This window comes from Rathayibacter sp. AY1A2, from assembly GCF_002930935.1.
Classification (GTDB): Bacteria; Actinomycetota; Actinomycetes; order Actinomycetales; family Microbacteriaceae; genus Rathayibacter.
In genome coordinates this window covers 1-54135 of sequence record NZ_PSTP01000011.1, presented here as the reverse complement: position 1 = coordinate 54135, position 54135 = coordinate 1, and the positions used below count along the sequence as shown (strand labels likewise).

The window sequence follows — 54135 nt, the reverse complement described above, 5'->3', positions numbered from 1 at the left end:
GCCCGCCTCGATGTAGGGCACGAAGCTCTGGGCGAGCTCGTCGAGGTCGGGGCCGCAGGCGATCTGCTCGGCGACGTCCTCCGGGCGCACGAACTGGCTCGCTCCGGCGAAGCCGGCGGGGGTCGGCAGATCGGAGTTGACCGCCCAGCCGCCGGCGAACCAGCGGAACTGCTCGTGGGCCAGCGACACTCCCTGCTCCTTGTCCGGCGCCCAGCAGATCGGGATCTGGCCGATCGTGCGCGAGGGGGCGGCGTCCGCACCGCGGACCGCGGTCCACTGCGAGATCAGCTCCGCGTCGGGCTCGGTCGTGATGAGGTGGTCGCCGATCGGCGCGAAGCGGGCGATCGACTTCTCCCCCGAGACCGCCAGGCCGATCTCGACCGGCGTGTCCGGCAGGTCCCAGATGCGGGCGGAGTCGACGCGGAAGTACTCGCCCTCCCAGGTCACCAGCTCGCCGGTGTGCAGCTCGCGGATGAGGTGGACGGCCTCCTCGAGCATGTCCTGGCGCACGGCGACCGAGGGCCAGCCCTCGCCGACGACGTGCTCGTTGAGGTTCTCGCCCGAGCCGAGGCCGAGCGTGAAGCGGTCGTCGGAGAGGATCGCGAGCGTCGCGGCCTTCTGCGCCACCACGGCCGGGTGGTAGCGGATGGTCGGCGCGGTGACGTAGGTCGTGAGGTCGATGGTCGACGTGGCCTGCGCGACCGCTCCGAGCAGCGTCCAGGCGTAGGAGGCGTGCCCCTGCTCGGTCAGCCACGGCGAGTAGTGGTCGCTCGAGACCGCGAACTCGAAGCCGAGCCTCTCGGCGTCGACCGCGTAGCCCACCAGCTGCTTGGGTCCGCTCTGCTCGGTCATCAGGGTGTATCCGAATCGCACCATGGTCCGTCCTCGTTCCGCTCGTCGTGGGATGCCCGGGGGCACGTCCCATGGTGGGCGGGGCGCCGGATGCGCGCTAACCCCTTGCCCCGGTCGCGAGCGGCGGCTAGCGCGGCGTCAGACGAAGCGGATGCGGTTCTGCACGCGGGTGCGGACCTCGAACGACTCGCCGTACCCGCCGAGCCGCGGGTCGTCCGTGCCGGAGCGCAGCAGCTGCGGCAGCAGCGAGCGGCGGATGACGACGGCGCCCTGGTGCCTGCCGCGCTCGACCTGCTCGAACGGCTGCTCCAGCGCCTCGTCCGGCACGACCACGACGCTCGTCGAGAAGCGGACGCCCAGCTCGCGGCCGAGACGGCGCGCGGCCTTCGCGAGCGAGGCGATCGGCTTCTCGTCCTCGGCGATCCCGGGGCCCTCGAGCTCGCCCTTCCTCAGGCGGACCGGGTCGCCCCAGTCGGCGGAGGTCAGCGCGAGCAGGCCGGCCGGCCCGAGCACGAGGTGGTCGATCTTGAGCCCGCCGTCGCCGACCGCGACGTCGTTCCAGATCGTGTAGGCGATGCCGAGCGCGCCGACGAGCGCGGCCGTCGCCTCCTCGGCCTGAGCCTTCGCGAGCCAGGAGCGGACCTCGCGAGGAGCGGAGCGGACGATCGCCGGGTCGAAGGGGTCCTCGGTCTCGACGCCGCGGCCGAGCCACTCGCGCACCAGGCGCAGGTAGTACTCGCGCGCCGCGCCTCCCGGGTGACCGTAGGAGCGGGCGCGCACGGCCGAGGCGGTCTGCGGGCGCGGTGAGCCGGTGTACGGCGACTGCGGGGAGGACCTCCCGGGGGCGGGAGCGCCTCGGTCGTAGTCGCCGCGGGCGGAGGCGCTGCCGATCCGCTCCCAGGCGAGCTGCACCGCGTGGAACGACGCGGCGTCGCCTCCCGTGTCCGGATGGGTCTCGCGGAGGCGGAGCCGGTACGCCCGGCGGAGCTCGTCGTCGGACGCGGTGGCGGCGACGCCCAGCACCTCGTAGGGGGTGCGGGCGGCGTGGCTGTCGGGCATGTGCTTCCGGGAGGGTCGGGGCGGGGGGTTCCGAGTGTATCGACGCGGGCCGGGCGCCCGGTGGGAGCGCGCACCGCGTCGGCTCGGAACGCGCCGAGCGCCCAGCGGGGGAACGGGCGCCCGGCGGGGGTCAGTGCGCGAGCAGCTCGCGCACCCGCGGGATGACCTGCGTGCCGTAGAGCTCGATGTTGCGCATGATCGCCGGGTGCGGCAGCGTCCCGGCGCTGTACTTGAGGTCGAAGCGGTCGATGCCCAGGGCCTCGACCGTTCGCGCGATCTTCCGGGCGACCGTCTCGGGCGAGCCGAGGTGGATGGCGCCGTCGGGGCCGGCCTCCTCCTCGAAGCGCTCGCGGGTCATCGGGGACCAGCCGCGCTCGCGGCCGATGGCGTCCATCATCGCCTTGTGGTGCGGGAAGTACAGCTCGCGCGCCTCCTCGTCGGTGTCGGCGACGAAGCCGGGCGAGTGCACGGCGACCGGGAGGCGGGGCTGCTCGAGCTGGTCGAGCGCGCGGCCGAAGAGGTCGACGTAGGGGCGGAAGCGGGCCGGCGAGCCGCCGATGATCGCCAGGACGAGCGGGAAGCCGTACCGGGCGGCGCGGACGACCGACTCGGGGCTGCCGCCGACGCCGATCCAGGTGCTGAGGGTGCCGTTGTCGAGGGTCGGGTAGACGCTCTGCTCGGTGAGCGCGGGGCGGGTCGTGCCCTGCCAGGTGACCGGGCCGCCCTGGATCAGGGCGTGGAAGAGGTCGAGCTTCTCCTCGAAGAGGACCTCGTACTGCGCGAGGTCGTAGCCGAAGAGCGGGAAGGACTCGGTGAAGGAGCCGCGGCCGAGGATGACCTCGGCCCGGCCGCCGGAGAGTCCGTCGAGGGTGGCGAAGCGCTGGTAGACGCGCACCGGGTCGTCCGAGGAGAGGACCGTCACGGCGGAGCCGAGGTGGATGCGCTCGGTGCGGGCCGCGATGGCGGCGAGCACGACATCCGGTGCGCTCACGGCGAAGTCGGCGCGGTGGTGCTCGCCGATCCCGAAGAAGTCGATGCCGACCCGGTCGGCCAGGACTCCCTCCTCGACCACGTCGCGGAGGACCTGGCCGTGCGGCAGCGGGGCGCCGTCGGGGCCGGCGGTGACGTCGCCGAACGTGTCGACGCCGAACTTGACTTCATGCATACTCATGGACTTCTGCAACCTCCGGGGGTCGACGGCTATTCCTGCGGGCGGGGTCCGACGTCCCCGGGCAGGAGCGCGTCGGAAGAGACGATCCCCGCCTCGAGCGCCGGCTCGCGGTAGGCGCGCCCGAGCGAGGCGACGGTGTCGTGCGCGTTCAGGCCGCTCGGGTTCGGCAGCACCCAGAGCGGCGCGCCCGCCACGTCCTCCTCCTGCCTGCCCTGCACCGCCCTGCGGCGTCCGAACGCGATCCGGTAGGCGGTGATGCCGACGACCGCGACGGCCCGGGGCCGCACCCGCTCCACGGTGGCGACCAGCCGCTGAGCGCCCTCGCGCAGCTCCTCCGCGGTCAGCTCGTCGGCGCGGGCGGTCGCCCGGGAGGCGAGATTGGTGATGCCGACGCCGCGGGAGACGAGCTCCGCGCGGTCCGCGGCGCTCATCCCCTCGGACACGCGCGGCGCGCGCTCGAGGATCCCGGCCGCGACGAGCGCCGGGTAGAAGCGGTTGCCGGGGTGGGCGAAGTGCGCGCCGGTGGCGGCGGTCCACAGTCCCGGGTTGATGCCGACGAAGAGGAGCCGGACGTCGTCACCCAGCAGGTCCTCGACGGTGCGGTCCTGGAACGCTGCGAGCTCGGCGCGGGTGAACGGCATGCGACCATCCTGCCGCGGCGCAAGTCCTCTCGGCACGGGGTCGCCGGTGCCAGCATGGAGGCATGACGAACGCATCCCAGGACCACCCGATCCAGCACGGCAGCGACGACGCGCAGCTCGACGAGAAGCTGCGCGGCGTGCTGCTGCAGGTCGCCGGCGACGCCGAGCTGCGACCGGAGGAGGACGTCGAGACCCTGCTGCGCCAGCGCCTGCGCGACACGCGGATCTCGATCTCGGACGAGGCGATCCCGGGGCTCGCCAAGCGCATCCCCGGCCTCATGCAGCGCGGGGGCGGCGACGTGAACCCCGGGGCGCACTAGCCCCGAGGGACGGACGCGGGCCGAGCGGCCGCTCGGACCCGCGCCTGCCCGCGCTACTCGGGGACCGCCGGGCCCTTGCGGTGGTGGTCGAACACCAGGCTCGTGCGCGTCGAGGCCACCGCCGGGTTCGCCGAGAGGTTCGAGACCACGAAGTCCCGCACGTCGCTGGAGTCGCGGACCGCGACGTGGATGATGAAGTCCTCCGAGCCGCCGAGGAAGAACACCTGCACCACCTCGGGCAGCGCGCGGATCTCCTCCGCGAAGCGCGTGATCGCCTGGCGCTGGCCGACGCGGATGCTGACGCTGATCAGCGCCTGCAGGGTCAGGCCGAGCGCCGCCGGGTCGAGCTCGGCGGTGAAGCCGGTGATGACGCCGCGCTCGACGAGGCCCCGGACGCGTGCGACGCAGGTCGACGGGGCGATGCCGGCGCGCTCGGCGAGCCGGCTGTTGGGCGTCCGCGCGTCGGCGCGGAGGAGGCGCACCAGGGTCCGATCGACCGGATCCAGGTCGTCGAGGTCGTGCAGATCCTTCGGTGGCATGCGCCCGCTCCCTCACTCCGCCGACGAACCTTCGGCCCGTGCGGTGACTTCCGACCGATCCTGCGGAGTTCCTCCGCTCCGGGCACGATCTTCGCACGATGGGGGCAGAGCCGGTGCAGGATCGGCGCCCACCGCCCGCCCCGCGGGCCGCAGCGAAGGAGCCGCCGTGCGCGTCGGGATCCCCACCGAGATCAAGAACAACGAGAACCGGGTCGCCGCCACTCCGGCCGGCGTCCACGAGCTGGTGCGCCGCGGCCACGAGGTCCTCGTCGAGGCCGGCGCGGGCCTGGGCTCGCGCGTGTCGGACGACGACTTCCGCCGCGCCGGCGCCCTCGTCGTCGACGGGCCCGACGAGGTCTGGGGCGAGTCCGAGCTGGTCCTCAAGGTCAAGGAGCCGATCGAGGCCGAGTACCCGCGGATGCACCGCGACCAGGTGCTCTTCACCTACCTCCACCTCGCCGCCTCCCGCCCGTGCACCGATGCGCTGCTCGCGGCGGGGACGACCTCCATCGCCTACGAGACGGTCCAGCTGGACGACCGGCGGCTGCCGCTGCTCTCGCCGATGAGCGAGGTCGCCGGGCGCCTGTCGATCACGGTCGGCGCCTACCACCTCATGAGTGCCGTCGGCGGACGGGGCACGCTGCTCGGCGGGGTCCCCGGCACTCCGAAGGCGAAGGTCGTCGTGATCGGCGGCGGCACGGCCGGCGAGCACGCCGCGGCGAACGCCCTCGGCATGGGGGCCGACGTCACGATCGTCGACCTCTCGCTCCCCCGCCTCGCGCAGCTCGAGAACCGCTTCCAGGGCGCGATCCAGACCCGCGCCTCCTCGGCCTACGAGATCGCCGCGCAGCTGGCCGACGCCGACCTCGTGATCGGATCCGTCCTCATCCCGGGCGCCAAGGCGCCCAAGCTGGTGACCGACGAGATGGTCGCCACGATGAAGCCGGGCTCGGTCCTGGTCGACATCGCGATCGACCAGGGCGGCTGCTTCGAGGGCTCGCGTCCGACCACGCACGACGACCCGGTGTTCCCCGTGCACCGGAGCGTCTACTACTGCGTCGCGAACATGCCCGGCGCCGTCCCCGAGACCTCGACCCGCGCGCTCACCAACGCGACGCTCCCCTACGCGCTCGCGCTGGCCGACCGCGGGTGGCGGGCCGCCCTGGCCGCCGACCCGGCGCTCGCCCGCGGCCTGAGCACCCACGACGGCCGGGTGACGAACACCGCCGTCGCCGCGGCCTTCGACCTCCCGGCCGTGCCGGTGGAGTCGCTGCTGCTCTAGGCGCCCGCGGGCGCGAGGCCGAGCCCCCCGAGGATCTCGGCGATCTCCTCCTCCGGAGCGCCGCCCACGTCGACCGTGACGTGGAGCTCGTCGTCACCGAGGGGCTCGAGCGCCTCGAACTGCGAGTCGAGCAGCGTGGTCGGCATGAAGTGGCCGACCCGCGAGGCGAGCCGCCCGGCGATCCGGTCCCTCGATCCCGCGAGGTGCGCGAAGACGAGGTCGTCGCGGCGGAGGACGTCGCGGTAGCGGCGGCGCAGGGCCGAGCAGGTCACGACGACCGAGCCGCCCGCGGCGATCCGCTGGTCCACCACGCGGGCGATCTCGGCCAGCCAGGGCGCCCGGTCCTCGTCGGTCAGCGGGATGCCGGCGTGCATCTTGTCGACATTCGCCTGCGGGTGCAGGTCGTCCCCCTCGAGGAACTCCCAGCCCAGGCGGCGCGCCAGGAGCGACGCGACGGTCGACTTGCCGCTGCCGGAGACGCCCATGACGACGACGGCGCGGACGGGGACGGTGGGAAGAGCGGTCATCAGATACCTCCTACGAAGAGACCGATCAGGAGGACCCCGGCGAGCCCGGTCACCGAGACCAGGCACTCCATCACGGTCCAGGTCTTGAGCGTCTGGCCGATGCTGAGCCCGAGGTACTCCTTCACCAGCCAGAACCCGGCGTCGTTGACGTGCGACAGGAACACCGAGCCGGCGCCGATCGCGAGCACCATGAGGGCGACCATCGGCCCGTCCATGGTCTCGGTCAGCGGCTGGAGGATCCCTGCGGCGGTCACGGTGGCGACGGTCGCGGAGCCGGTGGCGACGCGGATCACGACGGCCACGAGCCAGGCGAGCAGCAGCGCCGAGGCGCCGCTCCCCTCCGCGAGCTGGGCGACCACCCCGCCGATCCCGGTGTCGACGAGGACCTGCTTGAAACCGCCGCCCGCGCCGACGATGAGCAGGATGCCCGCGATCGGCGGCAGCGAGCTCGAGAGCGAGGCCTGCAGCTCGGTGCGGTTCATCCGGCCGCCGCGTCCGAGCAGGACCAGACCGGCCAGGAGCGCGATCCCCAGCGCGATGGTCGGTGTGCCGAGGAAGTCGAGGGCGCCCTTCCAGGCGTCCGTGGATCCGGGGGCCGCGATGTCGGCGATCGCCTTGCCCAGCATCAGCACGACCGGCAGCAGGATGCTCGCGACGGCGGCGGCGAAGCCCGGGCGGTGCTCGCGCGTCTCGCCCGCGCCCTCGCCGAAGAGCGGCGGCGTCTCCACCGGCGCCCAGCGGGCGGCGACCCGGCCGAAGAGCGGGCCGGCGACGACGACGGTGGGGATCGCGACCAGGACGCCGAACGCGAGGGTCACGCCGAGGTTCGCGCCGAGCGCGTCGATCGCGACCAGCGGTCCGGGGTGGGGCGGGACGAGGCCGTGCATCACCGAGAGGCCGGCGAGCGTCGGGATCGCCACCTTCATCAGCGGCAGACCGCTCCGGCGGGCGACCAGGATCACGACCGGGATCAGCAGCACGAGCCCGACCTCGAAGAACATCGGCAGCCCGATCAGCGCGCCGACGAAGCCCATCATCCAGGGCAGCGCACGAGTGCTCGAGCGGGCGATGAGGGTGTCCACGATGCGGTCCGCGCCGCCCGAGTCGGCGAGGAGCTTGCCGTACATCGCGCCGAGGCCGATGAGGATGCCGACGCCGCCCATGGTGTTGCCGAACCCCAGCGCGAAGCTGGCGACCGCGTCCGCCGCCGCCAGCCCCGCGATCAGGCCCGTGGTCAGCGCTCCGATCAGCAGGGAGACGAAGGGGTGCAGCTTCAGCCAGGTGATCAGCACGACGATCACGGCGATGCCGACGACGGCGGCGAGGATCAGCTGCCCCTGCCCGGCGGTGGTGGCGGGGGCGTCCCCGGCGGCGGCGCGGAGGGCGGGGAGGAGGGTCGGTGTCATGAGCGTCCTTGGTCGAGCCGACGGCCAGCGGCCGGCTTTTGTCCGACATAACCTGCGTGTGTCCCGATCATGCCCGAAGATCGGCCGGGGCGCGACTCCGGCGATGGCAGGATGACCGCATGCCCGCGCCGACGCCCTCACTGCACCACTCGGTGCTGGACGAGCTCGGCTCGCAGATCGTGCGCGGCGAGCTCGCGCCGGGCACCACCTTCAGCGCCGACGAGCGTGCGGAGCGGCGCGGGGTCTCCCGCTCGGTGATGCGGGAGGCCGTGCGCGTCCTCGAGACGCTCGGGCTCGTGACGTCCCGCCGCCGGGCGGGGACGCGGGTCCAGCCTCCGGAGTGCTGGAACGCCCTGGACACGCGGGTCGTCGCGTGGGGACTGGACGGCCCGGACCGGCGGCGCCAGTTGCACCAGCTCAGCGAGCTCCGACTCGGGGTGGAGCCGCTCGCCGCCCGGCTCGCCGCGGCGAACGCGACCGAGGAGCAGCGGCGGGCGCTCACGGAGGCGGGCGACGCCCTCTCCACCCACTCCCGCGCAGCCGACCAGTCCGCCTACCTCGCCGCCGACACCGCCTTCCACCGCTCCCTCCTGGCCGCGTCCGGCAACCGGATGCTCGCGCAGCTGGGCGATCTGGTCGCCGAGGTCCTCGCCGGCCGCACCCGCAATGCGCTCATGCCGCGCGAGGCCGACTCCACCGCGGTGCGGCTGCACCGGGCGGTGGCCGCCGCCGTCGCCTCGGGCGACGCGGACGCTGCGGAGGCCGCGATGCGGGCGATCGTCGAGGAGTCGGACCGGGCGGTGCAGGAGAGCTGACGGGGTTGCACGCCCGCAGCGCCGCGCGCACAGTGGAGCGCATGGTCGAGGGATACACGTCCGCGCAGGTGCGCGCCGCCGAGGCTCCGCACCTGGCCCGGCGGGAGCCGCTGATGCAGCGCGCCGCCGACGGCCTCGCCCGCGAGCTGCGTCTCGTGCTCGCCGGGCGCTCCGACCGCTCCCGTCCGGCCTCGGTGCTCGTCCTGGTCGGTCCGGGCGACAACGGCGGTGACGCGCTCTACGCGGCCGCCGAGCTCTCCTCCTCCGGAATTGACGTCGTCCTCGTCCTCACGGCCGAGCGGGTGCACCGCCGGGGCCTCGCCGTGGCGCTCGACGAGGGCTGCGGGCAGGTGCCGGCCGACGACGCGCCCGGCCTCGCCGCGGCGGTGGCGCGGGCGGACGTCCTGGTCGACGGGATCCTCGGCATCGGAGCGACGGAGCCCGCGCTGCGGGGGCGGCCGCGCGTCGTCGTCGAGGCGGTGCTCGACGCGCTGGAGCGGCGGGCCGAGCGCCCGGTGGTCGTCGCGGTCGACCTGCCGAGCGGAATCCATCCCGACGACGGGTCGGTCCCCGATCCCACCGTGCTGCGCGCCGATGTTACGGTCGCCTTCGGCGCGATCAAGGCCGGTCTGCTGCTGCCTCCGGGCGACTCCTACGCGGGCCGTCTGCGCCTGGTCGACATCGGCCTCGGCCCGGACCTGGCCGGAGTGGAGCCCGCGGTCCGCGAGTGAGCGAGCGGCTCAGGAGGGAGCGAGGAGGTGCGCCTTCTCGGGGTGCTGCTCGAACCACTGCCCGACGTACCAGCACATCGGCACGACGCTCCGCCCGCCGGCGGCCTCGATGTCGTCGACGGCGAAGGAGACGAGCTCCCCTGCGAGCCCGCGGCCGCGGAAGGGCGGGGTCGTGAAGGAGCGGACGAGGGAGACGCTGCCGGGCGCCTCGCGGTAGTCGAGGACGCCCACCAGGGCGCCGTCGAGGTGGAGCTCGTAGCGCGACGCGTCGTCCGCCCGGCGGAAGTCCTTGGCCATGCCTCCAGAGTAGGACGGCCCGGACGGATCAGGCCTCGTCGCCGAGCATCTCGCCGTCGACGTAGAGCCAGCGACCGTCCTCGCGCAGGAAGCGGCTGCGCTCGTGCACGAGGCCGGGGCCGGCGGGCGAGCGGTAGGAGGCGCGGAACTCGACCAGGCCCTCCTCGTCGCCCTCCCCGCCGAACGAGGTGTCGACGATCTGGAGCCGGCGCCACTGCACGTCGGGATCGAGGTCGATGCGGCGCGGCCGGGTCGAGGGGTGCCAGCTCGCGAGCAGGTAGGGAGCGCTGCCGAGGACGTTCGCGCTGTAGCGGCTGCGCATCAGGCGCTCCGCCGTCGGCGAGGGCTCCTCGCCGATGTGGGCGGGGCGGCAGCAGTCGGCGTAGTGGCGGCGGCTTCCGCAGGGGCAGGAGTCGGCGGGGTGCATCCGGCCAGTGTGGCAGGCGATGCGGCGCCCCCGGCCCGGCGCGGCTCCGGCGAGCGCCGCGACTCCCCGGGCCGTCCAGGTGTGCATCCCCTCCACATCCGCTCCGCCGCCTTGAGGGTGCCGCCGGATCCCGGCAACGTGGCCCCCTCATCGACCACGGACGGAAGGAACGACCCGATGCTCACGCTCACCGACAACGCCAGCACCGTCGTCAAGACCATCACCGGGCAGACCGAGACCCCCGTCGAGGGAGGCCTGCGCATCAGCGGCACCGATCTCGACGCCCGCAACTTCGCTGTCGCGGTCGCCGCGGCCCCCGAGACGACGGACGCCGTCGTGGAGCAGGACGGAGCGCGCGTGTTCCTCGACGTCGCCGCCTCCGTCGCTCTCGGCGACAAGGTCCTCGACGCGCAGGTGGACGAGGGCGGCTCCGTCAGCTTCGGGATCGCTCCGCAGGGCTGACCCCGTCGACCCGGAGGCCGCCCCCACCGCAGTGCGGGAGGGCGGCCTCCGTCGTCCCCGGGATCAGGAGAGGACGTCGCGAGTGGTGAAGCGGCCGATCGCGAGCGACCCGAACACGGCGACGTAGGCGAGCTGGAGCAGCGCGTTCTCGCCGAAGGAGCTCCACGCGATCGGGTCGCGCAGGAGGTCGGCGAAGTCGAACCACCGGTCCGTCAGCAGGAACGGGTGGAGGGCGTCCAGCTGCGAGAGCGAGCCGACGATCTGCGCCGCGATGGAGACGACCACGGTGGCCGCCATGGCGCCGACCGGCACATCGGTCAGCGTCGAGATGAAGAGGCCGATCGCCGAGAGCCCGACCAGCGAGAGCGCCGCGTACACGGCGATCGCCAGGGCCCGGCCGATCGCGTCGACGAGCGGGACGGTGCTGCCGGAGAGCAGCGTCACCGGTCCCGCCGGGAAGAGCGCCAGGCCGATCAGGATCCCGACCACCATGACGGTGAGTGCTGCGGCGAGGCAGAAGGCGAGGGAGGCGGCGAACTTCACCGCGAGCAGCCGCACGCGGCCGACGGGGCTGACCAGCAGGTAGCGCAGCGTCCCGAGCGAGGCCTCGCCCGCGATCGCGTCGCCGGCGACGACCCCGACCGTGAGCGGGAGGAACAGCGGGACGGCGACCGTGATGGCCGCGAAGCCGGTGAAGAGGCCGTTGCCGGCGATCGCTCCCACGAAGGACGGCCCGCCTCCGTCGCCGCCCGAGAGCCGCACCGCGACGGCGAGCAGGATCGGGATGGCGGCCAGGGCCGCGAGCAGCGCCCAGGTGCGGCGCCGGCGGAAGAGCAGGGCGAGCTCGGAGGCGAGCAGGGACCCGATCCCCGCGCGGCGGACGGTCGCGTCAGCACTCGACATCGAAGCCCTCCCCGGTCAGCTCGACGAAGCGCTCCTCGAGCGAGGGGCGGCGGACGGCGAACCCGCGGACGCGGACGTCGGCCCGCACGAGGTCGGCCACCAGCGTCTCGGCCGCGAGCCCGGGCGGCAGAGCGGCGACGACCAGCGGCGGATCGGCGGGGTGCGGGCCCGGCGCGGTGCGCGGCTCCAGACCCCGGGTGTGCAGAGCCACGATCGCGCGCTCGCGGTCGGGCGTCAGCAGCTCGACCGAGGCGGCGTCCCCGCGCAGCTCGTCGAGCCCGCCCTGGGCGACGAGGCGCCCGGTGCGCATGACGGCGGCGTGGGTGCAGAGCTGCTCGATCTCGGCCAGGAGGTGGCTGGAGACGAGGACGGTCGTGCCGTCCTGGTTCAGTCCGCGCACGAGAGCGCGGACCTCGCGGGTGCCCTGCGGGTCGAGGCCGTTCGTGGGCTCGTCCAGCACGATCAGGTCGCGCGGCGAGAGCAGGGCGACCGCGATGCCGAGCCGCTGCTTCATCCCCAGGGAGTAGGAGCCGACCTTCTTGCGCGCCGCGGCCGAGAGGCCGACGCGGGCGAGGGCCTCCTTCGCGCGGGTGTCGCGGGTGCGGGACGAGGTGCCCGCCTCCGCGGCGTCGAAGCGCCGGAGGTTGGCCGCTCCGGAGAGGAACGGGTAGAAGCCCGGCCCCTCGACCAGCGCCCCCACCCGGGGCAGGACCTCGGCCGCGCGCCGGGGCATGGCCTGCCCGAGGACGGTGATGCTGCCCGCGGTCGGCGCGGCGAGGGCGAGCAGCATCCGGATCGTCGTGGTCTTGCCCGAGCCGTTCGGGCCGAGGAAGCCGAAGACGGCGCCGCGGGGAACGGCGAGGTCGAGACCGGAGACCGCTTCCTGGCGCCCGAAGCGCTTGGTGAGGCCCCGCGTCTCGACGGCGAGCTCGCCCGCCGTCACCGAGCGGAGGCCGCGTCGCGGAGCGTCTCGGCCGGGACCGCGCCGGCGAGGACGCGTCCGTCGTCGGTGACGAGGACGGTCAGCAGGGCGGAGGAGAGGATGCGGCCCCCGTCGACCGGAGTGGTGACCGCGTCGAGCGAGGAGAGCGCGTCGGCGTCACCGGCGGGCAGCTCGACGACGCTCGTCCAGCCGGAGCCCGTGGTGACGACGTCGGAGTGCTCGGCCGTGTCCGCGGCGGGCGCGTCGGAGGCGTCCGCCTCGTCGTCGACCGGAGCGGCCTGCTCCGTCACCTCGGCGCCGGCCGGGGGCGTGAAGGAGAAGAGGGACGCGTCGGGTGTCGAGAAGTCGATGCTCGTGTACGCGACGCTGAACGCGGGCGCGGTGCCCCCGCGGGCGGTCACGGCTACCCCGAGCGGGAGGCCCGTCTCGCCGTCGACCGAGACGGTCACGGAGCCCACGAGGGTGCCGCCGTCGCGGGGCGTGAGCACGAGCTCGTACGCATCGCGCCCGGCGACGCTGACGTCCGAGCCGACCGCGACCGTGGTCGTCGGGTCGATCGCGGCGAGCAGCTGCTCGGCGGCGGACGACGGCGTCACGACCTGATCGCCCGGCGAGGCCTCGGGGGCTCCGCCCGCGGGAGGCACGAGGTGGGTGGCGGTGTTCGCGCTCGAGTCGTAGATCCAGACTCCGTCGGTCGTCGAGGCGACGACGTCGCGCTCGGCCAGCCGGTCGAGCACCTGGAGGCGCGCGCCCTTCTCGGCGTCGACGTACACGCGCGCCTGGTGCGAGCCGGTGGCGAGCTCGACGAGGGAGTCGGCGGGGTCGGCGGACGCCGAGCCGGCGGAGCCGCCGAGCGCCGAGAGGTCGGGCAGGCCGAGGTCCGAGGTCTGCCGGATCTCGCCGGAGAACGCCGTGGCGTCGCTCTCGGCGACGGAGGCGAGGAGGTCGGCGGCGGACTTCTCGGGGAGGTCCCCCGCGGCGCTCGCCGAGAGGGGGAGGGCGACGGCCGCGGCGACGACGACCGCGGGGACGACGGCGACGGGCGTCCAGCGCTTCCAGTCAATGCTCATGCCGGGAACGCTACGCCTCGAACCTCCGCGGCGGGCCCGGAACGTGCCGGTCCACAGCCTTCCGGAAGGGGGTGCGGTCCGAGACCGCGGCCGGGATGATCAGGGCATGGACCTCCCGTTCGCGCTCCCCGTCGCCCCGATGCTCGCCAAGGCCGTTCCGGCAGTGCCGGAGCAGACCGCCGTCGCGGGCGGATACTCCTACGAGCCGAAGTGGGACGGGTTCCGCGCGATCGTCTCGGTCTCCGGCGGGGAGTGCGAGATCGGGAGCCGCGGCTCCAAGCCGCTGACCCGGTACTTCCCCGAGCTCGTCGAGGCCTTCCTCCGGCTGCTCCCCGACGGCTGCGTGCTCGACGGCGAGATCGTCCTGGCGACCGGCGAGCCGGGAGCGCAGCGGCTCGACTGGGACCTGCTCTCGCAGCGCATCCATCCGGCCGCGAGCCGCGTGAGGATGCTGGCGGAGACCACCCCGGCGATGCTCGTCGCCTTCGACCTGCTCGCCGTGGACGGGCGCAGCATGCTCGAGGAGCCGTACTCGGCGCGGCGGGAGGCGCTCGCCGCCGTGATGGCCGGCGTCCCGCATCCGCTGCACCTCGGCCGCGCCACCGACGACGAGGCCCTGGCGCGCGACTGGCTGGAGCGCTTCGAGGGCGCAGGACTGGACGGCGTCGTGGCGAAGCCCCTGGCCGCGCCCTACTCCCCCGGGAAGCGCGCCGTGCTCAAGGTCAAGCACCACCGCACGGCCGACGTGATCGCGATCGGGTACCGCGAGCACGCCTCCAAGCCGGGCGTGGGCTCGATCCTGCTCGGCCTGCACGGCGACGACGGAGAGGTCCGCCAGGTCGGCGGGGCCTCGGCCTTCAGCGACGAGCGTCGCGTGCAGCTGCTGGAGGAGCTCGCACCCGCGGTCGAGCGCGACGCGGAGGGAGCACCGGTGCGCGGCGAGGGCGAGCGGAGCCGGTTCTCGATCGGCCGCGACACCTCCTTCGTGCGCCTGCGTCCCGAGCTCGTGCTCGAGGTCCGCTACGACCAGCGCGAGGGCGACCGCTTCCGGCACACCGTGCAGTTCGAGCGCTGGCGCCCGGACCGCGACGCCGCCTCCTCCACCATGGAGCAGCTGGAGCAGCCGACCGCGTACGACCTCGGCGACGTCCTCGGCTAGGCCTTCTTCGCGCGGCTGGGCTGCACGCGGGGCGGCTCGCCCGGCATCTTGGGGAAGTCGGGCGGGAACGGCAGCTCGCCGAGGCCGGCGGCGACATCGCGCTCCCACCAGCCGAGCAGGGCGTCGAGGCGGCCGGGGGCGTTGTGCATCCGTGCCCACGGATCACCGCGCTCGGCGAGGCGCGCCGGGACCGTGCGGATCGTGAAGGCCCGCGGGTCGACGCCGTCGAGCTCGTCCCAGTCCAGCGGAGTGGAGACGGGAGCGTGCGCGAGCGGCCGCGGGCTGTAGGCACCGGCGATCGTCCGGTCGCGGTTGGCCTGGTTGAAGTCGACGAAGATCCGCTCGCCGCGCTCCTCCTTCCACCACGCCGTCGTGACCTGCCCGGGCATCCGCCGCTCCAGCTCGCGCGCCGCGGCGATCACCGCGTGGCGGACGTCGAGGAACTCGTGCTCGGCGACGATCGGCGCGAAGACGTGCAGGCCGCGGTTGCCGGACGTCTTCACGAACGGGTCGAGGCCGGCCTCCCGCAGGACCTCCCGCAGCGCGTGCGCGGCGACGACCGCGTCGGCGACGTCGGTGCCGGGCTGCGGGTCGAGGTCGATCCGGAGCTGGTCGGGCAGGTCGGGCGCATCGGCGCGGGACGCCCACGGGTGGAAGACGACGGTGTTCATCTGCGCCGCCCAGACGGCGGCCGCGGGCTCGTCGATCACGAGCTGCGGATGCACCCGCCCGCTCGGGTACGTCACCGGGACGGACCGGACGTACTCGGGCGCGCCCTTGGGCGGGTTCTTCGAGAAGAACTGCTCGCCCTCGATCCCGGAGGAGAAGCGCTGCAGCGAGACGGGGCGGCCGCCGTTCGCCGCGACGAACGGCTCGCCGACGGCGATCAGGTACTCCGCGACCTCGCGCTTGGTGATGCCCGGCTCCGGGAACAGCACGCGCTCGGGGCTCGAGATCCGCACCTCCCGGTCGCCGTGCGGTCCGGGGACGGTGAGGACGACGGCGTCGCTGCTGGGCATCTGCTGAGGCTAGCCCGCGGCGCTGCCCGGCGACAGGGGTCCTCCGGGGCGCCGCCGCAGCCGGATCGGGCCCTTCGCCCGCGAGGGGTCGACGACCTGTCCGCCCTGCACGATGTCGATCTCGCCCCGGTCGACCAGGCGGCGCGCGGCCCGGCGCACGGGCTCCATCAGCGGCCGCCACTCCTCGCCGCCGACCCGGCGCGCGACCTCGGACGGGCACGCCGTCGACGCCGCCGCTCGCGCGAGCAGGACGGTGCGGATCTCCTCCTCGAGGCGCGCCTCCTCCGGTCCGACTCCGCGACGGCGGCAGGCGTCCGAGCAGTAGCGGACGTCCTCCCAGTCGCGCGCCCACTTCGCGCGCCACTCGATCTCGCGACCGCAGGAGGCGCAGGTCTTGCTCTCGGGACGCGCGGTGGACGTGCGCTGACGGTGGGCCATGCCCTCGAGTCTGCGCGCAGACCGCGGCCGCAGCGACGGGTTGCGCTGAGGGCGAGCGACGGGTGCGCGGACGCCGGCGCCGACGACGCGCACCCGATCCGGCGTGATCGGGAACAGGGAGCGGCGGATCGGCGTTCCCCGAGGTGGCGGCGTCATACTCCGCAATGGGGCGGCCCTCCCCCGGCCGGTGCGCCAGTCTGGAGGAGCCGTGCTGCGGCGCGACGGCGGGCCACCACCCCGTGCCGCACCCTCGATCGATCAGGAGTCTCCGATGAGCCGCGAGAACCTCGCCACCACCCCGGACCGCGAGCCGGAGCACCGCGCCTTCGCCGGACTCTCCCCGGAGGACTTCAAGCTCGCGTTCCGCAACCACGCCGCCGGAGTCGCGCTGATCACTGCCGACCCGGGCACCGGCCCGGTCGCCCTGACCGCGACCTCCGTCTTCTCGGTGAGCGCCGAGCCGCCGCTGTTCGTCTTCTCGCTCTCGTCCGCCTCGTCCAGCTCTCCGGCCATCCAGGCGTCCGAGACGCTGGTCGTGCACCTGCTCGGGGCGGAGCAGCTCGACCTGGCGCGCCTGGGCTCGACCAGCGGCATCGACCGCTTCGCCGACACGTCGCTCTGGTCGCGGCTGCCCACGGGCGAGCCGTTCTTCCCGGGCGCCGCCGCCTGGATCCGCGGCACGGTGATCAACCGCATGGAGGCGGGATCGTCCACGATCGTCGCCGTGCACGCCCTCGAGGCCCACGTGCCCGAGGACTCCGAGACCACGGCGCCGCTCGTCTACCACAACCGCACCTGGCACCACCTCGGCGAGCACTCCCGCCTCAGCTGAGCTCCGCGGGCGCTCCGGAGCAGGCGGTTCAGGCCTCCGGGCCGGTCGCCACCGTCCGGCCCGGCGTGCTCGACCACTGCGACCAGGAGCCCGGGTAGAGCGCCGGCGCGAAGCCCGCGAGCGTGAGCGCGACGACGTCGACCGCGGCCGAGACGCCGCTGCCGCAGTACACGCCGACGGGGGCGTCCTCCCGCACGCCGAGCGCCTCGAATCCGGCGCGCAGGTCGGAGGCGGGCCGGAACCGCCCCGCGGAGTCGAGCGCCGCGGACGCGGGAGCGTTCCGAGCGCCGGGGATGTGGCCCGCCCGCGGGTCGATCGGCTCGACCTCGCCGCGGTACCGCTCAGGGGCGCGGGCGTCGAGCAGGACGCCCGCCGAGGGCAGCGCCGCCGCCTCGTCGATGTCCAGCACCGGGAGCCGACCGTAGGCCAGCTCGACGTCGCCCCGCTCGCGCGGGACGTCGCCCGTCTCGAGCTCCCGCCCCGAGCGGATCCAGCCGGCGAGCGACCCGTCGAGCAGGCGGACGTCCTCCACTCCCGTCGCCCGCAGCAGCCACCAGGCCCGCGCGGCCGGGACGCTACGCGCGTCGTCGTACACGACGACGGACCGGCCCCCGCGGAGCCCCCAGCCGCGCGCCGCCTCCTGCAGCACCTCGATCGGAGGCAGCGGGTGGCGCCCCTCCTCCGGCTCGCCGTGGGCGGCCAGCTCGTGATCGAGGTCGACGTGCACCGCGCCGGGCAGGTGGCCCGCGAGGTACTCCGGGCGGCCGTCGGGCCGGTCGAGGCGCCAGCGCACGTCGAGGACGAGCGGCGGCTCGGTGGAGGCCATGAGCTCGGCGAGCTCGTCAGGGGTGACCAGCAGGCTCTCGCGGCTGGAGGGGGTCGTCGGGGTCATGGCGTCCTTCCGATCCGCGTCGTCGGCGGAGTCCTGCCCCAGCATGCCGGGTCGCCGGCGGCGCGGGAGCTCGGGCGGCAGCGGAGCATCAGTGCGCAAGGCGCCTTGTCGATGGTCGTCTGCCGCAGAGCCTCTCGCGCAGGCGGGTCGTCTTCGCCACTCGATACCCGCGAGCGTGGCCCGGAAGCCTGCAGGGGACCGCTCGGGCCTGAGAGAGGAGGGTGAGGCTCTCGTCGTCGGAGCACGGCCGAAGGCCCGCCCCTCCGTCAGGGGCGGACCTTCGCTGCCTTCAGTTGGACTCGCAGGCGAGCCCGTCGTCGTCCCTGTCGAGCCCGGCGACATCGCCGTAGTACGGGTAGTACAGGTCGAAGTACCGCTGAGCTGAGGCCTGGTCCGGGAAGTCGTCGCAGTTCACGGCGTCGCCGGGATAAGCAGGTCGTCCCGGGCCGGGCGCCGGTGCCGGCGCCGGCGCCGGCGCCGCGGCCTGCGTGCTCGCCCAGAGTGCGCGGCCCTGCGGCGAGTAGATCACCAGGTTGCCGTCGTTCTGCATGACCATCCGGGAGCCCGGGCTGCCCGCCGTGCCGGACTGCCAGCGCGCTCCGCCGGAGCCCGCGTAGACCACGGCGTTGCCGTCGGACTGCATCTCGAGCCGGTTGCCGCCTCCGGACGTGCCGGCCGCCCAGCGGGCCGAGCCGCGCGAGTACACGACGAGGTTGCCGTCGCCCTGCATGACCGCCTCGCTCCCTCCGTCTGAGGAGCGCAGCAGCTGTCCGGACGTGAGCCGGCTCCCGGAGGAGAGGGTGTCCCGGACGGCGGGCGCGGGCGGCGCCGGAGGGGTGTCGCTCGCCCACAGCGCGCGGCCCGAGGCGGAGTAGACGACCAGGTTGCCGTCGTTCTGCATCTGCAGGCGGGATCCCGGGTTGCCCGCCGTACCCGAGGCCCAGAGGGGTCGGCCCGAGGCGGAGGTGACCACGGCGTTGCCGTCGGACTGCATCGAGAGCGTCTCGCCCTCGCCCTGGGTGCCGGCGCCCCAGCGGACGTCCCCCCGCGAGTAGACCGCGAGATTGCCGTCGCCCTGCAGGGAGGCGCGCGACCGGCCGTCCGGCGAGGTGAGCTGCTGTCCCCGGCTGAGCCGCGAGCCGGAGGAGAGGACGTCGCGGATCTCGGGCGCGCGCGAGGTCGAGCTCGCCCAGAGCGGCCGTCCGGAGGCGGCGGTGATCACCAGGTTGCCGTCGTTCTGCATCCGCATCCGCGCGCCCGGGTTCCCGGGCGTTCCCGCCTGCCAGCGCACGCCGGACCCGGGGGCCGAGACCACCGCGTTCCCGTCGGTCTGCATCGCGAGGCGGTTGCCCGCTCCGGAGGTGACGGAGCTCCAGCGCGGCGATCCGTCCACGTAGACGACGAGATTGCCGTCGCTCTGCATCACGGCGCGCGAGCGGCCGTCCGAGGCGGTCAGCTGCTGTCCCGGAGAGAGCTCGCGCCCGCTGTCGAGGACGTCGGCGATCGGCTCCGGCTCGGGCTCCTGCTCGTCGGCCGAGGACCAGGCCGTGTCCCCGTTCGGGCGGACGAGCACGAGCTGCCCGTCGTCCTGGATGAGGGCGAGCGCGCCGGTCTCTCCCGCGGTCCCGGACGCCCAGACGGGCGTGCCGGAGCCGGTCACGACGACGAGGTTGCCGTCCTCCTGCATCCGCACCGTGGTCGCACCGGTGCCCTGGGTCCTGGTGCTCCAGACGGGGCGGCGCCCGGCGTCGTAGATCACGGCGTTGCCGTCCGCCTGCATCTCGAAGCTCGCGGAGTCTCCGTTCGAGAAGATGCGCTCTCCCGCGTCGAGCGAGTCGCCGCCGAGGAGGGCGTTCGTGTAGGTCTGCGATCCGCGCGCCTCTGCGGGCGGAGTCTCCCCCGGGACGAAGGCGGTCGGAGTCTCGGCGACGGCCTGCGTCGCGAGGGCGGACGGCGCCAGAGCGGCGGAACCGCCCGCGGCGAGCAGGCAGGCGAGGGTCATCGCCGCGAGGCGATGAGGAGGTCGTGGCACGGAGAGCCCTTTCGGAGTCGGCGGCGGCGGAAGCCGGGGTCGAGCGGAGCCTGGCACGCGCTCGCCACGGCCGTCCATCCGGGCCGCGCGGAACTACTCAGCCGGAGCGGGCCGATCCGCGCCGGGGGCGCGGGCGCCGCCTCCGGACCACGGAGCCTCCGGCCGGCTCGCGCGCCCCGGTCGGGGGCGGCGGCGATCGACGCGGATCGACGGAGGACGTGCTCCCACGGCCGGAGCGCACCCCGCGCCGGCGCCCCGGGAGGCGGCTCGGACCTCCCGCGGCACGGAGGAGGTCCCCGTTCCTCCTAAAATCGGAGGCATGTCGAAAGTGTTGAGCAGTCTGCCCGTGGGCGAGCGTGTCGGAATCGCATTCTCAGGAGGCCTCGACACATCCGTCGCCGTCGCCTGGATGCGCGAGAAGGGCGCGGTGCCCTGCACGTACACGGCCGACATCGGCCAGTACGACGAGCCCGACATCGAGAGCGTCCCGTCCCGCGCGGCCCAGTACGGCGCCGAGATCTCGCGCCTCGTCGACGCGAAGAGCGCGCTGGTCGAGGAGGGGCTCGTCGCCCTGCAGTGCGGCGCCTTCCACATCCGCTCCGGCGGCAAGACCTACTTCAACACCACCCCCCTCGGCCGCGCCGTGACCGGCACCCTCCTCGTCCGCGCCATGCGCGAGGACGGCGTCGACATCTGGGGCGACGGCTCGACCTACAAGGGCAACGACATCGAGCGGTTCTACCGCTACGGCCTGCTCGCCAACCCCCGCCTGCGCATCTACAAGCCCTGGCTCGACGTGCAGTTCGTCAACGAGCTCGGCGGCCGCACCGAGATGTCGGAGTGGCTGGTCGCCCGCGGCTTCCCCTACCGCGACGCCACCGAGAAGGCCTACTCGACCGACGCCAACATCTGGGGCGCCACCCACGAGGCCAAGCGCCTCGAGGAGCTCTCCAGCGGCCTCGAGCTCGTCGAGCCGATCATGGGGGTCGCGTCGTGGCGCGACGAGGTCGAGATCGCCTCCGAGGTCGTCTCGGTGCGCTTCGAGGCCGGCCGTCCCGTCGCGCTGAACGGCGTCGAGTTCTCGGACGCCGTCGCGCTCGTGCTCGAGGCGAACGCGATCGGCGGACGCCACGGGCTCGGCGTCTCGGACCAGATCGAGAACCGGATCATCGAGGCCAAGAGCCGCGGCATCTACGAGGCCCCCGGCATGGCGCTGCTGCACATCGCCTACGAGCGCCTGCTGAACGCGATCCACAACGAGGACACCGTCGCGCAGTACCACTCGGAGGGCCGCCGTCTCGGCCGCCTGATGTACGAGGGCCGCTGGCTCGACCCGCAGTCGCTGATGCTGCGCGAGTCCATCCAGCGCTGGGTCGGCTCGGCCGTCTCCGGGGAGGTCACCCTGCGACTGCGCCGCGGCGACGACTACACGATCCTCGACACGACCGGCCCCGCGCTGAGCTACCACCCCGACAAGCTCTCGATGGAGCGGGTCGGCGACGCCGCCTTCGGCCCCGAGGACCGCATCGGGCAGCTCACGATGCGCAACCTCGACATCGCCGACTCCCGCTCGCGGCTCGAGCAGTACGCGGCCGCCGGCCTCGTCGGCGGTCCGACCGCCGAGCTCGTCGGCGAGCTCGAGATCGGCGAGGCCGACGCGATCACCGAGGGCGGCGGGTCCGCAGCGGCCGATGCGCTCGGACGCGCCACCGACCTGGCCTCGGAGGGTGCGGCGTTCGACGCCGGCACCGACTGACCCCGCCCGTCCGACGCCCCCGCGCGCATCCGTCCCACCGGGACGCGAGGCGCACGGGGGCGTCGTGCTGTGCGGGCCGACCCGGCGCGCCGGGTGCGAGGGCGGGCCCGGCGCGAGAGCGGTGCTCCGGCGTTCGTCGCGACGGCCGTCAGGGCGCGGAGGATCGGACGAGCGCGAGCGCGGCGTCCACGGTGGCGAGCGACTGCGCCGGATCGACGCGGGCCAGCACGAGCGCGGCCACCAGGAGCGACACGAGGACGTCCGCCTGAGCCGACGCCCACGCCTGCGCGTGGGGCCAGCGGGCCAGCGCTCCGGCGCGCAGTGCGCCCAGCAGCTCGGCCCGGTAGTCGGCGATCACCTCGCGCACGGCGTCGTCGCGCGCGATCGGCGCGCCCGCGGCGTTGAGCAGCAGGCAGCCGCTCCTCGCGGAGAGCGTGCGGGAGTCGGCGAGCGCCGCCCGCAGCCCGGTGAAGTACTCCTCGAGCGCCGTCGGCGACGCCCCTCGCGGATCGACGAGCGGGGCGAGCCGGGGCCGCACCACCTCGTCGAGGTAGCTCTGCACGGCAGCGTCGAAGAGCCCGCGCTTGCTGCCGAAGGCGTGGTAGAGGCTGGAGCGGCGCAGTCCTGTCGCGGACTCCAGGTCCGGGAGCGACGCCTCCTCGAAGCCGCTCTCCCAGAAGACGGCGCGGGCGGCGCGGACGACCTGCTCGGTGTCGAAGCCCTGCGTGCGACCCACGGTGCTCCTCCTGAGGGGTGACAGCTGCGGCGCCGCACTGGCGCGGACCGCTCGCTCCAGTATATTGTGGACTGGTCGTTACACAATCGGTGCGGAGCCCTCCGCATCACGACCATCGCCTGGAGGCCCGCCGTGATCGTTCTCGGACTGGTGCTCGCCGCTCTCGCCGCGGCGCTGCACGTCTACATCTTCGTGCTCGAGTCGGTCCTCTGGACGACCTCGCGCGCCCGATCGACGTTCGGCACGACCGCCGGCGAGGCGGAGGCGACGAAGGAAATGGCCTACAACCAGGGCTTCTACAACCTCTTCCTCGCCGTCGTCACCGTGGCGGGCATCGTCGCCGTCGCGATCGGCGCCACCGCCGTCGGCGCGGCCCTCGTGTTCGTCGGCGCCGGATCGATGGTCGCCGCAGCACTCGTCCTGCTCCTCTCCGCTCCGACCAAGCGCCGCGCCGCGCTGACCCAGATGACCCCGGGTCTGCTCGCGGTGATCGCTCTCGCCGTCGGCCTCTCACTCTGATCCCCTCCGCTCCACCACCACGAAAGGTCCTATGAGCACCGTCACCAGCACCCAGATCCAGCTCGTCCGCCGCCCCGACGGCTGGCCCGTCGCCGAGGACTTCCGGACCGCGACCGTCGAGTACGGCGATCCGGCCGCGGGCGAGATCCGCGTCGAGAACGCCTTCCTCTCGGTCGACCCCTACATGCGCGGCCGCATGAACGACGTGAAGAGCTACACCCCGCCCTTCGCCCTCGGCGAGACCATGACCGGCGGTGCCGTCGGCCGGGTGACCGTCTCCGACGACCCCGCGTTCCCCGTCGGCAGCGCGGTCCTGCACCAGCTCGGCTGGCGCGACGTCGTGCAGGCCGATTCGTCGCAGTTCCGCGTCGTCCCCGAGATCCCCGGAGTGCCGCTCTCGCTCCGCCTCGGCATCCTCGGGATGACCGGACTCACCGCGTACGTCGGGCTCACCGCCATCGCGGGCATGAAGGAGGGCGACACCGTCTTCGTCTCGGGCGCCGCGGGAGCCGTCGGCTCGGCCGCCGGTCAGATCGCGCGCCTCCTCGGAGCCGAGCGGGTCGTCGGATCCGCGGGCTCGGCCGAGAAGGTCGCCCTGCTCACCGAGAAGTACGGCTACGACGCCGCCTTCGACTACCACTCCGGCCCGGTCCGCGAGCAGCTGGCCGAGGCCGCGCCCGACGGGATCGACGTGTACTTCGACAACGTCGGCGGCGACCACCTCGAAGCGGCCCTCGACGCCTTCCGCGACGGCGGCCGCGCGGCGCTCTGCGGAGCGATCGCCGGCTACAACAGCACCGAGAAGACGCCCGGCCCCGACAACATGGCGAACATCATCACCCGCGGTCTCACGCTGCGCGGATTCACGCTGTCCGGCTACCTCGACCACGCGCCGGAGTTCAACCGGCTGATGGCCGGCTGGTTCGCCGACGGAGAGATCGCCTACGACGAGACCGTCGTCGACGGCATCGACCACGCCGTGGACGCGTTCCTCTCGATGATGAGCGGCGGCAACACCGGGAAGATGGTCGTCCGCGTCTAGCGCCGACCCCGGTGCGGCGGGCGCGAGGAGGGGCACCTCCGGACGCCCGCCGCATCGGTCCTCCGCCTCCCTGTCCGGGATCTCCGAGCATGCTCGCGGATCCGCGGGGCCGTTCGGTCCGGGCGGTGGCAGACTGCGGACATGAGCACGTTCTCGCACCGGACCGGCGCCTCCGCGCCGGCAGCAGCAGCACTCGTCCTCGTCCTCTCCGGCTGCGCGGGCAGCGGCGGAGCCCCGTCCGCGCGGACGCCGCTCCCGACGCCGACCGCGACCGCGACCCCGACGTCTTCGCCGACTCCCGCTGCGACGCCGACTCCCACCGTGACCGTGACGGTCACGGCGACCCCCGAGCCCTCGTCGACCGGTTCTCCCGCCGCGGATCCGGCGGCGGCGCGCTGCACGGGCTCCGACCTGACGATGGAGTACCGCCCCGACCCCGACGCGTCGGGTGCCGGGAACAGCGCCTTCGACCTCGTGCTCACCAGCACCTCCTCCTCCGACTGCGCTCTCGCGGGAATCCCCGGCGTCTACGCGACCGACGCCGACGGGAACCGGATCAGCGCGGTCGCCGACGCGTCCGGCCCGAACCCCGACGCTCCCGTGATCCTCGTCCCGGGCGCCCGGGCGGACGTCCGGGTCGCCTGGCACTCCCCCGGCGCCTACGGCTGCACGGTCGGGACCTCCGCGTACCTCGTCGCCGAGGTCCTCGACGCCCCGGACGGCGCGGTCCGCGCCCCCGCCGAGCTCCAGGTGTGCACCGACGGCACCGTGATGATGGACGCCTCCGCCTACACGCTGCTCTGAGCCCTCCCCGAGCGCGCACACCTCCCGCGCGGCCCGCTCGCCGGGCGCGACCCCTTGACCGGGCGCGGCGCAACCGGGACCCTCGCACTACACGTCCCCACCCCACCCCGGAGGTCACCATGAAGGTCGGCTCACTCGTTCTCCGTCTCGCCGTCGGCGGGCTCTTCGTCGGACACGGTCTGCAGAAGCTGCGGGGCTCGTTCGACGGCCCCGGCCTCGACGGCACCGAGCAGATGATGTCGAGCCTGGAGATGCACCCGGCCCGGCGCAACGCCGTCGCCGCAGCGGTGACCGAGACGGCCGGAGGCGCCGCCCTCGCCCTCGGCGCCGCGACTCCGCTCGCCGCCGCCGGACTCGTCGCCACGATGGTCACCGCCGTGCGCAAGGTGCACTGGAGCAACGGCCTGTGGAACGCGGGCGGCGGGTGGGAGTACAACGCCGTCCTCGTCGCGGCGACGGCCGCGATCGTCGCGGACGGCCCCGGCGCGCTCTCGTTCGACGCCCTGATCGGCAAGCGCAAGTGGGGAGCCGGCTGGGCGCTGGTCGCCCTGGTCGGCGGAGCGGCTGCGTCGACCGCCCTGATCGAGGCCGGCCGACGCGCCGCGCCGGTCGGAGCGGGCACCTCCGGCTCCGACGACGGCGAGTCGGACGACGACGGCGCCGACTCGACCGCCTCGTAGCCCCGCTCCCCGCACTGTGCGGGCGCGGTAGCGTCGGAGGCGTGATCGAGACACGCGCCTCCGACCCCGACCGCCCCGAGACCGACGCGCTCGCCCTCTGGCTCGCGGCGGTCGAGCGCCTCGACGCTCAGGACGACCCGGACGGCGTCGTCGAGCGGATGCGCGTCCTCGCAGCCCGCTACCCGGGACACGACGGAGTCGCCGCTTTCGAGCTGGGCGGCGGCCTCGACAGCGCGGGACACGGGGCGGAGGCGGCGGTCGAGTACGAGCGCGCCCTCGCCGCCGGCCTGGATGACGAGCGGCGGGCGCGGTTGACGATCCAGTACGCCTCGACACTCCGGAACCTCGGCCGCACCGATGAGGCGATCGACCTCCTCGCCGGCGCCGCCGCGCACCCCGCGGTGGGCTCCGCGCGGGAGGTGTTCCTCGCGCTCGCCCTGCACAGCGCCGGGCGCGTCGACGAGGCCCTGCGGATCGCGCTGGAGGCGCTGGCTCCGGGGCTCCCCCGGTACCAGCGCTCCGTCCGCGCCTACGCCGCCGCCCTCACCGACTCCGAGCAGTAGCGCGGGCGGCTCCTCCACACGGAGGCTCGGCGCGGCGAGCGCCGAGGCCTTCGGGGCGACGGCGCCGACTCAGTCCTCGAGCAGGATCGCGTCGATCTGCCCCATCGCCTGGCGGAGTCCCTCCTCCATGCCCATCTGGACCATCTGCTCGAGCTGCTCGACCGACTCGAAACGGCTGCTGAGGACCATCCGCGTGCGCCCCGGCTCGATCTCGTCGAGGGTGACCGTGGCCCGGGTGATCCCCAGCGCGTCGACCGGGTCGCCGCGCTCGTCGGCGAAGCCGTCCTCGAACTCGAACCGCGTCGGCTCCTCCACCCGGGTCACGCGCCACCAGCCGCGCGCCTGCTCGCCGTCCGGTCCCGTCATGACGTAGGCGCTCCGTCCGCCCTCGACCGGCTCGTGCCGCTCGAAGGTCGCCGGCCAGGTCGGCGGCCCCCACCAGCGCTCGAGGCGGCGCGGATCCGTCCAGAGGAGCCAGACGCGCTCGATCCGCGCGTCGAACTCGGCGGTCACGGTCAGGGTCAGTTCCTCGATGTCCTTCACGGACTGCAGCACGCTCATCGCGCCTCTCCCTCCAGCAGATCCCGCGCGCCGGTCGGCTCGCGGGTGTCACTCCTCGTCGAGGAGGTCCGACATGCGGTCGATCCTCCCCGCCCACAGCTGCTCGTAGGCGTCGAGCAGGCGCGACGCCCGCCGCACTGCGGCGACCTCGCCCTGCACCAGCTGCTCCCGCCCCCTCCTCCGCTTGCGGACGAGTGCCGCCCGCTCGAGGACGGCCACGTGCTTCTGCACCGCCGCGAACGACATCTCGTAGCGCGCCGCGAGTGCGGAGACGGACTGCTCGCCGACCAGCACCCGGGCGACGATGTCGCGGCGGGTGCTGTCGGCCAGCGCCCGGAAGAGCAGGTCGATGTCGGCGTCCATTCGTACAACCATGTGGTTGCACATTAGGGCCGTCCCCTCCCCCGCGCAAGAGCATCCGTCTCCGGGACGAGCGCACCGGCCGGCGCCCGACCTCAGGCGCTCGCGGCGTCGAGCGCCTCGGCAGCGGCCGCGAGCACCCAGTCCGGCAGGGGGCGGGCCGCGAACAGCGAGGCGTAGAGCCGGGCCATCGAGTCGTCGGGGTCGAGCCGCAGCGCCTCGTCGAGGTGGAGCCCGGCGAGGCTCGAGACACCCCTCGCCCACCAGCACCACGCGAGAACGGTGAGCACGGAGGAGCGCGCCTCCTCCGGCGCCAGCGCGGCGGCGCGGGCGAGGAGCCCGGTCGCCCGCGCCAGACGGCCGCGCTCCGGAGCACGCCCGCTGCCGAGCAGCAGGGCCGACAGCTCGAGGTCGTGGTCGTCGTCCGTTCCGGCGCGGGCGTCGCCCACCGCGCCGGGCGGCACTCCCACTCCTGCCTGCGGGCTCCGCGCGATCTGCACGGTCACCCGGTCGCGGAGGGGCGGCGACTGCAGGGTCCGCACGATCAGTCCTTCGCGGCGGACGTCCCGCGGTCCACTGAGCCAGCGCTCGACGAGCCGTTCCGTGTCGCCGACCAGGGGCGGCCGGCGGAGCACCTCCGCGACGAGCGCGCGATCCTCCTCGGCGACCGGCGGCAGCACGGAGAGCGCGTCCATGTCCAGTGGCTCGTCGGCCACCGCTCGGGCGAGGACGCCGGTCTCGCTCCGCTCGATCTCGAGGAGCGGACGTGGCCTGCGGCACTCCTCGGCGTCCGTGTAGCGCCCCCATCCGTCGGCGGCGATGCAGGCCACGGCGATGATGTCCAGGCGCGTGCGCTCCAGGCGCCGGAGCACCGCGTGGCCGAGGTCGAGATGCGGGATCCCCCGCTCCTCGGCGTAGCCCGCACGGGTGCAGACCACCACCAGCACACCGGTGGCCCGCGGCATCGTCTCCATCATGGCCGCGCAGCCGCCCGCCAGCGCCTCCGCCTCCATCCCGCGCAGCGTCTCCGGGAGCGGGATCCGGAAGCCTCCCCCGGCGCGCGTGCCGAGGAACGGCACCACCACGACGGACTCCTCCGGTCGGATGCCGATGATGGAGGGGACGGCCGCCAGGAGGTCCTGGATCGCGCTCGCCCGCAGGACTTCGGGATCGCGGCGGCGGGACGGAGGAGCAGGGGTTCGCTGTGTGGATGTCATGTCCGACACCCTGCTCGCGTCGCCGGCGGCGCGAGATCCCGCCGGCCCGGACCGGGGAGAACCGGAGCGGATCGGCGCCTGTGGAGGAGCGCTCGGGGCCGGCGGCTCAGCCGGCCGCGGGAGCCCGCAGCACCTTCGCCATCGGCCGTCCCTTCGCGATCTCGTCGATCAGCTTGTCGAGGTACCGGATGCGCTGCATCAGCGGATCCTCGATCGTCTCGACCCGCACGCCGCAGATCACCCCCGTGATCGCCGAGGCCTGCGGAGGCAGGCGCGCCGCCGCGAAGAACTCCTCGAAGGTCGTCCTGCTCTCGAGGTGCCGGGCCAGCTCCTCGTCCGAGAAGCCTGTGAGCCAGCGGACCGCCTCGTCGACCTCCTCCCTCGTCCGGCCCTTGCGCTCCGCCTTCGCCACGTAGAGGGGGTGCACGTCGGCGAACGCCACAGAGAAGATCCTGCTCATGGCCGGGAAGCGTACTCGCGCGACGCCGGGCGCGGCAGAGGGGCCCGCCCCGCTATCCTCCCCAATGGCCCTCGCGCCTCCATACCGCAGCCCACAGAGAGAACCACCGTGAGCCTCCTCCGCACCAAGTCCGTCGAGCAGTCGATCGCCGACACCGATGAGCCCGAGTACAAGCTCAAGAAGTCGCTGACCGCGCTCGATCTCACGGTCTTCGGCGTCGGAGTCGTCATCGGCGCCGGCATCTTCACCCTCACCGGCCGCGCCGCCCACGACATCGCCGGACCGGCGATCGTCCTGAGCTTCGTCGTCGCCGCCTTCGCCTGCGCCCTCGCGGCCATGTGCTACGCCGAGTTCGCCTCCACGGTCCCGGTGTCGGGCTCCGCCTACACCTTCTCCTACGCCTCCCTCGGCGAGCTCTTCGCCTGGATCATCGGCTGGGACCTGATCCTCGAGCTGTTCCTCGGAGCGAGCGTGGTCGCGCAGGGGTGGAGCGCGTACCTCGGGTCGCTGCTGCAGCAGCTGGGAGTGACTCTCCCGCCGGCGCTCACCTACGGCGGCGTGGTCGACGTGCCGGCGATCCTGCTCGTCCTCGTGCTCGGCGCGCTGATGACCTTCGGGATCAAGGAATCGCTGCGCGTCAACCTGGTGCTCGTCGCGATCAAGCTGTTCATCGTCCTGTTCGTCATCATCGCGGGCCTGCAGTTCGTCAACACAGCCAACTACACGCCGTTCGTCCCCGCCGCCGAGCCCTCGCAGTCCGCGTCCGGTCTGACCCAGCCGCTGCTCCAGTTCCTCTCGGGCATCGAGCCGGCCACGTTCGGGGTCGGCGGCATCATCGCCGGCGCCTCCCTGGTGTTCTTCGCCTACATCGGGTTCGACGTCGTCGCGACGACCGCGGAGGAGACCCGCCGCCCCCAGCGCGACCTGCCCATCGGCATCATCGCGTCGCTGATCATCTGCACGGTCCTGTACTGCGCCGTCGCCCTCGTCGTGACCGGCATGGTCCCCTACCGCGAGCTCGACCCGTCGGCCGCGCTCGCCAACGCGTTCGCCTACCACGGGCAGACCTGGATGGCGACGGTCATCTCGGCCGGCGCCGTCGCCGGTCTGACCACCGTCGTGCTGACGCTGCTGATCGGAGCGACGCGCATCATCTTCGCGATGGCGCGCGACGGACTCCTCCCCCGGCGCCTGGCCACCGTCCACCCGCGCCTGCGCACGCCGTGGTTCACCTCCGTGGTCGTGACCATCGTCGTCGCGCTGCTCGCCGGGCTCACTCCGATCGGCGTGCTCGAGGAGATGGTCAACATCGGCACGCTCTCGGCGTTCGTGCTGGTCTCGGTCGGCGTCGTGGTGCTGCGCCGCAAGCGGCCCGACCTGAAGCGCGGCTTCCGGGTCCCGCTGAACCCGTGGCTCCCGCTCCTCTCCGCCCTGATCTGCACCTACCTGATGCTCAACCTCTCGATCGAGACCTGGCTGCGCTTCCTGATCTGGCTGGCCGTGGGCTTCGCGATCTACTTCGCCTACTCGCGCAGCCACGCGAAGATCGGCACGAAGCCCTAGGGGGCCAGGCCCACCTTCGGCCTGGCCCAGGAGCGTCCGCGCGTGTCCTTGAGGATGTCGTACTCCACCTCGACGTGCGGCTCGATCGCGCTGTACTTGTCGTTCGGGGCGCCGATCACGAGCTGGAAGCCGAGACCGCGCCACGCACCGATCGCCCGCTTGGTGAAGTGGGCGTCGGCCTTGATCAGCGCCTCGTCCATGAAGACCGGGGCGTACCGGGGGCGGTCGGCTCCCGCGTCGCCGAGCTGGTAGCGCAGCGCCGCTCCGACGATGAAGGCGATCAGCTCCTGCGACTCCCCGCCGGACTTCTCGCCGATGTGGTCGTACAGCGCCACGTGCGCTCGGGTGACGGCGTCCACGCGCTCGGCGCTGACCCGGACGTGGTTGCGGACGTCGACGAGGTCGCCGAAGTCGGGCGCGGTGCGCCGCAGCCGCTGGATGAGCCGGGACATCCGCCGGTAGACCTGCTCGCGCTCCTCCTCCGCGGACACGGCCTGGATCTGCGCGCGCACCTCGCGGAGCTCGCGGCGGAAGCGACGGCGCACCTCCGACTGGTTCTCGCGCGTCGTGATCTGCAGGCGGTGGCCGTCGTCGTAGAACGGCAGATCCTGCATGATCACGTTGATCGGCTCGATCCGCTCGCGGATCTCTCGCAGCGAGCGGCCGAGCGTGGAGTCGAAGCTCGTGAGGTCGTTGCCGGAGAGCGTGAGCAGGCTGTCGCGCCACTCGGCCTCGAGCCGGTGCAGGCCGCTGGTCTCGAGGGCGTCGAGCAGCCGCTCGAAGTCGCCCGCGGACGCCTCGGGGTCCGCGAGCAGGTTGGGGTTCGGCCAGCGGTCGAGGAAGCCGGCCATGATCCGGCCGGCGCTCTCGCGCTGCTGCTCGTGCGCCTCGGCCGCGGAGCGGCGGTCCTCCGCCAGTCGCTGCGCTGCCGTGGCGAGCGCTGCGTCGAAGCGGACCAGGACGTCCGAGGCGCTGCCGGACGCCGCGGCCTCGGTCAGCGTGAACCGGGCGTCCAGGAAGGCGCGCTGGTCGTCGTCGAGCTCGCGTCCTGCGCGCTCCGCCGCATCGAGAACCGCCTGGCTCGCGTCGACGTCGTCGACCACGACGGCCCACTCCGCCTCGATCCGCTCGCGCTCCACACCGGCGCGGGCGATCTCCTGGCGGAGGCGCTCGAGGCGGCCGCGCAGCCCGTCGATCTGCTCCTGCAGCCCGGCGAGCTCGGGGTTCGCCTCCGCAGCCTCGGCGCCGACCGCCTCCCAGCGCTCCTGCTCGGCGAGCAGCGACTCGACGTCGACCGTCTCCCAGCTCACCAGCGCGAGGCGGGCGTGACGCGTCATCCGGTCGTCGAGTGCATCGAGGGATTCCTCCGCCGCCGACGCCGCCGAGACCGCCGCCGCGCTGCGGGCCCGGGCCGCCTCGACCAGGGCGTTCAGCTCGCGGAGTCGACGGGAGTTGGAGAAGCCGAGGACGTTCGCGGCGCCGTGGCCGCCGTGCGCACCGCGCTGCCCCTGCGAGAGCTGACCGGTGAGGGTCAGGGCGAGCCGGTGGCGTCCGAGCTCCGCAGCGCTGTCGACGCACACGTAGCCGAAGCGGTCCTCGAGCCGGTCCTGCAGCCAGCCGGTGAAGGCGGTGGCGCGGTAGTCGAGGCGCCCGGGGAGCGTCTGCGGGTCGAGGCCCCGCACCTCCTCGAGCCCGGTCTCCACGCCCTCGTAGCGGAGCCGGACCGGGAGCCGGAGGGAGTCGATGGCGCGGCGGAAGCGGTCGAGGTGGGCGGAGTCGATCATCAGCGTCGTCGCGAAGCCGCCGAGGGCGAGCGTGAACGCCTCGCGCCAGGGCTCGAACTCGGCACGCACCTCGACCAGCTCGCCGACGAAGGGCAGGTCGTCGGCGGTGAGGCCGGCTGCCTCCGCGATCCGCTCCCGCGCCTCGTGCAGAGGCCGGGGGATGCTGTCCCGACGGTCCGAGGCCGAGCGCTGCTCCGCCTCGAGCTCGGCGAGCTCGCGCGCCGCGGCCTTCCGCTCGGCGACCGCGTCCGACCAGGCCGCACGGGTGCTGCGCTTGGCGTCGGCCGCGCTCGCCGCCCGGGCGAGCACCGCCTCGAACCGCTCGCGGGTGGTCTCCGGCTCGCCGAGAGCGTGCAGGTCCTCCTCGAGCCGGGCGCGGTTCTCGCGCGCCGCGCCCAGCCGCCGCTCCACCTCGCGGAGCTCGCGCTGGGCCGTCTCGAGGCGGTCGCCGCCGGAGGCCCGCAGCACCTCGGCGAGCCCGTCCCGCTCCGACTCCGCCGCCTCGGCGAGGGCTCGCTTCTCGCGGAGCACGGCGTCGACGGCGCGGGTGCGCTCGCGCAGCTCGGCCTCGACGTCGCGCAGCAGGCCGAGGCGCTGCTCAGCGCGCCACAGAGCCGCCGGCGACACCGGGGCATCGAACTCCCCGAGTGCGTCGATGAGGCGCACGCGCTCCGCGGACGCGGCGATGCGCAGGCGCAGGCCCCGCAACGGCTCGAGTGCCGCGACCTGCTGGCGCGCGGTGAGCATCCGCTGCCGGGTGCTCTCGAGCTCGTCGAAGTGGGCGACGACCGCGTCGGCGGAGGCCAGGGTCTCGGGCTCCTCGAGCACGAGCCGCTTGTAGAGGTCGTCGACGGTCGTGATCTGCTGACCGGCCTGGATGCGGGCGAGCAGGCTCATCGCCTTCGATCCGGCTCCCGCCGCTCCGATGCCGAGCACCGCGTGCAGACGCGCCGAGAACTCGCGATCGGTGCCGAGCGGATCCAGGCCCGCCGCGCGCAGCGACGCGTCGGAGAAGCGGTGCGCCGCCGCCCGGTCGAGCGCGGCGACGTCGACCGGGCCCTCGGCGCTCGCGCGGATCCGCACGGTCTCCTCGAGCACCCGGGAGCCGGCCGGGACGTACCAGGCGCGGACCGCGCTGAAGCGCGAGCCGTCGTGGTCGACCCAGGTCATCGCGACGGCGGTCCAGGTGTCGACTCCGTCGCCGCGCAGGACGCGCATGGTCGTGCCCTCGTCCGTGCGCGACTCGTCGAGCTTGCCGCGCGCGTAGGAGAGGATGTTGCGCTGGTCCTCGCCGCGCGGACGGCCCGTCACTCCGCCGTTCGAGGCGCCGTTGAACGGCGTGGTGTGCGGCATCATCAGGGCGATGTAGGCGTCCATCAGCGTGGACTTGCCGGAGCCGGAGCCGCCGCAGAGCAGTGTGGCCCCCGGCGAGAAGCGGACCCGGTGCGCGCCGTCGTAGCCGCCCCAGTTGACCAGCTGCAGGTCCTCGGCGAGCCACTGCTGACCGCGGGAGGCGGCGGGGATCAGGCCGAAGAGGGTGTCGAGCATCGTCATCGGGGGTCGTCCTCCGGGTCGGGGGTGTCGTCGTCGGTCGGCTCGTCGTCCAGCGGCTCGTCGTCCGCGACATCGGCTCCGGGCAGGACGCCGTCCGTGGGCGGGTCCGCGTCCTCGTCGAGGCCGTCGCCCTCGAGCGCGTCGTCGTCCGCCTGCTCCGCGTCGTCCGAGCCGGGCTCCTCGGCGAGCGCCGCGTCTGCGACCACCGAGGAAGCGGCCTCGCCCGCCCGCCCGCGCAGCCAGTCGCTCAGCTCCCGCAGCTTCGGCGCGCTCAGCACGATCTCCACGATCGGGCTGATCCGGTACCGCCCTGCGGACTCCTCGTCGACGATGCCGTCGCGGCCGAGCCGCTCCAGCGCCTTGCGGACCATGCGCTGCCGGCGGGCGGTGTCGCGCTCGGCGTCGGCGAAGTAGCTGAGCACCGTCTGCTCGACCTCCTCGACGTCCACGCGCGCCGACGCCTCGCCGGCCGCCGACTCCCGCTGATGGACCGTGCGCAGGTGCACCAGCACCAGCGTCTCGGCGCGGGTGTAGGGGAGGTCGCGCAGCAGCACCGGCATCTCCACCTCGTCGGAGCGCACCTGCTGCTTGTAGGCGACCCCGCGCTCGTGGTCGACGACGAGCCGCACGAACAGGTCGTTCAGCCGCGACTCGATCAGCTGCCGGTGCTCCTGGAGCACGGCCCACTGCTCGCGGTGGCGGTCGGCGAGGAGGAAGCGGCGCTGCAGCACGTGCACGAGCACCCGGCGCACCTCGGTGTCGAGGACGCCGCGGTCGCCGGGGAAGAGCTCGTCGGGGTCCTCCTCCATCGACACGGGCGCGATGAACGGATCGGCGGCGGGCCCGTCGGTCGCCAGGGTGTCACTCATCGTCGGTCTCCTCCTCGGTGCGGGCGGTCACGGATCCGAAGGCGAAGCGGCGCACGGTCCCGTCGGGTCGGCGCGTGCTCACGACGGAGTAGCCCTCGCGGTCGACGAGGCCCGTCCGGTGCGCGATCTCGAGCAGCCCGAGCAGGTCGACGGGCCGTCGCGTGTCCTCCGGAGCCGCGCTGAACGCGTCCGCCAGATCGAACTCGTCGCCGAGCTCCGCCACGTAGGCCTCCAGCTCCGCGTAGCGGGGACCGCCCCAGGCCCGGCTGTCGTCGCCGACAAACTCGGCGTCGCCGTCGTCTCCGGCCAGGGGCGCCGGCCCGCCGGCCGGGCGCACGTCTCCCAGGGTCTGGCGCAGGTGGCCGATCCCGGCGACGGGCAGGTGCCGCAGCGGCGTGACCGGCGCGTCCGGCGAGATCCCGCCCGTCCACTCCTGGAGCCCCGCCATCACGTCGCGCAGCAGCTCGTCCACCTGGCGGTCGCGAGCGGGGTCGTGGGTGCGGACCTGGCCCGTGATGACGTGGGACGCGCGACGCTGCGCGGTCAGGACCTCCTGCACGCCCAGCTCCACCCGGCGGCCGATCGCGGCCAGCTCCCCGCGCTGGGCCGGGTCCATCAGGCGGGAGAACGGCTGCACGAGCACCGTGTGGAGCTGGTCGGCGAGCGCGTCGATCCGCTCGGGGTCGCCCAGGAGGCGGAGGGCTCCGGCGAACGCACGGCCCTCGCTGGTCGCCTGCATCACGTGCTGCCCGCGCTCGAGGTACTCCCGCAGCACCTCGCCGGTCGGGCGGACGTCGCGGCGCAGATCCGCGACCACGTCGCGCTGCATCGCCTTGATCGACTCCGCCACCCGCGCGAAGTCGGCCGGCAGCTCGCGGGCGAGGTGCACCACGTTCTCGGCCTCCTCCAGGAGCTGCTCGTCGTCGGCCGGCTCGAGACCGGCGCCCTCCTCGAGGGCGGCGATCTCGACGTCCAGGCGCGCCCGCTCCTCGCGGAGCCGCGAGAGCCGGGCCTCCGGGTCGGGCTCGACGTCCGCGGCCAGTCGCTCGACCGCCTCCAGCAGGGTGCGCACCCGCGAGTTCGAGACGCGCGTGCGGCCACCTCCGGTGCGCCCGGTGATCTCGAGGGCGCTCACGGCGTGGGCGCTCAGCCGGTAGACCTCGGCCTCGCCCTCGATCTGCGGCACGAGCCAGCCGACGCGGACCCAGTAGCGGCACACCTCGCGCGCCGTGCCGCTCGGCAGAGCGCGCTCGCCCTCGTCGTACCCGGCCGAGCGCAGCTCCTCGAGCAGCTCCCCCACCTCGGCGTGCGCGTCGGCGACCGCCACGGCCTGCCGGTCGACGGTGAACACGAGCGACAGGGCGGCGACGACGAACGGCGCGTAGCGGCCGTGGAGGAGATCGAGGGTCGGCGTCCGGAAGGCGCCGAGGGAGCGCAGGTAGGCGGCCTCGGCGCGGGAGTTCGACATCGCCCTCAAGGATAGGCGGCGGGCCGCCATCGCGCGGACGGGGCGCCAGGGGCCCTCCCGCTCGCGGACCCGACCTCCTCGGCCCGGCTCGATCCTCCGAGCGGCAGGCGGCAGCCGCTCCTCGCCGTTCCGCCGGGGTCGCGATCGCATCGACGCGAGAATCACCAGACGCCGTCACCGGCCGACAGCCGCCACCCCGCCCGCCGAGCTCTGCGGCACCGGTCCGCACCTCCACAAGGAGAACCCGGTGACCGCGGAGGCGTGCTCCCCCGACTCCGTCGCCGCCGGCCCCCACTCCTGCAGCTCGGTGCACCCGTCCGCCACTGCGGCCTTCCGCACCGACTCGGTCGGCGGAGCGGAGTTCTTCAGCACCAGCAGAGGCGTGCGTCCTGCCGCGATCATCCGGGTGACGTCCTGCTCGGTGAAGACCCGCGCCTGGCCGGAGTAGCCGCCGTCGGTGAGCACGCTCGCGCCGGTCGCCGTGATGATCGGCGCCGAGATCGCCCAGGAGTCGGTGAGGAACAGGGGCGCCCCGTCCACCCCGCCGCCGGCGGCACGAGCGGCGGCGACCAGGCCGGTCTCGTCGGCGGTCATCGAGTCGTGCCCGCCGACCGCGTCCGGCGACGAGACCGCGAACGGAGCCGAGGTCTCGGCCCGCTGCGGGAAGCGCAGGCCGACGAGCGCGTCGCCGCCCGACCCGTCGAGGGACGCGTCGAGCACCTGCAGGCTGAACGCGACCGGCCCGGCCAGGATCACGACCGCTGCCGCGAGCGCGACGGGACGACGCCGGGCCGCTTCCCTCCGGCTCCCGACCGCTCGCTCCACCGCACCGCCCCTCCGTCGCCGCGCCGCCACCGCGACCACGACGAGCCCTGCTCCGGCGAGCGCCGCGAACGGCAGGCCCAGCACCGCGGGCAGCTGCCCGCCCACGGCGAGCGCCGCGCTCCACGCCGTCTGCGCGACGAGGAGGAGCGGCAGCACCAGCCGCGCGACGACCCGGGTCGACGCGAGCAGCCGCACCGCCTCCGCCCAGCCCAGCGCCGCGAGGAGCGCCAGCTGCACTCCGATCGCCGCGACGTAGGCGGTGTGCGGCACCGTCGCCACCGAGAGCACCGCCGCCGCCGTCGCCAGCCACACCGCGGTCAGGACCAGGAGGGCGAACGGACCGCGGGTGCTCCCCCGCCGCGGCCGCCAGCGCACCGCCCCCAGGATCAGCCCCGCGAGCGCCGCGGGGTACAGCCAGCCCACCTGGGTCGCGTACTGCGCGAGCAGAAGCTTCACCGGCGACGATCCCGCCGCTCCGCCCATCGCCGCGACGTGGGCGGACGCGACGACGGCGCCGGGCACCGCGCCCGAGATCAGCCGGTCGAGCCCGTTGAATCCGAACACCATCGCGAACACGTCGTTCCCCGTCGACCCGTCGATGTACGGCCGGCCGCCCGCGGGCACCGCCTGGATCGCGACCGTCCACGCCACGGAGGCACCCACCGCGACGGCCAGGAGCCCGCCCGCCCAGGCGAGGGCTCGGCGCCACCCGTGCACCCCGACGAGAGTCGCCACCACGAGCGCCGGCAGGACGAACCAGGCCTGCATCATCTTCGCCTGGAAGCCGATCCCGATGGACAGCCCGGTCATCAGGAGCGGCCACCACCGCCCGGTCAGCACCGCTCGCTGCCACCACACCAGCGCCACAGCGAGTGCCGCCGTGAGCAGCCCGTCCTCCATCGGGTGCCCGAACATCGACACGAGGATCGGCGTGCTCGCCGCCGCTGCCGCCGCGACCAGCCCGAGCCCCCGGCCGCCCCACCGGAGCCCGACGACCGAGCACGCCGCGACCGTGATCAGCCCCTCGATCAGCTGCGGCAGCGCGATCGACGACGTCGACATGCCGAACAGCCGGATGCTCAGCGCCTGCGGCACCGCGAACCCCGCCAGCTTGTCCAGCGTCACCGTGGCGGCGGGATCGAAGGCTCCGAACGCCAGCGCGTGCCACGACTCCGACATCGACCGTGCCGCCGCCTCGTAGAAGACGGCGTCTCCGCCCCGGGCGAGATTCCAGCCGGTGAGGACCGTCGAACCGCACAGGATCGCGAGGAGGGTGAGCCGCGCCCACCAGGGTTCGCGCCACCAGCGGGCGAGCGGAGCGGAGTGGGTCACGTCCACCGACGCTAGGGAGCCGGCCTGCCGCCGCCCTTGCGGGCGGTCGGGGAGACGCCGTGCATGCCGCTCCGGCTTCTCAGTCCGGACGCCGCCGGCACGGCCGACGACCAGGAAGGGTGCCGCGCCGCCCCGGTGACCCTCTAGGGTGCGGACATGCCCCGCTCCATGGCCGACCTCTCCTTCCGCCGCGCCCAGTGGGAGCAGCGCTATGCACCGCACGTGGCTCCCGTGAACCGCTGGGTCGACGAGCTGCGGAACCCCTACGGACGCGGCTGGCTGCCCTACGTCGCTCCCCTGCACGGCGGAGTGGAGGCGCGCGTCCTCAGCGTCCTCCGCGATCCCGGCCCCGCCACCCAGGACGGCGTCGGAAGCGGCTTCCTCTGCACCGAGAACGACGACCCGACGGCGGAGCTCATGGCCGGGCTGATGGACGAGGTGGGCCTCGCCCCCGCCGACCTGCTGCCGTGGAACGCCTACCCCTGGTACATCAACCAGGCGCCGAACGCCGAGCAGCTCGACGCCGGCGTCGAGACCGTCCTGCATCTGCTCGCGCTCGCCCCCGACGTCGAGGTGGTCCTCCTTCAGGGCGGCGACGCCGATCACGGCTGGCGGCGCCTCCTCAGGCGGCACCCGGCGATCGAGCGCGAGCGCGGCCTCACGGTGATCCGCACCTTCCATCCGTCCCGACAGGCGCTCTGGGCACGGGATCCCGCCGAGCGGGAGGCGCGCTCCGCTCGACGTCGCGAGGCCTTCGCCGAGGTCGCCGCAGCGCTCCGGTGAGCGGTCCGCAGCGTCACGACGAGGCCCGGAAACGACGGAAGCCCTGACGACGACCAGTGGTCTCATCAGGGCTTTCCGTCGGGCTGACAGGATTTGAACCTGCGACCCCTTGACCCCCAGTCAAGTGCGCTACCAAGCTGCGCCACAGCCCGTGGCAGACCGGGCCGAGGCCCGGGCAACTCGACTACCCTAGCGGATGCCGACGCCGGAAGTGAAAACGAGCGGGCCCCGTAGACTCGCTGCGCGGAACGCGTCGGCACGGGTCGACGCGCCGTCGGCAGCTCGGGAGGCGTCAGCAGTGGATGCGCGGCAGAAGCGATCACAGGTGGCCCTGCACCGGGCCATCATCGAACTCGCGACCGGCCGCGACGTCGCCACCCTCACCGTCTCCGAGATCACGGATCTCGCCGGCGTGAACCGCTCCACCTTCTACGCCCACGCCTCCTCCGCCGCAGAACTGCTCTGCGCCGCCCTGCGGGACGAGCTCGACGCGATCCGCGAGGGCTACCTGCAGCAGCTCCGGAGCGGCGCCGCGACCGACGCGAGCATCCGCGAGGGCACCTCCCGCGTCCTCGGCCACCTGGACGGCCACCGCGACCTCTACCTCCGCGCCTTCGACGCCCCCGGCGGCGACTCGGGCCTCCGCGCGATGCTCGCGGGGCACTTCCGTACCGCCGTCTCCGCGACGCTCGACACCGGGATCCTCGACGTCCCGGCCGCGGACGCACCGCTCGGGTTCCTCGAGAACGCGACGGCCTCGTTCCTCGCGGCGGGCTCCGTCGGCCTGATGGAGCAGTGGCTCCGCCTGCCCGCGCCCCGCGATCCCGGCAGCTACCTCGCCGCCTACCGACGGCTCCTGCCGCCGTGGTGGCCCTTCGCCACCGGCGACTGATCGGCCTCCCGGCCCTGCCGACGCCCGATCGGAGAGACGACCGCCCGGTTCGAGGGAGGCCGCTGGGCCTTCGGCAGCACCGCGCCGCCCGTCACTCCCGCTCGCGACGAGGCCGACCCGCTCGATCGAGCCGCATCGGAGCGGCATCCGCCCCTCGACTCGACGACCGCTCCTCCCGGAGACGCGGACGGCCCGCGGGAGGAGCTCCCACGGGCCGGACACGGTGCGGCTGCGCTCAGCGCGCGCGCTTCTCGCGGACGCGCATGTTGACGTTCACCGGCGACCCCTGGAAGCCGTAGATCTCGCGCAGGCGGCGCGCGATGTAGCGGCGGTAGCCCGGGTCGAGGAACCCCGTCGTGAAGAGGACGAATGTCGGCGGGCGGGACGAGGCCTGCGTGCCGAAGAGCACGCGGGGCTGCTTGCCTCCGCGGAGGGGGTGCGGGTGCGCCGCGGTGAGCTCGGCGAGGAACGCGTTGAACTTGCCCGTCGGGATGCGCGTGTCCCACGACTCGAGGGCGAGCTCGAGCGCCGGCACGAGCTTCTCGAGGTGGCGGCCGGTGCGGGCCGAGATGTTGACGCGGGGCGCCCACGCCACGTGGGCGAGGTCGGTCTCGATCTCGCGCTCGAGGTAGCGGCGGCGCTCGTCGTCGAGGAGGTCCCACTTGTTGAAGGCGAGCACGAGCGCCCGGCCCGACTCCAGCACCAGGTCGATGATGCGGACGTCCTGCTCCGAGATCGGCTGCGAGACGTCGAGGACGACGACGGCGACCTCGGCCTTCTCGAGCGCGGTCGAGGTGCGCAGCGACGCGTAGAAGTCGGCGCCCTGCTGGAGGTGCACGCGGCGGCGGATGCCCGCGGTGTCGACGAAGCGCCAGACCTTGCCGGCGATCTCGACCTGCTCGTCGACCGGGTCGCGCGTGGTGCCGGCGAGCTCGTTGACGACGACCCGCTCCTCCCCCGCCGCCTTGTTGAGCAGGCTGGACTTGCCGACGTTCGGGCGGCCGAGGATCGCGACGCGGCGCGGTCCGCCGACCTCGCGCTTGGCGACGGCCGACTCCAGAGGGAGCTTCTCGAGCACCGCGTCGAGAAGGTCGGCGACGCCGCGGCCGTGGACGGCCGAGACGGGGCGGGGCTCGCCCAGGCCGAGCGACCACAGCGAGGCGGCGTTCGGCTCCTGGCGGGCGTCGTCCACCTTGTTCGCGGCGAGGAAGACCGGCTTCTTCGTCTTGCGCAGCAGCTTCACGACGTGCTCGTCGGTCGCGGTCGCGCCGACGTTCGCGTCGACGACGAAGATGACGGCGTCGGCGAGGTCGATGGCGATCTCGGCCTGCATGGCGACGGAGGCGTCGATGCCGCGGGCGTCGGGCTCCCAGCCGCCGGTGTCGACGATGGTGAACGCCCGGTCGATCCACTCCGCCTTGTAGGACACGCGGTCGCGCGTGACGCCCGGGGTGTCCTCGACGACGGCCTCGCGGCGGCCGAGGATGCGGTTCACCAGCGCGGACTTGCCGACGTTGGGGCGGCCCACGATCGCCACGACCGGGAGGGCGGGGAGGTAGCGGACCTCGTCCGAGTCCTCCCCGGCGAACTCGAGGAGGTCGAGGTCCTCCTCGTCGAGGTCGTAGTCCTCGAGTCCGCTGCGGAGCGCCTGCGCGCGTGAGGAGGCGAGCTGCTCGTCGAGGTCGCCGAGGCGCTCGACGAGGTCGTCGTCTCCGAAGTTCAGCTCGTCGTCACCGACGTGCGTGTCCTGTGCCATGACCGGCCCTTGCTCTCGAAGTTCGGACCTCGGCGACGACCGCGTCGACGGTCTGCTCGAAGTCGAGATGAGTGGAGTCGAGAAGAGTGACTCCTTCTGCGGCGTTCATGAAGTCGACCACCTGCGAGTCGGCGCGGTCCCTCGACCGCAGCGCCTGACCCGTCGCCTCGGCGGATTCCGTGGTGACCTCGCGCGAACGCCTGGCCATTCTAGCCTCTTCGCTCGCCGTCAGCAGGATCCGGACCGGAGCGGTCGGTGCGACGACCGTCGTGATGTCGCGGCCCTCGACGATGATGCCCTCCCGACGCGTCTCGCCGATGATCCTCCGGAACAGCAGTGTGATCCTCCGACGGACCTCGGGGACCTTCGCCACGGCCGAGACGCGCGCGGTCACCCGGGGCTCGCGGATGGCGGTGGTCACCTCGGTCGGACCGACCCACACCGAGTACGACTCGGGGTCGGTGCCGATGGAGTAGTCGAAGCCGTCGAGCGCGTCGACGATCGCGTCCTGGTCCTCGAAGTCGAGGCCGCGGTCGAGCCCGTGCCAGGCGAGCGCGCGGTAGGCCGCTCCCGTGTCGAGGAACTCGAAGTCGAGGCGGCGGGCGGCAGCCCTCGACACGCTGGACTTGCCGCTGCCGGCCGGGCCGTCGATGGCGACCACGACGGCCTCGCCGAAGTCGCCCTGCTCGGCGGCCTCGGAGCGCGCCTCGCGCTCGGGAGCCGCGCCCCCGTCCTCCGGGATGCTCTGCTGTGCCCGGCGGGCGGGCGTCATCCTGTTCAGGCCGCCCTCCTGCCTGTTCTGCTCGGTGCTCATCCGGCGATCCTCCAGCCGCGTATGGTCAGTTCTTCGGTCAGCGGCGCGACCGCTTCGGGCACCACCGAGATCTCGGCGAGACCCACTCGGCGCCCCTGCGCGTGCTCGAGGCGCACGTCCTCGAGATTGACGCCCGCCTCGCCGATCTCCACCAGGAGCCGCGCGAGGGTTCCGGGAGAGTCGTCGACGAGGACGATCAGGGTCGAGAAGCGCTGGTCCTGGCCGTGCTTGCCGGGCAGGCGCGCCACTCCGGCGTTGCCCGCGGCCAGGTGCTCGGCGAGCACGCGGCGCGAGCCGGGCGCCTCGAGGTCGCGGAGAGCGTCGGCGACCGCGGCGACGTCGTCGCGGAAGGCGTCGAGCACCGCGACGACGTGCTCGCGGTTCGCGGCCAGGATCTGCATCCAGAGCTCGGGGGCCGAGGCCGCCAGGCGCGAGACGTCGCGGACGCCCTGCCCGGCGAGGCGGAGCGCCGCGTTCGGGGCGTCGAGGAGGCGCTGGCCGAGCAGTGACGAGATCACCTGCGGGGCGTGCGAGACGAGGCCGACCGAGAGGTCGTGCTCCTCCGGGTCCATCTCGACGATGGTGCCGCCGAGGTCGAGAGCGAGGCCCTCCACCCTTGCGAGCGCGTCGGGCGCGGTCTCGCCGTCGCGGCAGATCACCCAGGGTCTGCCGACGAAGAGGTCTCCCCGCGCGGCGACCGGTCCGCCGCGCTCGCGGCCGGCCATCGGGTGCGAGCCGATGTAGCGGGCGAGGTCGACGCCGCGGGAGCGCAGCTCGCGCAGCGGCTGGGTCTTGACGCTCGCCACGTCGGTGACGACGGCTCCGGGGTGCGCCGCGAGCTCGCGCTCGACGACGCTCGCTGTGACGTCAGGGGGGACGCAGACGACGACGACGGAGGGCCGGTCGTCGGCGGAGGCGGCGCGGCCGGCCCCGTAGTCGATGGCGAGGGAGAGGCTCGCGGGCGAGGCGTCGTCGAGGACGACGTCGATCCCGCGGGAGGCGAGGCCGAGGCCGATGGAGGCGCCGAGCAGTCCGGAGCCGACCACCCGCACCGTCCCGGTCGTCCGCATCGCGGGCGGCGCGGGGTGCAGGAGCTCGTTCACCCCGACAGCCTAGCGATCGGCGCGGCGCTGCTTGTCGGCGCCGGACCGGCGCGGAGGACCGTCGCTCCGCCCGCCGCCGGCGGAGGAGCCGCCGCGATCGGACGACCGTCCCGCCGAGCCGCCGCGGTCGGACGACCGTCCCGCCGATCCGCCGCGATCCGAGGATCGCCCGGCCGAGCCGCGCTCCGCCGGGGCGACGCGCTCGCCGCTGTCAGGCCGGGGCCGCCGCGCACCCGCGCTCACCTTCTTCGAGGGGACCGCGGGAGCGGCCGCCACCGCCTCGCCGCCCTGCCGCGCGATCGTGAGCAGCGCGCCCAGCTCCTCCCGGGTCAGGTCGCGCAGATCGCCCGAGCGCAGGGTGCCCAGGTGCAGCGGCCCGAACTGGCGCCGGACGAGCTCGATCACCGGGTGGCCGACAGCCGCCATCATCCGGCGGACGACCCGGTTGCGACCGGAGTGCAGGGTGATCTCGACGAGCGAGGCGTTCGAGCGGCCCTCCGGCCGGCCGAGGAGACGCGCCTTGTCGGCGGCCACCGGTCCGTCGTCGAGCTCGATCCCGGAGGTCAGCGTCGCGATCGTCTGCGGGAGGACCTGCCCGTGCACCTTCGCGATGTAGGTCTTCGTCACTCCGAACGACGGGTGCGCGAGGACGTGGGCGAGCTCGCCGTCGTTGGTCAGCACCAGCAGTCCCGAGGTCTCGGCGTCGAGGCGCCCGACGTTGAACAGCCGCTCCTCGAAGTTCTTCGTGTAGAGGCTGAGGTCGGTGCGTCCGTTCTCGTCCGCCAGCGAGCTGACGACGCCGATCGGCTTGTTGAGCATGACGTAGCGGCGCGAGGTGTCCAGCTGCACCGCGACCCCGTCGACCTCGATCCGGTCGGTCGCCGGATCGATGCGGCGGCCGAGCTCGTCCGCCACCTCGCCGTTGACGCGGATCCGCCGCGCCACGATCATCTCCTCGACCACTCGTCGGGAGGCGACCCCCGCTGCCGCGAGGACCTTCTGCAGTCGTTCGCCGTCGGGGCCGCTGTCAGGCGCGCTCATCGAATCCGTCTCTTCCGTCGCTCAGTAGGGGGGAGATCTTCGGCAGCTCGTCGAGCGAGGTGAGGCCGAGGTGCACGAGCAGCTGCTCGGTGGTGCCGTAGAGGACCGCGCCCGTCTCGGGGTCGTGGCCGACCTCCGCGATGAGGCCGCGGCCGAGGAGGGTGCGCGCGACGGAGTCGACGTTGACCGCGCGGATCTGCGCGACCTGACCGCGCGAGACCGGCTGCTTGTAGGCGATCACGGCGAGCGTCTCGAGCGCCGCCTGCGAGAGCCGCGTCGGGTTCTGCGTCAGGACGAAGTCCTTGACCACCGGGTCGTACTCGCGGCGCACGTAGATCCGCCAGCCGGCACCGACCTCGCGCAGCTCGAAGCCCCGGCGGATCGCCCCGTCGGCGCCGTCGTAGTCGGCGACCAGGCGCTCGATCGACTGGCGGACCACGGCGATCGGCCTCGACAGCGCGGTCGCGAGGGAGGCGAGCGGCTGCGGCTCGTCCGCGACCATCAGGATCGCCTCGATCGCCCGGTCGATCTCGAACGCGACGGTCCCGGGGCCGGCGTCAGGAGTCATAGTCGGCTCCGAGCGCGGCGAGGCTCGCATCGCTCCACTGCTCGGCGACCCAGCGCAGCGTGAGCTCGCCGAGCGGCTCCGGCTGGTCGAACGAGATCGCGGCGTGCCGGTAGAGCTCGAGCACGGCCAGGAAGCGCGCGACGATCACGCCCTTCTCGTCGGCGTCCGCGATCAGCTCGCCGAAGGTGGCCCTCCCGCGGGCGCACAGCATCGCCACGACGTGCGCGGCCTGCTCCCGGATGCTGATCTGCGGGGCGTGCAGGTGGTCCAGGCCCACCGTCGGCAGCTCGCGCGGAGCGAGGGCGACGGTCGCGAGGGCGGCGAAGTCGGCGGGCGACAGGGTCCAGACGAGCTCCGGCTTCGCGGACCGGTACTCCTCCTCCAGAGGCACGTCCCGCACGTGGCGGGCGGTCTCGATCGCGATCCGCTCGGCGAACCACGACGACACCTGCTTGAAGGCGCGGTACTGCAGGAGCCGGGCGAACAGCAGGTCTCGCGCCTCCAGCAGCGCCGCGTCCTCGGCGTCGACGAGCTCGCCCTGGGGCAGGAGTCCGGCGATCTTCAGGTCGAGGAGCGTCGCGGCGACGACGAGGAACTCCGACGCGCGATCCAGCCCCTCGAGCGAGTCGATCCCGTGCAGGTACGAGAGGAACTCGTCCGTCACGGCGCTCAGCGCGATCTCGGTGATGTCGACCTGCTGCTTCGCGATGAGGCTCAGCAGGAGGTCGAACGGACCCTCGAAGTTGGTCAGCGCGAGGTGGAACCCGGGGGGAGCGGCGCGCTCCTCGAGGAGGACCTCAGGCGACCGCGCCACGCGAGATCAGCTCCCTGGCGAGCTTGCGGTACGCCTTCGCGGCGTTGTGCTCGGGCGCGAACTGGGTGATCGGGACGCCGGACACGCTGGCGTCCGGGAACTTCACCGTGCGGCCGATCACCGTCTCGAGCACGCTGTCGCCGAAGGCGTCGACCACCCGGTCGAGCACCTCCCGCGAGTGCAGGGTGCGGGAGTCGTACATCGTGGGCAGGATGCCGTCGAGCTCGATCACCGGGTTGAGCCGGTCGCGGACCTTGTCGATCGTCTCGATCAGCAGGGCGACGCCGCGCAGCGCGAAGAACTCGCACTCGAGCGGGATGAGGACGCCGTGGCTCGCGGTGAGCGCGTTGACCGTGAGCAGGCCCAGCGAGGGCTGGCAGTCGATCAGGATGACGTCGTAGTCCGCGCTCACCTTGCGGAGCACCCGGGCGAGGATCTGCTCGCGCGCGACCTCGTTGACGAGGTGGACCTCGGCGGCGGAGAGGTCGATGTTGGCCGGGATGACGTCCAGGCCCGGCACGCGGGTCCTCCGGATCGCCTCGGCCGGGTCCTTCACGGTGCCGAGGAGCAGGTCGTAGATCGTGATGGCGTCGTAGGTGGTGACCCCGAGGCCGGCCGAGAGGGCGCCCTGCGGGTCGAAGTCGATGGCCAGCACGCGGCGGCCGTACTCGGCGAGGGTCGCGCCCAGGTTGATGGTCGTCGTCGTCTTGCCGACGCCGCCCTTCTGGTTGCAGAGCGAGATGATCCGGGCGGGGCCGTGACCGGTGAGCTCCACCGGCAGCGGGAAGTCGCGCAGGGGGCGGCCGGTCGGGCCGAGCGTCGGGGCTTCGAGACCGGTGAGCTCGGCCTTGTCGTCCGTCTTGCGTGTCACCTGCGTCGTCCTCGCTTCCGTGGCGGCGTGCGCTCCCGCGCGGCCTCCGACGAGTGTACCGGCGCCCCGCTCCCCGGCCGCCGCGCCCCGCCGCGCGGGTCCGCGGCTCTAGCGCCGCGCTCGCGGGTGCGCGGACGTGTAGACGTCCCGGAGCGTGTCCGCCGTCACCAGCGTGTAGATCTGCGTCGTCGCCACCGAGGCGTGCCCGAGGAGCTCCTGCACCACGCGGACGTCGGCGCCGCCCGCGAGCAGGTGGGTCGCGAAGGAGTGCCGGAAGGTGTGCGGCGAGATCTCCCGGTCCAGCCCAGCCTTCTCGGCGACGGCGCGGATGACCAGCCAGGCGCTCTGCCGCGACAGGCGGCTCCCGCGGACCCCCAGGAAGAGCGCCGGCGTCGCGCGCCCCCTCCGCGAGAGCTCGGGCCGCGCACGCACGAGGTACTCGTCGACCGCCTCGCGGGCGAAGCGGCCGAGCGGCACCATCCGCTGCTTGGACCCCTTGCCCGTCAGCCGCACCACCTCCGCGGCGACCACGTCGTCGACGTTCAGGTCCACCGCCTCCGAGATGCGCGCGCCCGTCGCGTAGAGCAGCTCCAGCAGGGCCCGGTCCCGCAGGTCCGCGAGCTCCTCGCCGCGCGCAGCGTCGAGCAGCGCCGCCATCTGCTCGACCGTGACCGCCTTCGGCAGGGTCATCGGGATCTTCGGCGGCAGCACGTCCCGGGCCACGTCGTCCGCGACGACCCCCTCCTCGAGGGCGAAGCGGTGCAGCCCTCGGACGCTCGAGAGGATCCGTGCGCGCGAGCTCGCCGCGAGCGGCCGCTCCGGGCGTGCGGCCAGCCAGGAGGAGAACTCCCCCACGTCGACGCGTCCGAGCTGCGCCAGATCGACGGTCCCGCGCTCCTCGAGCCAGCCGAGGTAGAGCTCCAGGTCGCGCCGGTAGGCCGCGAGCGTGTGCGCCGAGAGCCCGCGCTCCACGCTCGCCTGCCGGAGGTACGCCTCGGCGCAGGCGCGGGGGCTCACCCCCGGGGGTGGCGGACCCGCGGGTGGCGCGTCCACGGCGAGGACGCGTCGCCCAGCCCGTCCCAGTCGCGCGAGCGGAACGCGTGCGCCGCGAGCACCGCGATCGTCAGCGAGGGGTTCTGCACCCGGCGGGCGAGGACCGCCTCGACCGCCTCGTCCAGCGGCACCCACCGCAGCTCCATGTCGGCCTCCTCCGCCTCGCGGTCGAAGGCGGAGCCGGTGGACGAGAGCCCGCGGGCCAGGTAGATCCGGATGACCTCGTCGCTGCCGCCCGGCGAGGTGGCGAACTCCGAGAGCAGGTCCCAGCGCTCGGCCTGCAGGTCCGTCTCCTCGCCCAGCTCCCGCTGAGCGGCGACCAGCGGATCCTCGCCCTCGACGTCGAGCAGGCCGGCCGGGATCTCCCACTCGCGGGTGCGGACCGGGTGCCGGTACTGCTTGATCAGGGCGACGCGGTCCTCGTCGTCGAGGGCCAGCACCGCGACGGCTCCCGTGTGATCGAGGAACTCCCGGCGCAGCTCGCCGCCGCCGTAGCGGAACGTCTCCGCGCGGACGCCCCAGACCATCCCGTCGAAGACGCGCTCACTGGTCAGGACCTCCGGCTCGACGAGCTCGTCCGACAGCGGCTCACTCATCGGCGCCCGCCTCCGATGCCGGGAAGAGGCGCGAGGCCTCCTGGCGCTCGAGGGCGGCGGTCACGAGGCCGCGGAAGAGCGGGTGCGCGGCGTTCGGGCGCGAGCGGAGCTCCGGGTGCGCCTGCGTGCCCACGTAGTAGGGGTGCTTCTCGCGGGGCAGCTCGACGTACTCCACGAGGTGGCCGTCGGGCGAGAGGCCGGAGAACCAGAGCCCCGCCTCGGCGATCCGGTCGCGGTAGCGGTTGTTGACCTCGTAGCGGTGCCGGTGGCGCTCGGCCGCCTCAGGTGCGCCGTACACCTCGGCGACGATCGAGCCCTCGGCTAGCTCGGCCGTGTAGAGGCCGAGGCGCATCGTGCCGCCCATGTCCCCGGACGCGAGGATCTCGACCTGCTCGGCCATCGTCGCGATGACGGGGAACTCCGTCTCCGGGTCGAACTCCGACGACGAGGCCCCCTCGAGGCCGGCCTCGTTGCGGGCGTACTCGATGACCATGCACTGCAGGCCGAGGCAGAGCCCGAGGGTCGGTATCCCGTTCTCCCGCGCGAAGCGCAGCGCGCCGAGCTTGCCCTCGATGCCGCGGATGCCGAAGCCGCCGGGCACGCAGATGCCGTCGAGCTCGGAGAGCGCCTTGGCCGCAGCCTCGGGGTCCTCGAGCCCGTCGGAGGCGATCCAGCGGATGGCGACCTTCGTCTGCTGCGCGAAGCCGCCGGCTCGCAGAGCCTCCGTCACGGAGAGGTAGGCGTCGGGCAGGTCGATGTACTTCCCGACCAGGCCGATGGTGACCTCGTGCTTGGGCTCGTGCACGGCCTCGAGCAGTCGCGACCAGCCGTCCCAGACGACCTCGCCGGCCGGGAGGCCCAGCTGGTCGATGATGTAAGCGTCGAGGCCCTGCTCGTTGAGCATCTGCGGGATCTCGTAGATCGACGCGACGTCCTTGGCGTTGACCACGGCCTGCTCGTCGACGTCGCACATCAGCGCGATCTTGCGCTTGTTCGACTCCGACACGGGCCGGTCGCTCCGCAGCACCAGCGCGTCCGGCTGGATGCCGATCGAGCGCAGCGCCGCGACGGAGTGCTGGGTGGGCTTGGTCTTCTGCTCGCCGGAGGCGCCCATGAAGGGCACCAGCGAGACGTGCACGAAGAAGACGTTGCGGCGGCCGAGCTCGTGGCGGACCTGGCGGGCCGACTCGATGAACGGCTGGCTCTCGATGTCGCCGACGGTGCCGCCGATCTCGGTGATGATGACGTCCGGCTGCGGGTCGTCCTCCGACTGGAGGCGCATGCGCCGCTTGATCTCGTCCGTGATGTGCGGGATGACCTGGACCGTGTCGCCGAGGTACTCGCCGGCGCGCTCGCGCGCGATGACCCGCGAGTAGATCTGGCCGGTCGTGACGTTCGCGGCCTGGTTCAGGTTGATGTCGAGGAAGCGCTCGTAGTGGCCGATGTCGAGATCGGTCTCGGCGCCGTCGTCGGTCACGAAGACCTCGCCGTGCTGGAACGGGTTCATCGTCCCCGGGTCCACGTTGAGGTACGGGTCGAGCTTCTGCATGACGACGCGCAGCCCGCGCGCGGTCAGCAGGTTGCCCAGGCTCGCGGCCGTGAGTCCCTTGCCGAGCGAGGAGACGACACCGCCGGTGACGAAGATGTGCTTCGTGATCTTCGAGGGGGCGTCCTGCCCGGCCGTCGAAGCGTTCCGGGTCGAGGACCCGGAGGAGCCCTCGGGATCCGAGGGAGAAGAAGAGGAAAGGCCCGCGTTCGTAAAGTCCACCACGGGGTTCCACCGTAACAGCAGAACGGCGGCGGCGGACCGCCCGGGACGGATCGATGTCGTCCCGGGCCGCTCGCGATCAGCCCCGTCGGCTCGATTCGAGGAGCTCCCGCGCATGAGCGAGAGCGTTGGCGGAGTCGGTGAGCCCCGAGAGCAGGCGCGCCATCTCGGACACCCGCTCCTCGGAGTCGAGCTGCGTCACGGCGCTCGAGGTCACCGCGCCGTCCGAGCCCTTCTCGACGCGGAGGTGGTTCGTGGCGAATGCGGCGACCTGCGCGAGGTGGGTCACCACGATGACCTGCGACGTCTCGGCGAGCCGCGCGAGCCGTCGGCCGATCTCGATCGCCGCTGCTCCGCCGACCCCCGCGTCGACCTCGTCGAAGACGAACGTCGGCACCGGGTCGTTGGCGGCGACCACGACCTCGATCGCGAGCATCACCCTCGAGAGCTCGCCGCCCGAGGCTCCGCGGGCGAGGGGCCGGGGTGCGGCCCCGGTGTGCGGCTGGAGCAGCATCTCGACGGAGTCGCGCCCGTGGACGCTCGGCTCCCCCGCGGCCGTCACCTTCACGTGCAGGCGCGCATCCGCCATGGCCAGCGCGGTGAGCTCGTCGCTGACCCGCTCCCCCAGCTCGGCGGCCGCCGCGGTCCGCAGCTCGGTCAGCCGGGTCGCGAGGCGGTCGACGAGGTCCGCGTCGGCCGCGGTGTCGGCCTCGAGAGCCGCGATCCTCTCGTCGTCGCCGTCGAGCTCGAGCAGGCGGAGTCCGGAGGAGTCCACCAGGTCGAGCACGTCGTCCAGCGTCGGTCCGTAGGTGCGGGCGAGCAGGGACAGCTCCGCCCGCCGGTTCTCGATCAGCTCCAGGTCGTGCGCGCCGTCGAGGTCGAGCTCCGCCAGGTAGGAGGAGAGCCCGCCGGCGGCGTCGACGAGGAGCACCGCCGCCTCGCCGAGCGTCTGGACCGTCGGCTGCAGGGCGGCGTCGTGCTCGGCCGCCCGCTCCAGCACGCGCCGCGCCGTCTCGAGGAGCCCGAGCGCGTCCCGCCCGTCCAGCTCCTCGGACGAGATCGCCTCGCGGGCCTCGCCGGCGGCGAGCCGGAGCTGCTCGATGCTCCCGAGCCGGGCGGACTGCGCCGCGAGCTCGACGTCCTCCCCGCGCTGGGGGGCGACCACCTCGATCTCGGCGAGGGCCGAGCGGAGCCGTTCGGCTTCGCGGGCGCGCGTCTCCCGGGCCTCGGTGAGCGAGTCGAGCTCCTCCCGGTTGGCCCGCCAGCGCTCGAAGGCGCTCGCGTAGTCGCGGAGGGCGTCGGCGAGACCGGGTCCCCCGAACCGGTCGAGCGCCTCGCGCTGCGCCGCGGCGGAGCGGAGGCGGATCTGGTCCGACTGCCCGTGCACGACGACCAGCTGATCGGCGAGCTCGCTCAGCACGCTGACAGGTGCGCTCCGGCCGCCGACGACGGCTCGCCCGCGTCCCTCCGCCGAGACCGACCGCGCGAGGAGCAGCTCCGGGCCGTCGAGATCACCGCCGGCGTCATGGACGCGCTCGGCGACCGGGCCCTCCTCGGGGACCAGCCAGCGCCCCGACACCCAGGCCTGCTTCGCTCCCGAGCGCACCGCGGACGCGTCCGAGCGCGCGCCCAGCACGAGGCCGAGCGCCGTGACCACCATCGTCTTGCCGGCGCCGGTCTCGCCGGTGACCGCGGTGAAGCCCGGTCCGAGCGGGAGCGTCGCCTCGGCGATCACTCCGAGGTCGCGGATCTGCAGCTCTTCGAGCATCGGGCCTTACTCCGTCTCCGCCGACCCCCGCCATCCGCGGATGGGGAGACCGAACTTGTGCACGAGTCGATCGGTGAAGGGGGCGTCGTGCAGGCGCGCGAAGCGCACGGGCACGGGCGAGCGACGGTAGACGACGCGCGCTCCCGGCGGCAGCTCGTAGGCGCGCCGGCCGTCGGCCCAGAGGACGCCGACGCCGTCGGTCCTCTCCTTGACCTCGACGGCGAGGCTCGACGACGGACCCACGACGAGGGGCCGCGCGAAGAGCGCATGGGCACTGAGCGGAACGAGGAGCATCGCCTCGACGGTCGGCCACACGACGGGGCCGCCTCCGGAGAAGGCGTAAGCGGTGGAACCGGTCGGAGTGGACACGACGATGCCGTCGCAGCCGAAGCTCGACAGCGGCCGTCCGTCGACGCCCACCATGACCTCGAGCATCCGCTCGCGGCTGCCCTTCTCGACGGTGGCCTCGTTGAGCGCCCAGGTCTCGTAGACGACGGCCTCGTCGATCTTGACGCGCACCTGCAGGGTCATCCGCTCCTCGACCGCGTAGTCGCCGTCGAGCGCACGGGCGACGGCGTCGTCGAGATCGTCCCGCTCGCTCTCGGCGAGGAACCCGACGTGACCGAGGTTCACGCCGAGCAGAGGGGCCGTCCCGGACCGGACGATCTCCGCCGCGCGGAGGATAGTCCCGTCCCCGCCGAGCACGAACACGAGCTCGATGGACTCGAGCGGCACGTCGGACCCGAGCACGGCGACGTCGCTCAGATCCGGAGCGACCGCGACGATGTCGCCCTTGTCGTCGGCGCAGAGGACGGGGTGGGCGCCGGAGTTCCGGAGACGCTCGACGACGAGGACCGCCGCATCGAGGGAGTCCGTCCGTCCGGTGTGGGCGACGACGAGGATGTTGCGCTCGTCACGAGGGGACTGCATCGAGGGTGTGTCCTTCTGGTCGGTCGACAGCGGCGGACACGTTCGCGTCACCCGGTGGTGAACGCGGTGACCGCGTCCCTCCATTCTGTCGGAATCGTTCCGCGGTCGCGGTGGAGGTGCGCCAGATACTCGCGATTCCCAGCGCCCCCCGGGAGTGGCGACTCGGCCAGCCCGACGACGCCGAGCCCCAGGTCCCAGGCCGACCACAGGACGTCCGAGAGGGCCTCGCGACGCAGCTCCGGATCCCGGACGATCCCCTCCCGCACTCCCAAGCGGCCGACCTCGAACTGCGGCTTCACCAGCACCACGAAGTCAGCGAGCGGATCCACAGAGGCGGCGACCGGAGGCAGAACCATCCGCAGGGAGATGAAGGACACGTCGGACACGACCAGGTCCGGAACGATCTCGGTCCTGGCGGCTTCGGCGAGCCGGGCGGCGGTGAGATCCCGCGCATTGAACCCCTCCACCACGTGGACGCGATCGTCGGACCGGATCCGGGGAGCGAGCTGCGCGTGCCCGACGTCGAGGGCGATCACCGAGGCGGCGCCGCGCTCGAGCAGGACCTGCGAGAACCCGCCCGTCGACGCCCCGACGTCGAGAGCGTTCCGGCCGGCGACTCGCACCGTCGCGAAGGTGTCGAGGGCGGCGAGCAGCTTGTGGGCGGCCCGGCTGACGTAGTGGTCGAGGCCGGCGACCGCGACGTCCTGATCGTCGCGGACGCGGATCGAGGGCTTCAGTGCAGGGACGCCGTCCACCGTCACCAGACCGTCGGCGATCATCCGAGCGGCATGGGTGCGGGACCGGGCGATGCCCCGTTCCGCGAGAGCCGAGTCGAGTCGCGAGTCGTCGGTCATCGGTCGCGGTCCGCGTTCTCGAGACGGATGCGCAGCTGCTCCTGCAGCTGGACGTATCCGGCTGCCCTCTCGTTGAGCGGAGTCTGCTCGATCCGGAGGAGCTCGTCTGACAGGACGTGCTCCTCCACGGGGTCGAAGCCGTTCTGGAGCGGCCTCGATTCCGGGGAGGGCGTCGGGTCGTGCTGAGACATCGCTGCTCCTCGTTACGGAGTCGGGCGACGACGGTCATCGTCGCTCCGGCCGCTCCTGTTCGTCCTCGAACAGAGACCGACCGGTTAAACAGCGATGGCCACCCATTTCTGGGTGGCCATCGTGAATGGTGTCCGGCGGTGTCCTACTCTCCCACAGGGTCCCCCCTGCAGTACCATCGGCGCTGAGAGTCTTAGCTTCCGGGTTCGGAATGTGACCGGGCGTTTCCCTCTCGCTATGGCCGCCGTAACCCTGGCGACACACGCACCCGAGGGCACATGGTCAAATCTGGGTTACACGCCGTGCGTGTATTCAATTGTTCCGCACCTCCCGAAGGAGGATGCGGGGTGCCCGTCTTCTGGGAACCACAAAGTGGACGCAAGCAATCTCTGACCACTCCTACCAGCCTTTACAACGGTATGAGT

54 protein-coding genes, 1 tRNA gene, 1 rRNA gene and 1 pseudogene (1 of these 57 only partly in view) are annotated in these 54135 nt (G+C 73.5%); 16 read left to right on the top strand and 41 right to left on the bottom strand.

Annotation, left to right across the window (positions count from 1 at the left end):
• The 4 genes from C5B93_RS10725 to C5B93_RS10710 form a co-directional block, all read right to left on the bottom strand.
• Positions 1 to 876, bottom strand: partial view of a TIGR03557 family F420-dependent LLM class oxidoreductase gene (locus C5B93_RS10725; RefSeq protein WP_104292456.1) — the 5' portion only. It extends 105 nt beyond the left edge of the window; the window shows 876 of its 981 coding nt (coding positions 1–876); it begins with the start codon at positions 874 to 876; its stop codon lies beyond the left edge, outside the window.
• Positions 877 to 990: 114 nt separating this feature from the next.
• Positions 991 to 1911: a J domain-containing protein gene (locus C5B93_RS10720; protein ID WP_104292455.1), complete on the bottom strand. Its 921-nt coding sequence runs from the start codon at positions 1909 to 1911 to the stop codon at positions 991 to 993.
• 130 nt (positions 1912 to 2041) lie between these two features.
• A complete protein-coding gene (locus C5B93_RS10715) occupies positions 2042 to 3076 on the bottom strand; it encodes an LLM class flavin-dependent oxidoreductase (RefSeq protein ID WP_104292454.1) in 1035 nt (344 codons plus the stop codon).
• Positions 3077 to 3111: 35 nt separating this feature from the next.
• Positions 3112 to 3723: a mismatch-specific DNA-glycosylase gene (locus tag C5B93_RS10710; protein ID WP_104222562.1), complete on the bottom strand. Its 612-nt coding sequence runs from the start codon at positions 3721 to 3723 to the stop codon at positions 3112 to 3114.
• A 62-nt stretch (positions 3724 to 3785) separates the two neighbouring features.
• On the opposite strand from C5B93_RS10710, the gene C5B93_RS10705 reads away from it, so the two are divergent.
• On the top strand, positions 3786 to 4043 hold the full coding sequence (locus C5B93_RS10705; protein WP_104222561.1) for a hypothetical protein: 258 nt from the start codon (positions 3786 to 3788) through the stop codon (positions 4041 to 4043).
• Between the two features lie 53 nt (positions 4044 to 4096).
• Here C5B93_RS10705 and C5B93_RS10700 read toward each other — a convergent pair whose 3' ends face one another.
• Positions 4097 to 4582 carry an Lrp/AsnC family transcriptional regulator gene (locus tag C5B93_RS10700; RefSeq protein ID WP_104222560.1) on the bottom strand — a complete coding sequence of 162 codons (486 nt, stop codon included), beginning with the start codon at positions 4580 to 4582 and terminating at the stop codon, positions 4097 to 4099.
• Between the two features lie 166 nt (positions 4583 to 4748).
• Here C5B93_RS10700 and ald point away from each other — a divergent pair, with 166 nt between their 5' ends.
• Positions 4749 to 5864 carry an alanine dehydrogenase gene (ald, locus tag C5B93_RS10695; RefSeq protein ID WP_104292453.1) on the top strand — a complete coding sequence of 372 codons (1116 nt, stop codon included), beginning with the start codon at positions 4749 to 4751 and terminating at the stop codon, positions 5862 to 5864.
• On the opposite strand, the gene C5B93_RS10690 is transcribed toward ald, so the two are convergent.
• Both C5B93_RS10690 and C5B93_RS10685 read right to left on the bottom strand, forming a co-directional pair.
• Positions 5861 to 6391: a gluconokinase gene (locus C5B93_RS10690; protein ID WP_104225392.1), complete on the bottom strand. Its 531-nt coding sequence runs from the start codon at positions 6389 to 6391 to the stop codon at positions 5861 to 5863. The genes ald and C5B93_RS10690 overlap by 4 nt on opposite strands.
• The gene (locus C5B93_RS10685) at positions 6391 to 7797 is read right to left on the bottom strand and encodes a GntP family permease (RefSeq protein WP_104273301.1); all 1407 of its coding nucleotides are present in this window, start codon (positions 7795 to 7797) and stop codon (positions 6391 to 6393) included. Before C5B93_RS10685 ends, C5B93_RS10690 begins: the two co-directional genes overlap by 1 nt.
• A gap of 119 nt (positions 7798 to 7916) precedes the next feature.
• On the opposite strand from C5B93_RS10685, the gene C5B93_RS10680 reads away from it, so the two are divergent.
• Both C5B93_RS10680 and C5B93_RS10675 read left to right on the top strand, forming a co-directional pair.
• The gene (locus tag C5B93_RS10680) at positions 7917 to 8612 is read left to right on the top strand and encodes a FadR/GntR family transcriptional regulator (protein WP_104225394.1); all 696 of its coding nucleotides are present in this window, start codon (positions 7917 to 7919) and stop codon (positions 8610 to 8612) included.
• A 41-nt stretch (positions 8613 to 8653) separates the two neighbouring features.
• A complete protein-coding gene (locus tag C5B93_RS10675; RefSeq protein WP_104292452.1) occupies positions 8654 to 9343 on the top strand; it encodes an NAD(P)H-hydrate epimerase in 690 nt (229 codons plus the stop codon).
• A 9-nt stretch (positions 9344 to 9352) separates the two neighbouring features.
• Here the strand turns inward: C5B93_RS10675 and C5B93_RS10670 are convergent, their stop codons facing one another.
• Both C5B93_RS10670 and C5B93_RS10665 read right to left on the bottom strand, forming a co-directional pair.
• Positions 9353 to 9640: a GNAT family N-acetyltransferase gene (locus C5B93_RS10670; RefSeq protein WP_104222554.1), complete on the bottom strand. Its 288-nt coding sequence runs from the start codon at positions 9638 to 9640 to the stop codon at positions 9353 to 9355.
• Between the two features lie 28 nt (positions 9641 to 9668).
• Positions 9669 to 10154 carry a YchJ family protein gene (locus C5B93_RS10665; protein ID WP_258068200.1) on the bottom strand — a complete coding sequence of 162 codons (486 nt, stop codon included), beginning with the start codon at positions 10152 to 10154 and terminating at the stop codon, positions 9669 to 9671.
• Positions 10155 to 10244: 90 nt separating this feature from the next.
• On the opposite strand from C5B93_RS10665, the gene C5B93_RS10660 reads away from it, so the two are divergent.
• Positions 10245 to 10529, top strand: a complete 285-nt coding sequence (locus C5B93_RS10660) for a hypothetical protein (protein ID WP_104225397.1) — start codon at positions 10245 to 10247, stop codon at positions 10527 to 10529.
• 63 nt (positions 10530 to 10592) lie between these two features.
• Here C5B93_RS10660 and C5B93_RS10655 read toward each other — a convergent pair whose 3' ends face one another.
• From C5B93_RS10655 to C5B93_RS10645, 3 genes are read right to left on the bottom strand one after another with little or no spacing between them, the layout of a single operon-like run.
• Entirely contained in the window at positions 10593 to 11432 is an 840-nt protein-coding gene (locus C5B93_RS10655; protein ID WP_104292451.1) for an ABC transporter permease, read from the bottom strand.
• Positions 11419 to 12375, bottom strand: coding sequence for an ABC transporter ATP-binding protein (locus tag C5B93_RS10650; RefSeq protein ID WP_104292450.1), 957 nt, complete (start codon positions 12373 to 12375; stop codon positions 11419 to 11421). Before C5B93_RS10650 ends, C5B93_RS10655 begins: the two co-directional genes overlap by 14 nt.
• A complete protein-coding gene (locus C5B93_RS10645; protein WP_104292449.1) occupies positions 12372 to 13445 on the bottom strand; it encodes a DUF2092 domain-containing protein in 1074 nt (357 codons plus the stop codon). Before C5B93_RS10645 ends, C5B93_RS10650 begins: the two co-directional genes overlap by 4 nt.
• 106 nt (positions 13446 to 13551) lie before the next feature.
• On the opposite strand from C5B93_RS10645, the gene C5B93_RS10640 reads away from it, so the two are divergent.
• Positions 13552 to 14604 carry an ATP-dependent DNA ligase gene (locus C5B93_RS10640; RefSeq protein WP_104292448.1) on the top strand — a complete coding sequence of 351 codons (1053 nt, stop codon included), beginning with the start codon at positions 13552 to 13554 and terminating at the stop codon, positions 14602 to 14604.
• On the opposite strand, the gene ligD is transcribed toward C5B93_RS10640, so the two are convergent.
• Positions 14601 to 15623, bottom strand: coding sequence for a non-homologous end-joining DNA ligase (ligD, locus tag C5B93_RS10635; protein WP_181068379.1), 1023 nt, complete (start codon positions 15621 to 15623; stop codon positions 14601 to 14603). The two genes, C5B93_RS10640 and ligD, sit on opposite strands and share 4 nt — an antisense overlap.
• A gap of 9 nt (positions 15624 to 15632) precedes the next feature.
• The gene (locus C5B93_RS10630; protein WP_104292447.1) at positions 15633 to 16061 is read right to left on the bottom strand and encodes a DUF2256 and DUF3253 domain-containing protein; all 429 of its coding nucleotides are present in this window, start codon (positions 16059 to 16061) and stop codon (positions 15633 to 15635) included.
• 271 nt (positions 16062 to 16332) lie between these two features.
• Between C5B93_RS10630 and C5B93_RS10625 the strand changes: the two genes are divergently transcribed.
• Entirely contained in the window at positions 16333 to 16893 is a 561-nt protein-coding gene (locus C5B93_RS10625) for a flavin reductase family protein (RefSeq protein WP_104222547.1), read from the top strand.
• Between the two features lie 28 nt (positions 16894 to 16921).
• Here C5B93_RS10625 and C5B93_RS10620 read toward each other — a convergent pair whose 3' ends face one another.
• Together C5B93_RS10620 and C5B93_RS10615 are read right to left on the bottom strand one after the other, a co-directional pair.
• Entirely contained in the window at positions 16922 to 17785 is an 864-nt protein-coding gene (locus C5B93_RS10620) for a sulfurtransferase (protein WP_104292478.1), read from the bottom strand.
• 289 nt (positions 17786 to 18074) lie between these two features.
• Positions 18075 to 19787: an excalibur calcium-binding domain-containing protein gene (locus C5B93_RS10615; RefSeq protein WP_181068378.1), complete on the bottom strand. Its 1713-nt coding sequence runs from the start codon at positions 19785 to 19787 to the stop codon at positions 18075 to 18077.
• A gap of 349 nt (positions 19788 to 20136) precedes the next feature.
• On the opposite strand from C5B93_RS10615, the gene argG reads away from it, so the two are divergent.
• Positions 20137 to 21573 (top strand): argininosuccinate synthase, encoded by a 1437-nt coding sequence (argG, locus tag C5B93_RS10610; RefSeq protein WP_104222545.1) that lies wholly within the window; start codon positions 20137 to 20139, stop codon positions 21571 to 21573.
• 148 nt (positions 21574 to 21721) lie between these two features.
• On the opposite strand, the gene C5B93_RS10605 is transcribed toward argG, so the two are convergent.
• Positions 21722 to 22309, bottom strand: a complete 588-nt coding sequence (locus tag C5B93_RS10605) for a TetR/AcrR family transcriptional regulator (RefSeq protein ID WP_104267416.1) — start codon at positions 22307 to 22309, stop codon at positions 21722 to 21724.
• 132 nt (positions 22310 to 22441) lie between these two features.
• Between C5B93_RS10605 and C5B93_RS10600 the strand changes: the two genes are divergently transcribed.
• From C5B93_RS10600 to C5B93_RS10575, 5 genes are all read left to right on the top strand, one after another.
• The gene (locus C5B93_RS10600; protein ID WP_104267417.1) at positions 22442 to 22828 is read left to right on the top strand and encodes a DUF1304 domain-containing protein; all 387 of its coding nucleotides are present in this window, start codon (positions 22442 to 22444) and stop codon (positions 22826 to 22828) included.
• A 31-nt stretch (positions 22829 to 22859) separates the two neighbouring features.
• Positions 22860 to 23870, top strand: a complete 1011-nt coding sequence (locus C5B93_RS10595) for an NADP-dependent oxidoreductase (RefSeq protein ID WP_104292445.1) — start codon at positions 22860 to 22862, stop codon at positions 23868 to 23870.
• Positions 23871 to 24011: 141 nt separating this feature from the next.
• Positions 24012 to 24674, top strand: a complete 663-nt coding sequence (locus tag C5B93_RS10585) for a DUF4232 domain-containing protein (protein WP_146078483.1) — start codon at positions 24012 to 24014, stop codon at positions 24672 to 24674.
• A gap of 119 nt (positions 24675 to 24793) precedes the next feature.
• Entirely contained in the window at positions 24794 to 25354 is a 561-nt protein-coding gene (locus tag C5B93_RS10580) for a DoxX family protein (RefSeq protein WP_104292442.1), read from the top strand.
• 41 nt (positions 25355 to 25395) lie between these two features.
• The gene (locus C5B93_RS10575) at positions 25396 to 25917 is read left to right on the top strand and encodes a tetratricopeptide repeat protein (RefSeq protein ID WP_258068199.1); all 522 of its coding nucleotides are present in this window, start codon (positions 25396 to 25398) and stop codon (positions 25915 to 25917) included.
• 69 nt (positions 25918 to 25986) lie between these two features.
• Here C5B93_RS10575 and C5B93_RS10570 read toward each other — a convergent pair whose 3' ends face one another.
• The 4 genes from C5B93_RS10570 to C5B93_RS10555 form a co-directional block, all read right to left on the bottom strand.
• Positions 25987 to 26478: an SRPBCC domain-containing protein gene (locus C5B93_RS10570; RefSeq protein WP_104292441.1), complete on the bottom strand. Its 492-nt coding sequence runs from the start codon at positions 26476 to 26478 to the stop codon at positions 25987 to 25989.
• Between the two features lie 48 nt (positions 26479 to 26526).
• A complete protein-coding gene (locus C5B93_RS10565) occupies positions 26527 to 26853 on the bottom strand; it encodes a metalloregulator ArsR/SmtB family transcription factor (RefSeq protein ID WP_104222609.1) in 327 nt (108 codons plus the stop codon).
• A gap of 80 nt (positions 26854 to 26933) precedes the next feature.
• Positions 26934 to 28055, bottom strand: a complete 1122-nt coding sequence (locus C5B93_RS10560) for a DUF4192 family protein (RefSeq protein ID WP_104292440.1) — start codon at positions 28053 to 28055, stop codon at positions 26934 to 26936.
• A gap of 106 nt (positions 28056 to 28161) precedes the next feature.
• A complete protein-coding gene (locus C5B93_RS10555) occupies positions 28162 to 28515 on the bottom strand; it encodes a DUF2200 domain-containing protein (RefSeq protein ID WP_104225408.1) in 354 nt (117 codons plus the stop codon).
• 108 nt (positions 28516 to 28623) lie between these two features.
• Between C5B93_RS10555 and C5B93_RS10550 the strand changes: the two genes are divergently transcribed.
• Positions 28624 to 30078 carry an amino acid permease gene (locus C5B93_RS10550; RefSeq protein ID WP_104292439.1) on the top strand — a complete coding sequence of 485 codons (1455 nt, stop codon included), beginning with the start codon at positions 28624 to 28626 and terminating at the stop codon, positions 30076 to 30078.
• Here the strand turns inward: C5B93_RS10550 and C5B93_RS10545 are convergent.
• The 4 genes from C5B93_RS10545 to C5B93_RS10530 form a co-directional block, all read right to left on the bottom strand.
• Positions 30075 to 33416, bottom strand: a complete 3342-nt coding sequence (locus C5B93_RS10545) for an ATP-binding protein (protein ID WP_104292438.1) — start codon at positions 33414 to 33416, stop codon at positions 30075 to 30077. The genes C5B93_RS10550 and C5B93_RS10545 overlap by 4 nt on opposite strands.
• Positions 33413 to 34285: a DUF4194 domain-containing protein gene (locus tag C5B93_RS10540; protein ID WP_104292437.1), complete on the bottom strand. Its 873-nt coding sequence runs from the start codon at positions 34283 to 34285 to the stop codon at positions 33413 to 33415. The genes C5B93_RS10545 and C5B93_RS10540 overlap by 4 nt, the downstream gene beginning before the upstream one ends.
• Positions 34278 to 35753, bottom strand: coding sequence for a DUF3375 domain-containing protein (locus C5B93_RS10535; RefSeq protein ID WP_104250726.1), 1476 nt, complete (start codon positions 35751 to 35753; stop codon positions 34278 to 34280). The genes C5B93_RS10540 and C5B93_RS10535 overlap by 8 nt, the downstream gene beginning before the upstream one ends.
• 174 nt (positions 35754 to 35927) lie before the next feature.
• A complete protein-coding gene (locus tag C5B93_RS10530) occupies positions 35928 to 37910 on the bottom strand; it encodes a glycosyltransferase family 39 protein (RefSeq protein ID WP_104292436.1) in 1983 nt (660 codons plus the stop codon).
• 156 nt (positions 37911 to 38066) lie between these two features.
• Between C5B93_RS10530 and C5B93_RS17675 the strand changes: the two genes are divergently transcribed.
• A complete protein-coding gene (locus tag C5B93_RS17675; protein ID WP_104250724.1) occupies positions 38067 to 38693 on the top strand; it encodes a uracil-DNA glycosylase in 627 nt (208 codons plus the stop codon).
• Between the two features lie 78 nt (positions 38694 to 38771).
• Here C5B93_RS17675 and C5B93_RS10520 read toward each other — a convergent pair.
• A tRNA-Pro gene (locus tag C5B93_RS10520) sits at positions 38772 to 38845 on the bottom strand.
• Positions 38846 to 39018: 173 nt separating this feature from the next.
• Here C5B93_RS10520 and C5B93_RS10515 point away from each other — a divergent pair.
• Entirely contained in the window at positions 39019 to 39585 is a 567-nt protein-coding gene (locus tag C5B93_RS10515) for a TetR/AcrR family transcriptional regulator (protein WP_104250723.1), read from the top strand.
• 235 nt (positions 39586 to 39820) lie between these two features.
• Here C5B93_RS10515 and der read toward each other — a convergent pair whose 3' ends face one another.
• The 15 genes and pseudogenes from der to rrf form a co-directional block, all read right to left on the bottom strand.
• Positions 39821 to 41341, bottom strand: coding sequence for a ribosome biogenesis GTPase Der (der, locus tag C5B93_RS10510; RefSeq protein ID WP_104222506.1), 1521 nt, complete (start codon positions 41339 to 41341; stop codon positions 39821 to 39823).
• Positions 41316 to 42155, bottom strand: coding sequence for a (d)CMP kinase (gene cmk, locus C5B93_RS10505; RefSeq protein WP_244230649.1), 840 nt, complete (start codon positions 42153 to 42155; stop codon positions 41316 to 41318). The genes der and cmk overlap by 26 nt, the downstream gene beginning before the upstream one ends.
• Positions 42152 to 43225, bottom strand: coding sequence for a prephenate dehydrogenase (locus tag C5B93_RS10500; protein WP_104222605.1), 1074 nt, complete (start codon positions 43223 to 43225; stop codon positions 42152 to 42154). Before C5B93_RS10500 ends, cmk begins: the two co-directional genes overlap by 4 nt.
• A gap of 315 nt (positions 43226 to 43540) precedes the next feature.
• Positions 43541 to 44299 (bottom strand): annotated as a pseudogene (locus C5B93_RS10495) (pseudouridine synthase); the annotation flags it as partial.
• The gene (gene scpB / locus C5B93_RS10490; RefSeq protein WP_104238575.1) at positions 44286 to 44867 is read right to left on the bottom strand and encodes an SMC-Scp complex subunit ScpB; all 582 of its coding nucleotides are present in this window, start codon (positions 44865 to 44867) and stop codon (positions 44286 to 44288) included. The pseudogene C5B93_RS10495 and the gene scpB, both read right to left, overlap by 14 nt.
• A complete protein-coding gene (locus C5B93_RS10485) occupies positions 44857 to 45681 on the bottom strand; it encodes a ScpA family protein (protein WP_104292434.1) in 825 nt (274 codons plus the stop codon). Before C5B93_RS10485 ends, scpB begins: the two co-directional genes overlap by 11 nt.
• Complete coding sequence (locus tag C5B93_RS10480) at positions 45665 to 46552, bottom strand: ParA family protein (RefSeq protein ID WP_104222502.1); 888 nt, start codon at positions 46550 to 46552, stop codon at positions 45665 to 45667. Before C5B93_RS10480 ends, C5B93_RS10485 begins: the two co-directional genes overlap by 17 nt.
• Before the next feature lie 108 nt (positions 46553 to 46660).
• Entirely contained in the window at positions 46661 to 47569 is a 909-nt protein-coding gene (gene xerD, locus C5B93_RS10475; protein ID WP_104292433.1) for a site-specific tyrosine recombinase XerD, read from the bottom strand.
• A complete protein-coding gene (locus C5B93_RS10470; protein WP_104233392.1) occupies positions 47566 to 48201 on the bottom strand; it encodes an NUDIX hydrolase in 636 nt (211 codons plus the stop codon). The genes xerD and C5B93_RS10470 overlap by 4 nt, the downstream gene beginning before the upstream one ends.
• Positions 48194 to 49858, bottom strand: a complete 1665-nt coding sequence (locus tag C5B93_RS10465) for a CTP synthase (RefSeq protein WP_104222604.1) — start codon at positions 49856 to 49858, stop codon at positions 48194 to 48196. Before C5B93_RS10465 ends, C5B93_RS10470 begins: the two co-directional genes overlap by 8 nt.
• 190 nt (positions 49859 to 50048) lie before the next feature.
• Entirely contained in the window at positions 50049 to 51737 is a 1689-nt protein-coding gene (recN, locus tag C5B93_RS10460) for a DNA repair protein RecN (protein ID WP_104247183.1), read from the bottom strand.
• A gap of 6 nt (positions 51738 to 51743) precedes the next feature.
• Complete coding sequence (locus C5B93_RS10455) at positions 51744 to 52667, bottom strand: NAD kinase (RefSeq protein ID WP_104222498.1); 924 nt, start codon at positions 52665 to 52667, stop codon at positions 51744 to 51746.
• Between the two features lie 47 nt (positions 52668 to 52714).
• Positions 52715 to 53521 carry a TlyA family RNA methyltransferase gene (locus tag C5B93_RS10450; protein ID WP_104292432.1) on the bottom strand — a complete coding sequence of 269 codons (807 nt, stop codon included), beginning with the start codon at positions 53519 to 53521 and terminating at the stop codon, positions 52715 to 52717.
• Positions 53518 to 53712 carry a hypothetical protein gene (locus tag C5B93_RS10445; protein WP_104292431.1) on the bottom strand — a complete coding sequence of 65 codons (195 nt, stop codon included), beginning with the start codon at positions 53710 to 53712 and terminating at the stop codon, positions 53518 to 53520. The genes C5B93_RS10450 and C5B93_RS10445 overlap by 4 nt, the downstream gene beginning before the upstream one ends.
• A 130-nt stretch (positions 53713 to 53842) precedes the next feature.
• Positions 53843 to 53959, bottom strand: a 5S ribosomal RNA gene (rrf, locus tag C5B93_RS10440).
• Between the last annotated feature and the right edge of the window lie 176 nt (positions 53960 to 54135).

Excerpts from the sequence above, each read along its gene's own strand:
- C5B93_RS10720 (WP_104292455.1), bottom strand. The coding sequence starts at position 1,911 with ATGCCCGACAGCCACGCCGCCCGCACCCCCTACGAGGTGCTGGGCGTC.
- C5B93_RS10715 (WP_104292454.1), bottom strand. The coding sequence starts at position 3,076 with ATGCATGAAGTCAAGTTCGGCGTCGACACGTTCGGCGACGTCACCGCC.
- C5B93_RS10710 (WP_104222562.1), bottom strand. The coding sequence starts at position 3,723 with ATGCCGTTCACCCGCGCCGAGCTCGCAGCGTTCCAGGACCGCACCGTC.
- C5B93_RS10705 (WP_104222561.1), top strand. The coding sequence starts at position 3,786 with ATGACGAACGCATCCCAGGACCACCCGATCCAGCACGGCAGCGACGAC.
- C5B93_RS10700 (WP_104222560.1), bottom strand. The coding sequence starts at position 4,582 with ATGCCACCGAAGGATCTGCACGACCTCGACGACCTGGATCCGGTCGAT.
- C5B93_RS10690 (WP_104225392.1), bottom strand. The coding sequence starts at position 6,391 with ATGACCGCTCTTCCCACCGTCCCCGTCCGCGCCGTCGTCGTCATGGGC.
- C5B93_RS10685 (WP_104273301.1), bottom strand. The coding sequence starts at position 7,797 with ATGACACCGACCCTCCTCCCCGCCCTCCGCGCCGCCGCCGGGGACGCC.
- C5B93_RS10680 (WP_104225394.1), top strand. The coding sequence starts at position 7,917 with ATGCCCGCGCCGACGCCCTCACTGCACCACTCGGTGCTGGACGAGCTC.
- C5B93_RS10675 (WP_104292452.1), top strand. The coding sequence starts at position 8,654 with ATGGTCGAGGGATACACGTCCGCGCAGGTGCGCGCCGCCGAGGCTCCG.
- C5B93_RS10670 (WP_104222554.1), bottom strand. The coding sequence starts at position 9,640 with ATGGCCAAGGACTTCCGCCGGGCGGACGACGCGTCGCGCTACGAGCTC.
- C5B93_RS10665 (WP_258068200.1), bottom strand. The coding sequence starts at position 10,154 with ATGCACACCTGGACGGCCCGGGGAGTCGCGGCGCTCGCCGGAGCCGCG.
- C5B93_RS10660 (WP_104225397.1), top strand. The coding sequence starts at position 10,245 with ATGCTCACGCTCACCGACAACGCCAGCACCGTCGTCAAGACCATCACC.
- C5B93_RS10655 (WP_104292451.1), bottom strand. The coding sequence starts at position 11,432 with ATGTCGAGTGCTGACGCGACCGTCCGCCGCGCGGGGATCGGGTCCCTG.
- C5B93_RS10645 (WP_104292449.1), bottom strand. The coding sequence starts at position 13,445 with ATGAGCATTGACTGGAAGCGCTGGACGCCCGTCGCCGTCGTCCCCGCG.
- C5B93_RS10640 (WP_104292448.1), top strand. The coding sequence starts at position 13,552 with ATGGACCTCCCGTTCGCGCTCCCCGTCGCCCCGATGCTCGCCAAGGCC.
- ligD (WP_181068379.1), bottom strand. The coding sequence starts at position 15,623 with ATGCCCAGCAGCGACGCCGTCGTCCTCACCGTCCCCGGACCGCACGGC.
- C5B93_RS10630 (WP_104292447.1), bottom strand. The coding sequence starts at position 16,061 with ATGGCCCACCGTCAGCGCACGTCCACCGCGCGTCCCGAGAGCAAGACC.
- C5B93_RS10625 (WP_104222547.1), top strand. The coding sequence starts at position 16,333 with ATGAGCCGCGAGAACCTCGCCACCACCCCGGACCGCGAGCCGGAGCAC.
- C5B93_RS10620 (WP_104292478.1), bottom strand. The coding sequence starts at position 17,785 with ATGACCCCGACGACCCCCTCCAGCCGCGAGAGCCTGCTGGTCACCCCT.
- C5B93_RS10615 (WP_181068378.1), bottom strand. The coding sequence starts at position 19,787 with ATGACCCTCGCCTGCCTGCTCGCCGCGGGCGGTTCCGCCGCTCTGGCG.
- argG (WP_104222545.1), top strand. The coding sequence starts at position 20,137 with ATGTCGAAAGTGTTGAGCAGTCTGCCCGTGGGCGAGCGTGTCGGAATC.
- C5B93_RS10595 (WP_104292445.1), top strand. The coding sequence starts at position 22,860 with ATGAGCACCGTCACCAGCACCCAGATCCAGCTCGTCCGCCGCCCCGAC.
- C5B93_RS10585 (WP_146078483.1), top strand. The coding sequence starts at position 24,012 with ATGAGCACGTTCTCGCACCGGACCGGCGCCTCCGCGCCGGCAGCAGCA.
- C5B93_RS10580 (WP_104292442.1), top strand. The coding sequence starts at position 24,794 with ATGAAGGTCGGCTCACTCGTTCTCCGTCTCGCCGTCGGCGGGCTCTTC.
- C5B93_RS10570 (WP_104292441.1), bottom strand. The coding sequence starts at position 26,478 with ATGAGCGTGCTGCAGTCCGTGAAGGACATCGAGGAACTGACCCTGACC.
- C5B93_RS10565 (WP_104222609.1), bottom strand. The coding sequence starts at position 26,853 with ATGGTTGTACGAATGGACGCCGACATCGACCTGCTCTTCCGGGCGCTG.
- C5B93_RS10560 (WP_104292440.1), bottom strand. The coding sequence starts at position 28,055 with ATGACATCCACACAGCGAACCCCTGCTCCTCCGTCCCGCCGCCGCGAT.
- C5B93_RS10555 (WP_104225408.1), bottom strand. The coding sequence starts at position 28,515 with ATGAGCAGGATCTTCTCTGTGGCGTTCGCCGACGTGCACCCCCTCTAC.
- C5B93_RS10545 (WP_104292438.1), bottom strand. The coding sequence starts at position 33,416 with ATGACGATGCTCGACACCCTCTTCGGCCTGATCCCCGCCGCCTCCCGC.
- C5B93_RS10540 (WP_104292437.1), bottom strand. The coding sequence starts at position 34,285 with ATGAGTGACACCCTGGCGACCGACGGGCCCGCCGCCGATCCGTTCATC.
- C5B93_RS10535 (WP_104250726.1), bottom strand. The coding sequence starts at position 35,753 with ATGTCGAACTCCCGCGCCGAGGCCGCCTACCTGCGCTCCCTCGGCGCC.
- C5B93_RS17675 (WP_104250724.1), top strand. The coding sequence starts at position 38,067 with ATGCCCCGCTCCATGGCCGACCTCTCCTTCCGCCGCGCCCAGTGGGAG.
- der (WP_104222506.1), bottom strand. The coding sequence starts at position 41,341 with ATGGCACAGGACACGCACGTCGGTGACGACGAGCTGAACTTCGGAGAC.
- cmk (WP_244230649.1), bottom strand. The coding sequence starts at position 42,155 with ATGAGCACCGAGCAGAACAGGCAGGAGGGCGGCCTGAACAGGATGACG.
- C5B93_RS10500 (WP_104222605.1), bottom strand. The coding sequence starts at position 43,225 with ATGCGGACGACCGGGACGGTGCGGGTGGTCGGCTCCGGACTGCTCGGC.
- scpB (WP_104238575.1), bottom strand. The coding sequence starts at position 44,867 with ATGACTCCTGACGCCGGCCCCGGGACCGTCGCGTTCGAGATCGACCGG.
- C5B93_RS10470 (WP_104233392.1), bottom strand. The coding sequence starts at position 48,201 with ATGAGTGAGCCGCTGTCGGACGAGCTCGTCGAGCCGGAGGTCCTGACC.
- recN (WP_104247183.1), bottom strand. The coding sequence starts at position 51,737 with ATGCTCGAAGAGCTGCAGATCCGCGACCTCGGAGTGATCGCCGAGGCG.
- C5B93_RS10455 (WP_104222498.1), bottom strand. The coding sequence starts at position 52,667 with ATGCAGTCCCCTCGTGACGAGCGCAACATCCTCGTCGTCGCCCACACC.
- C5B93_RS10450 (WP_104292432.1), bottom strand. The coding sequence starts at position 53,521 with ATGACCGACGACTCGCGACTCGACTCGGCTCTCGCGGAACGGGGCATC.
- C5B93_RS10445 (WP_104292431.1), bottom strand. The coding sequence starts at position 53,712 with ATGTCTCAGCACGACCCGACGCCCTCCCCGGAATCGAGGCCGCTCCAG.